Genomic DNA, 57,671 nt, shown 5'->3' with positions numbered 1-57,671 from the left:
GACGAGATGAGAAAAGTAATGGCATCCAGAGGACCCCAGGAAAACCTCAGCTTCTATGCATTCACAGCAACTCCAAAACCAAAAACACTTGATGTATTTGGAACAGAGGATACTAACGGACAGAAAAAACCTTTCCACATCTATTCCATGAGACAGGCAATAGAAGAAGGCTTCATTATGGATGTTCTCAAGAACTATGTCACCTATAAGACCTTCTTCGAGCTTTCCAAAATCATAGAGGATGACCCCTCTCTGAACAAGAAGAAAGCAAGGCGTGCAGCTGCAAGGTTTGTATCCCTTCACCCTCACAACATAGCACAAAAAACAGAAGTCATGGTAGAACACTTCCGCCAAGTAACTATGGATAAGATTGGTGGACAGGCAAAGGCAATGGTTGTAACCTCTTCACGTCCACATGTAGTCAAATATAAGCTCGAATTTGACCGTTACATCAAAGAGAAGGGATACAGTGACATTAAAGCTCTTGTTGCATTCTCAGGAACTGTAAAAGACGAATATGGAAACTCCTTTACAGAACCTGAAATGAATGGTTTCAGTGAAAAAGAATTACCTGAGAAATTCGATGCAGAAGAATATCGCTTATTGCTTGTAGCAGAGAAATACCAGACTGGATTCGACCAACCTCTTCTTCATACAATGTATGTAGACAAGGCTCTTTCCGGCGTGAAAGCCGTACAGACACTTTCCAGACTGAACAGAATACATCCCGGAAAAGAAGATACATTCATTCTTGACTTCGTAAATAAAGAGGAAGACATTCTACTATCATTCCAGCCCTATTATCAACAAACAGTTCTCACTGAAAGTACCGACCCTAACCTCCTATATGACCTCAAAGGAAGACTTGATTCAGCACAGGTATACTGGCAATCTGAGATTGACAACTTCTGTAATGCCTTTTTCCGCTCAAAGAACAAGCGCACTCAAAAGGATAATGCAAAACTGAACGCGTACATTGATCCGGCAGTTGAACGTTACAGAGGGATAACAGCCGAAAAAGAGCAAGAAGACTTCAGGCACACCCTCGCATCCTTTGTTCGTCTTTATTCATTCCTTTCACAGATAATGCCATTCCAGGACATAGAGCTGGAAAAACTCTATGCCTATGGACGATTCCTTTTGAAGAAGTTACCAAGAAAAGATATCTCTGAAATCCTGAAACTCGATGATGAGGTAGCATTGGAATATTACCGTTTACAAAAGATAAGTGAAGGCTCAATCAGTCTTCAAAAAGCGGATGGAGAACTGGAACCACCTTCTGAAATTGGCATGAGAAAAGAGAAAGAAGAGTCAGCTCATCTGTCCGAAATCATAAAGGTACTAAATGACCGCTTTGGAACTGATTTTACTGATGCAGACCGCATTTTCTTTGAGCAGATTGAAGCAGATATCATGGCAAATGAAGGACTTTCAAAGCAAGCAAGGAACAATACAATTGATAATTTCAAGTACGGTTTTGATGACATTTTCACAGATGCTTTGATTGGTCGCATGGACCAGAACGAGTCCATCTTTTCAAGGATTATGGATGATGCTGGTTTTGCTACCATTGTTAAGGATTATCTGCTAAGGAGTGTCTACAAGAAACTGAATGAGGATATTGTGGAGTCTTCTGTATGAACAGGGCGGGAATATGAGCACAGAGGTACATGATAATGAAACTTGGTGATGGACAAAAAATAGTAGCTACAATAAGCTACATTAGAGGACTTTCTCTCTTTTTTGCTAATATTGCTGACACTATGCGATATGCTCCAAGTCCCGTAAATATACAAAAAATGAATTGAACAATTCCAGTATCCTGGGTTTCTGGAATAGTCCATATCCCAAAAAAGACAAATATAGCCATTATTCTTGCTATCTTTATTCTTGCGGGGTCCAGAGGTTCATTTGTCCTGTCTCCAACACTTTCTAATTTACCCGGCCATATGATGACAGGCAGGAACAATATGATTGCAAACACAACAAATGATATACTTCTGGATGAATGGGCAAATATCATCCCTCCATTTTGAATGTAAATGATGGCTGAAATGATCAGCATCATTGTTCCAATGGGTAGGTGGTATTTTGCCGGATCATTTAACCGGCTGTCAAATATAAACCCAAAAGCTGTAAGAATGCCATATATCCAGGATATATGGTATGCCAATATTAGCCCCACGGCAATGCCTAAAAAAGAATCCATTATCCCTGCAGGCATACCACTTGAATGGTTGATGATTCTCAGGATAAGGAGGAACCAGACAAAAGGCAGGATTTTAGGTATTTCAAATATAATTATGAATGCAAGTGCCAGAGATACAGTTACAAAAGCTCCCCATTCTTTGTCTGGATCAAGCTCTCTTGAGATTGCCCACAGAAGAAATACAAGCAAGCCAGCTCTTATTCCTGTTATCAGGCTTATGTTGTTCGTCTCTCCCCGGAAGTAGTTGAAAAATGTGATAATGGTGAAAATAATAGAAGTGAGAAATGCAATGCTGATTATTAATTTATTTGTGAAATAAGCAAAATTCAGGGGCCTACCTATAGTAGTTATTTTATGGATCTCCATCTTGCTGAAAGTTGGTACTATTTGGTTTAAGTTTTCCTATCATTTTGTAACCAAAATTTTAGTTTTTTTGTCAGGAAAGATATCTGACAGTTTGAACAATTTCATGTAAATCATTACGATTTTGCCCATTTTGCCTTAAAATCAGTTAATTTATGTCATAAAAGTTAGCATACATGTACTTTTTTGCTTAATTTTTATAAAATCTACAGTCACTGTCAAATTCAATAGACTATTTTTTTATAGGGATTTATGAAATAGAACTCGTTAAATTTTGTTGACCTATGTTTGAGTTCATTGAACTCATATCTCATCAGTGATATGAAAAGCTGTGCAATGAACCCAATGATTACCGCACCATATATACTAGCATCTGTCCATACTCGTAGTGGTTTATCACAATTTCATTCTTCAGCGAATTGATAATTTTCTCGATACTATCCTTTTTTCGATACGTCTGAAGAGCTTGTTTTAGTGTCAAATTCTCACTTGACTTCAAGCAGAAAAATCCTTCTCTGCCTGCAACTATCTTTTCTTTCAGTAATTTGATGGTATCCTGTTCATCAGATACCATCATTTTTGTCTGTAGGGAATAAGTCACATCAACAAGGAAATTGTTAATCCTGAACTTTTTTGGCAGCTTCTTTATTCCTGTCAATTGATCCCTGTATAGCTCTTGATTCCTTCTGTTGACTTGTTGATATGTTTTTCTGAAGTGTTTCTGGTCATTCAGGAAAGCATATATTCTCTTTAGGTGTAATTTTATGTGTTCTTGGTTTTGTTTGCATTTTTGGTCGAATACAACATTACTAAGAACACTTTTTTTACTTTTAACTATCAAAAGTGGATAATAAGCAAAAGTTGAAATTTATATATTATTTATATATTATAACATATAAGAGGGAATAACAATGGAGAACAAATTAAGTGGGGAGCAGCTTTCTAAAATCAATAGTTGTCTGCTAAAACTGGGCGCTGACTATGAAGCTAATATTAACAGCTTGACATCTCTTTGCGGCGAACTCTTAAATGGTACATGTGCCCTATACAACCGACTTAATGGTGGCATGCTATATTCTGTTGGTCAATGGCATACACCTCCAAATCACCTGTCTGAAGATCAAAAAGAAGGACACATATGCTATGATATCATCAAAAACGGCATCTTAGAACCATATATTGTGCGCAATCTAGGTGAAACGTCCTATGCTAAAACAGACCCAACTGTGGCATCGTATAATCTGCAGACCTATATTGGCCATCCTGTTGCATGTCGCAATGAACTTGTAGGTTCTCTTTGTGTTGTGTATCAGGATGATGCAGATATCAGTGAGGATGATAAACATATCCTTGGACTCATCGCCTCGGCCATAGGCAGAGAAGAAGAACGTAAAAATGTAGAAGAAGAACTGTACAAAAGCCAGCAGCAACTATCCAATGCATTAAATATCGCAATGCTTGGTCATTGGGATTTGGATGTTGTCAACGGTATATTTACTTTTTCAGACGAGTTCTACTCTATATTCCATACTAATGCTAAAGAGATGGGAGGTTACAGGATGCCAATAGAGGATTATGCCAGACGTTTTGTACATCCAGATGATCGTCATATGGTCGCTGAGGAGGTGCGCAAGGCACTGGAGGCTGAAGATCCAGATTTCAGTCGTTATCTTGAACACCGCATATTATATGCTGACGGGAGTACAGGTTACCTTGCAGTCAGATTTTTTATCATAAAGAACAGTAAAGGTGAAACTGTCAAGTCATATGGTGTTAATCAGGATATTACTGATCGCAAGTTGTCAGAAAAAGCTTTGATGCACTCGCACGATTTATTGAGCTATATCGTGGAACACACAAGAAGTGCTGTTGCGGTTCATGACCGTAATCTGAATTACATATATGTCAGCCAGCAGTATCTTGACGAGTATAAAGTCAAAATGAAAGATATCATAGGAAAACACCATTACGAAGTATTCCCAGATCTTCCCCAGAAGTGGAGAGACGTTCATCAAAGGGCACTTGCTGGTGAAGTAATAAGTGCTGAAGATGATCAATATATAAAAGAGGATGGTGCCGTAGAGTGGACCCGTTGGGAATGCCGTCCCTGGTATGAAATGGATGGATCTATCGGTGGAATTATTGTTTACACAGAGGTAATTACCGACCGCAAGAAGGCAGAGCTAAAACTGGAAGAAACTTCCAATATCCTGGAATCTATGCTGGATCAATTACAGGATGTAGTAGCTTTCCAGCAAACCGACCTCACAATAACGCGTTATAATAAAGCTGGTTATGAATTGCTAAACAAATCACCTGAGGATGTATTAGGAAAGAAATGTTATGAACTGATTGGGCGTCAAGACGAATGTCCAGATTGCCAGGCAAAAAAAGCTCTAAGGACAAAAAAGATCGAGACTGCAGAAAGATATGTGCCTGAACTTAATAAATACATAAGGGCAACAAGTAATCCTATACTTAATGAAAATGGAGAGGTTGTCTTCATAGTAGAGCAACTCCAGGACATCACTGAAAGTAGAAAAACGGAAGAAGAATTAAAGCGACGTGAAACACTCCTGAATAAGGTATTTGACATTATACCTGTTGGACTGTGGTTTGCTGATGCTGACGGAAAACTTCTGCGGGGAAATCCCGCAGGAAAGCGTATATGGGGTGCTGAACCTCTTGTTCCTCCTGAAGAGTATGGTGTGTTTAAAGCAAGAAGACTTCCTACAGGTGAAGAAGTACTTCCTGAAGAATGGGCACTATCCCAAACTATCAAAGATGGTATAACAATAGAGGATGAAGTTCTGGAAATTGAGGCATTTGATAATAAAAGAAAAGTCATACTCAATTATACAGCTCCTGTGCTAAGCGATGATGAAGAAATGTTGGGAGCAATAGTGGTCAATAACGATATCACTGAACTCAAGAAGACAGAGATGGAACTATTAAAGGCTAAAGAAGCTGCAGAAGCTGCTAATTTGTCCAAATCAGAGTTTTTAGCCAACATGAGCCATGAGATCAGAACCCCCATGAATGCAATAATCGGGTTTACCGATCTACTAATGGAAACCGAAATGAGCGATGCACAAAGACACTATACTCAAATTGTGCAAAAAAGTGGGGAAAATCTTCTTGATCTTATAGAGGATGTACTTGATATCTCAAAAATAGATGCTGGTAAACTGGAACTGGAAAATATAGACTTTGATTTACAGACTCTTCTAAACGATTTCATCGAAACTATGAGCCTGCGTGCACATAGTAAGGAGCTGGAACTATCTCACGACCTCACAAAGGATGTTCCCTTGCTGCTTCGTGGAGATCCTGGAAGACTCACCCAGATTCTGACCAATCTTACAGGAAATGCAATTAAATTTACCTCAGAAGGTGAGGTGACTATCTGCATCTCAGTTGAATCCCAAAAAAGCGACAAAATCCTGCTACGTTTTTCAGTAATAGATACAGGAATCGGCATTCCTGAGGAAAAAATTGATCTGATTTTTGAAAAATTCACTCAGGCAGACACCTCTAACAGTCGTAGATTCGGTGGCACAGGTTTGGGACTTGCAATATCCAAACAACTGGTCGAAATGATGAATGGTGACATTGGTGTTATCAGTAAAGTTGGAGAGGGATCAAATTTCTGGTTCACCGTACAGCTGGAAAAGCAATCTAAAACAGAGTGGGTAGAAAAACCTGAAAAGGTGGATTTTATTCAAACAAGCAATAGTGTACTAAAGATCTTGCTGGTCGAAGACGATATGTTCAATCAGGAAGTAGCTCAAGCTATGTTAACTAATTTAGAATTCGATGTGGATGTTGTTGGTAATGGCATAGAAGCTATAAAAGCTCTTGAGACAAAATCATATGATCTTGTGCTTATGGACATTCAAATGCCGGAAATGAACGGTGTGGAAGCTACTAAGATCATTCGAAATCCAGAATCAAAAGTGCTCAATAAGGATATACCTGTAATTGCATTGACGGCACATGCAATGAAAGGTGACAGAGAGAAGTTTTTTGAAATTGGAATGAATGATTATATTTCAAAACCAATCTCATTGAAAGCGGTCAGAGAATTATTGGACAAATGGAATAATATTATTCTTAAAAGTAGAGAATAAACTCAATCTTGATTTCCAGAACATTGAATCATCGCTTAAAAATCCTTTTTACATCAGCAATGTAGGGTGCCAAGAACCAAAAAAGCAATCTTAGCCAGAATTATCAAGGATAATATTTATTTCTCTTGAACGCAGAGTTTTGGTATACAGTGGTGATGGGGAAACCTTGTGGAACAAAGAACTGCATTAATCAAGCTTATTGTAGTAGTGACCTTCTTGACAATGGTTGTTATGAACTTACTGGCGAACATCCTGCCAATCAACGGTGTCACCACAGGCCAGGTTTCGGACTCCTTTGAAAATCTATTTGCTCCTGCAGGAGTTACCTTTTCCATATGGGGCCTTATATATCTCTTGCTTGGAGGATATACACTTTACCATCTCGGCCTTTTCAGGGACCAGCGGAGTAACTCCACAACTGCACTATTCAAAAGAATTGGAATACTGTTCTCAATATCTTCACTCGCCAATGCATCATGGGTCCTGGCATGGCACAATTATATGATACTACTATCTCTACTGCTTATAGTTGTAGTACTTGTCTGTCTGATAAAGATCAATGAATTGACAGCCAGGGAAAGCTTCACTGGAAGGGACTATTTTTTCATCAGGCTTCCTTTCAGCATTTACTTTGGATGGATCACGGTCGCAACCATCGCTAACGTAACTATTTTTCTTGTAAGTATCGGATGGGGAGGCTTTGGCTTAGCTGAAAGCACTTGGGCTGTTATTATACTTGTAGTCGGGCTTACAATCGCAACAGCAACAATGATAAAGAATAGAGATATCGCTTATGGACTCGTTATTGTCTGGGCCTATGCGGGTATCCTGCTAAGGCATATATCAGCTGAAGGTTTCGGAGGACAGTACCCCGCCGTAATTACTACAGTAGTTATCTGCATAGTCCTTTTGTTCCTGACCGAAGGATATCTGTTGATTTCAAAAAAGAAATGGAACACGTCATCGATGGGTGATTGATATATTCAAAAATGGAGACGCTATATCAAAATAAAGAAATCCAATGTCTTTGAAGTCTATGTTACTGATGAGGAGATTCAGGAGGCTTATGAAAGCTATCCTGAAGACTTAAAACCTATCTATAAGTTGCTGATATATTCAGGAAATCGCCTTTCTCATATTCATAAGATGTTGAAACCTTTGATGAACGCAATATTGTTGTAGATGGAGAAGTAGCACATTATCCATCAGCCACTTTCTCCTCAGGTACAAAAAAGACTTTCCAGATATACTTCCCATCTTCTTTCATTAGCACACTGAAAAGTGTAGGTAATGTTTACGGATACGATTACTATGCAAAGAGAATCAGGCATAACCGTGTGTGCAAAGACAATCCGTAAGTGGCATCTTAACTTGATGATTAAAGAAGGAGTTACTGAGAGCTTAGCTGATTTTATACAGGGCAGAGCACCTGCGACAGTAGAGAGTGCTCATTATCTTAACAAGGTTCAACAATCGAAGGAAGCGTATAGAAAAATAGTCGGGAATTTTGGGGGTTTGAAAAAGTAAAATTATGTATCGAAGTGCTATTTTCTATTTAGAACAGGATACTGAAGCTGATTAAAGATTTATTATTAATGCTCATGTTGGAGAAAGGTTGGATATTTGGGAGACAGTTTTAAACGAAAATGTGTTTATTTCAAAAATGATTTGTATTAGGATATGACCTGCTTTTTATGAGCAAGTCACTCCACATATACACTATTAGAGTTTGTTCTTCTGAAAAATGTAGAACGCATAACCATATTCATCCGGGAGTTTTCTGAATAGTTCTATCTCTTTTCTGTTAAACTCAAGTATCATTTCTGCCTCAGTGTTTCCTTTGTAGTTATCATTGATTTCATCAACTCTTTTTTCCAGATTGTCATAAAACTCGTACCAGACAGAAACTGGCAGTTTAAAGTGATCAATGACATCATATCCTGCTGCTGTGATAACTTTTTCAGTGTCAGATGTGTTCATTATACCAGGATATATTTCCTGCCAGAATTCTACAACTTCCGGAGAAGGTTCGTCTGTGAACCATGTATTCTCTGTCAATGCCATGTAGCCACCACTTTTAAGGAACTGTTTCCAGTAGCTGATTCCTTTTTCAAAACCAAGGATAAAGATGGAGCCTTCTGCCCAGATGACATCAAATTCTTCTGCTTCAAAAGGCAGGTCATCCATGGAAGCACAAACTGTGCTAATCCTGTCATCAATTCCTTCTTTAGCTGCATTTTGTATTAGTTTATCCAGAAAAGGCTGGTAAATGTCAGTTGCAGTGATATGACAGTCCTTGCAGATACTAGCAAGGTGTATTGTCTGCATACCTACACCACATCCAATATCAAGGATCTTAGCACCTGCAGGAAGGGAAGAAAGCATATTGAATGCTTTTTCAGTACATTCGTTACTACCTGGCCCCTGTCTGGGTAACCCATCAAATATCTCAAAAATTGCTGATTCTGATTCCATATTTGCACCTGTATTCATCATTTATTTTGCTTGATATAAATATGTAATAAAGTCAATATCATTTTTTGATAATTGTATTGATACTTACATTGATACTACAAATTTATATGTTCAAGCAGTGGTTCTTAATACCACGCAGAATAGATAACAATTTTACTTTACGATAAACTAAAAAGTAGTGAAAAGATGGATGAAAAATTACTTGCAAATATCGGTTTAAACAAATATGAAAGAACCGTTTACTGGACACTTTTGAAAAAGGGAGAACTGGAAGCAAGTAAATTATCGCAGTTATCACGAGTTCCTATTGGAAAGATCTATGAAGTTTTGAGTGATTTGAACAACTATGGCCTCGTGGAGATCAAACCTTCAAGACCACGAAAATACAGGACTATTGAGCCCAAAATTGCTTTTGAATCTATGTATAAATTAAGAGAAGAAGAAGCGCACAATGAGCTCAAACTACTCAGGGAAGCATTCGATGAAATTGAACAGCAACTTTCTGGTGATGATTCTCCAAAGCATGTTGAAACAATATTCTGGCCCGACAAATTCCATGATGATGAACTACAAGAAACGGTTAATTCATTTTTTGAGGATATTGAACATGAAATATGTGTTGTTACTCCAAGAAAGTATAAGCCAGGAGTATCAGAACAATATGATGACTCAATGTCAGTATTCAGCAAGGCTTATTTAAATTTGGCACAGCGTGGCATTCATGTTAAAATTCTGGATTCCCACTCTCAACTGCTACCTTCAATAAAAAAACTTGTTACTTCAATAGAAGATGAATCAGTCAAAAGTAATTTTTACAAATTCATGGAAATAAGGATTTTGGAAACAAAGCATGATTTTGTAATCTTTGATTCAAAGACGCTCTTGCTTGATATTGAAGATCAGATCAATACGGGTACAAGTCTTGGTATGACGCAAATTAATGATGAGTCATATACAAAGCGTTTCAAGGCTAAATTTGACGAACTCTGGACTAAGGGAAAGCAATTCGATTTCACATAAACTGGTCCAGGTTATGAGCTTCTTATTGATGCCTGCTAGTTTGTAACCTCATTGAATTGTTGAATGATATTTTATTAATGAATTACAATTAAATTGATGGTCAGATGATTTTGAAAGAGATTCTTTTTTACAAATTAACTATATTCTCCCAATTTATTGAGAAACGCATAATTTGAATCAGATGTAATGTACAAGGTTGAGAATAGACAAATACCAACTTAAGAGAACGATGGCTTTACAAACCTCCGCCTCTTTTAGATGTATGTGTAATTGACGAAACGGAAGCCTCTAAGAGCTTAAATCTGAAAAGAAGAAATTTGGTGGGCCCGATGAGATTCGAACTCATGACCCCCGCCGTGTAAAGGCTCGTCAGATAGCGATTTTACCCAGAAATCAGCGTGCAGAGAGCGCGTGTTACTCACTGAACGATTTGTGGTCGCTTGCTCACGTTTTGTTCAAACAATGGTTAGATGCAAAAGATGTATCAAAAGTTACAAAAAGAGATTATTATAATGCTTTAACACGGTTCTTTGAAGCAACAACTATTACAAGACCACAAGATTTCCGTACACTTACATTGAAAGACAAAGAAGAACGTGGATTGCGGAACCTTTTTAACTACTGTGAAGATGAAGATATCGATGATGTGGCAGGATACAGTATTCACAAGTGGAGACGATATGTTAAGATTAAAAAGTCTGGTGTCACCGAGATCTATGTCTCGGATGATGAAATCAGAAATGCCTACAAAAGCTATCCTGAAGACTTAAAGCCTGTATATCAATTACTTTTGTACTCAGGCAATAGACTTACACATATTCATCAGATGTTGAAGAATTTTGATGAAAGGAACATTGTTGTAGATGGGGACATTGCTCATTACCCAACATCATCATTTTCAAGTGGAACTAAAAGGACATTCCATGTCTTTTTCCCTGCATCATTTGTTCCAACACTGAAAAGCATCAATCAGATTTATGGCTATGACCATTATTTAAAGAAGATACGACGTGGACGTGTTTCTGCAAAGACTATTCGTAAGTGGCATCTTAATATGATGGTGTCTGAAGGTGTAAATGAGGGCACAGCAGACTTTATACAAGGTCGCGCTCCTGCTACGGTTGGTAATGCTCATTATTTGAATAAGGTAAAACATGCCAAAGAAGCATATAAAAAGATTATATGGCGATTTGACTCACTAGAAACAAATTCCACACATACTGAGGCTTTTACTCAATCTCAGTATATCGAGTCTGAGAGTGGTGTATGAATCCTTAATGTCCACATAACTCTAATTGAGGAACATGCAGAACAATATTGCTATCGTGTCGCAGTTTAAATAGCAAATCTTGCAGGCATATGGTTTTAAATCATATCCATTTATCGACTGTAAGATTCTCTCTACGTGTCGCTAGTTAGAACTTAACTCCCCAGGCATAAGATACTAAGTATACGCTTTAATTGGCTTTAAGGGGAGTCATTGTGTCGCAAGTATGGGTTTATGCGTGCAGGCATATGATTATAGGATTTTGCCTTATTCAGTTACTTTATTCCCCAACTTTACATGAGATTAATCTTGATTTTCTTGAAAAAGTCTTATGGTACAATATCTAACATTTCAAAGTGCAGTTGTAAACATTCGGCCGAAAGATTGTACATTAGCATGGAAATGTAGGATGAGGTCCTCCCCCGTTTGCACAGGATAGATTTCCGTATAGACTTGCCCAGTTTTATTAAGTGTAGGTGTATTTGTTAAAGATGCAATGTGTCGTACGCCAAACTTATCGTATTAATCTGGTCATATTTGCCTTCTGTAGTGCTTGGAGAATTATCATGCCATTATACCTTAATCGTCTGATTTGTGTTATACGGACGAAATTTGGGCATAAATCACAGGTATTTGTCACGTGTCCTATGTGCAAAAACGTGGTACATGAATCTCTGACTTTGTCATGTGTTTTATGTACTCAAATCTTCATAAACCGCAATGTAAATGCCCCATCGTCTGTAAGATAATATTCAATATCCCTACTACTATCACCAAACGATCTCTTGCCAACCAGTTTCCATTCAATCAAACTTTCAATTAATGAAGTAAAACCACCGTACGAAAGTGATCTTTTTTCCTTACCTGAATCATTAATAGGAATGTACTCTTTATCCAATAATCCTTTTAATTGCTTTCTTGAAAGATGTTTACCATTAGATTTGTCTAGAATTTCAAGGATTTTCACACGATTGGGATTTTTCTTAAAATTACCCATATGAACCTGTGGAATTGGTATAAATCTAGGATCGCCTTTTTTACCAATATGATATGGTATAGCCTTTATCCACATCGCCATCATAAAAAGTCCAATTGAAAGACCCGTGGTTCCGCTAGAGACATTAAAGTAATACTTAGCAATCTTATCTTTTTCATATATCGAAACAACAGCATCCCTTATGTAATCTAGAGTGTCATCAATAATCGGGATTACCTCAATTCCATCTTCTACAAATGGGCCTGCAATTTCTTTCAGTTTTTCTATTGAACTGCGTATTGCCACTCTTGTCTTCTGTTTTTGCTCATCATCAGTATCTTTAAAAATATCTTCCTCTACAATTACGTACAATTTAGTAGCGTACGATATATATTTGCTCGAGGTTGGAAATATTTCATGGATACTTTCTCCAGCAGTTATTATGTGAACTCTTCTTTCTTGTTCCATAGTAGACCCTCTGAAAAATAAATCTATTAATGAATAAATTAATCTATTACATAATAGTTTTTATCTAAATTAAATTGATATTAAATATTCTTTATACTACAGTTTGATGATAGAAGAAAAGATAAAATCCGTAAATTGGCACATAACTGGAAAATGCAATTATTCCTGTAAATTCTGTTATGTTCAAAATCTCAACGCTGAGATCAGAGACTTAAAGATTGTACATGAGATCTTAGATAAATTGCACTCCACTAAGAATGATCAACTCGACATACAGAAAATCAATTTTGTTGGTGGTGAGCCTTTTCTCCATCCTAATTTTGACAAAATCCTATCGATGGCACATAACATGGGATTTGTTACATCTATTGTCACAAATGGCTCCTTTATTAACAAAGATAATATTGAAAATATTTCCAGATATACTGATTGGATTGGTATTTCTGTAGACTCTATTGATAATCAGGTTGAAGCTGAACTTGGGAGAGGCAGGGGAAAACATGTAACTCATGCTCTGGAAGTTGCAGATCTCGTCCACGATTATGACATGAAGCTGAAAGTGAATACAACAGTCACAAGACTAACCTACAAAGAAGATATGCACCATCTGATTGAATCAATGAATCCACATAGATGGAAGATTTTCCAGATGCTCCATATCAAAGGCCAGAATGATTCATATGTTAATGATTTATCCATAACTGATCAACAATTTGAATCTTTCAAGATACATCATCAGGATATCCGCCTACAGAACAACAAAAAACCTACTTTTGAATCGAACGATGATATGATTGGTTCGTATTTGATTCTTGACCCTGCAGGGAAAGTATTGTCCAATAAGGATGGAAAATATACTCCATTTGAACTTGATGAATTCCTCTTAAACCCTGCATCAATAATCGATTCTAAGAAATACATAGAAAGGGATGGTGTCTATGCCTGGTAATACAAAAACTGACCTACCCCATAGAAGATTCTGTTTTACAGGAGTCAGAGGTGTGGGAAAGAGTACAGTAATTAATCGAATACGTTCAAGTGTTCCAGATATAAAATTCATTTCTGGATCTGACCTGCTTTACGAAATGATGGGAGAGAACTACAAGCATTTTGAATATCTTCCTGAAGCGGAAAAGTATGCCTTAAGAATAAAGCTCAACAGTCTGCTACAGGCCATACAAAAGGATACATCAAAAGATTTGGTTGTAGATTCACATCTTACAGTTTTCAATCTTAAGACACATGCAATAGATACGATTTTTACTGAGAAAGATTTTGATTTTTATACAGACATTATTTTGCTGGATTCTTATCCTGAGCGCATTCTGGATCACAGACAAAGGGATACTGAAAAGGAAAGGATTACCAATCTGGATGTCATCTGCAAGGAGCTTGATTTTGAAAGACAGAAGGCTGCAGAGATTTCAAATAAGTATGGAATAAGGCTTCATGTAGTTGAGATAGGCGTAGATACTACTGAAAAATTGAAAAATGTTCTCCAATGATAATTAAATCAGTTGTTTGTTTTTAAACAAGAATAATTAAATAATTAGAAAGTATTTATTATATGTATTTACAGGGAATGTTGGAAATGCAATTTGAGAAAAATGTAGTTGAGTATTTTTTATGGGAATCCTATAATATCGATTCGAGAAAGCATTTGTACAAAATAATCAATGAAGCAGAGGATGCTACCCGCAAAGAGATTGGCAAACATCGTATTCTTCAAAACATTTTTCTTCTTAGAAGAGGAAGAGATCCTGGATTTGCTTTACATATTTACAATATGATAAAAAAAGATGCAAATGCTATCCAAAATACTGCTCTTTATATCCAGAAATTATTGTTGGATGGTTCATATTATGATGTAAACAAAATATTCAATCCTTATTTATCGATTAATAGCCAGGCAAAGAAAAAATCAATCGTGGATAAGGATTTGAAACATACTTTTCGCCTTCCTATTGTCTTTGAAGAACGTGGAGATGGCCTTTTTAATATTAAACAAGAGGATTTTCTTGAAGAATATTTCCAAATGCACCTGAGAAGCCTAAATGAAAGTCTTGAATATTTCAACCAACGATATGAAATTGCTCTTGAAACAAAAGATGATCAAGCAGCAAATGCTATTCGTGATGTAATTCAGGAATATCAAACAAGCCATTTCGATCTTGAATATTTTTCAAGGAAGGGAGAGTTTTACTGGGATTCAGATACTGAAAAAAAAGATAACTTTGAATTTCAAAAATATTTATCGGAAAATATTACAAACTCTGATTATTACAGTTCAAATCCAGCAAATGCAGAATGGCAATTAGCAATCAATATTTTGACTTTAGGTTTTGAAGAAAAATTGACAAAAATATTGAATGATTATGACATCGGAATAGTTAATGAGTTTTCTGAAGAAGAAATTTCATTAAAATATATCAAGTTTTTAGCGGATGCGTTTTCAATCACTTCTGTAATATGGTTCAATTCTCTATCTTTAAATGAAAAGCAACAACTATTGAATGGTACATATACATTAGACAACCAGAACTTAACTGATTATCTTGCTACTTTCAATCAAAAAAATAGAAGTATTCTGTCTTTAGAGTTATTTGCAGATAGAATGTATCTCAATAAATTCTTAGATGTTGCTGAAACTACATATTCATTTTTAAGTGAAAATACTGAAGATGACTATAGAAAAGCAGGATATCTAAGCAAATTAGGAGACATCAATAGAGATAAAATGGAATTTGAAAAAGCATATTCTCTATATAAAGAGCTATTCGATTTTGCATCTAAAACACTTAGAGTCAATAAGAGGAAAAGAAAGGGAGGTAGAAAAACTTTTGAACAATACGAAAATCCCCGTATTGTAACTACGTTATCACTTTTGAGAATGGCAGAAATGGATTTTCTGCTTGGAAATAATGATGCTGAAAATCACATTAACAATGCTAGGGAAAGAATTGAAAGGGCTAACAGAATTGAAAAATTAAGCTTGATGTGGAACCTTGCTTGCACATATAGAAGAACTGAACAGTTTGATCGGGAATATGAATGTTTACATGATATCATTGCTTTAGGAGAAAATCAAAGAGATGATCTAGTAGATAAAGCGGATGAACGAATAACCCAAATTGATAAGCACTTTTCATGGACTGCAGAAAAACTAGATGATAAAAAATTGAGTGAAGAAGAACAAAACAAAGAGCAGTATAGACTTGTGGCAATTGCAGAATCTCTGAGAAATTCATTCCAATTTGAACGTGAATCCGAATATCTGAAAATGGCATTAAAGATTAAAGAAAATGAGCAGCTAAAATTAAATCTTGCAATTTCTAAATATAATCAAAGTAATGTTCCAGAAGCAAAGAATGATTTTGTAAAATTGATATTATCATCTGATAAAAAAATTGTCACTCAATCGTATCTTTATTTAGCTTTTATTGATTTCCAGCAAGACAACAATCAGAAAGGTCTTGAAAATATTTCAAGAGCAATTGTGCCTCTCATCAAGACTCTTAGTCATTTAGACAATTGTAAGCAAGAAGTTGATGATATTGAACACCAATTTACGCCAGAAGAAGAAATTGAAGCGATTGAGATTCTCCCTCCTGCTATTAAGTTGTGCATTGATAACTTAATTCCCATTAAAAAACCTAATGTACTTAAAGAAGTTTTAGATAATATTTTTGACCATAGTGCCAAATTGTCCCAACCAAGCATCCATCATGACATGATTTGCATTGCATGTAAGGTCTTATTTGTCAAAGGATTAGTGGAGGAAGCACTCCTTCTTTCTGAAATGTCAATTGGACAGCTAAGTGCGGATAAACAGCTGGAGATTTCAGCAAATGAATACACTGCTCATATGTATTTTGATTTAGGCATGCACGATAAGTCTATAAAATATCTAAAAGATGCACTGAAGATTGATTCTCAATACCCCGATTTGTGGAAAAATTTGGGCTTAAATTATGAGCAGCTATTGGACTTCAACAATGCTGAAAAGTCAATCGATAAAGCAATGGAAATAGAAGCTGATCATCCAGGTCTTGAAAAGCTTAAGGAAAAATACAATCGTTTAAAGAAGGACACAATTAATTTTAATAAAATAAAAGATGACAATATTAAAAAATTCTTTATGAGTGCAGAACGTCTAGTGTTGGATATTCCTAAGTCAGTTAATGAGGATGAATTTGATTTTACAATGGCTCTGGTAAGTTATGGAAAAGGAGTAGAAAGCCTTCTTCACAAAAAAGTTTCTATTAAATTGAGGAAAAAAATTCATAAAAAACATGGATTCCCCATTCCCGATGATTATTTCAGGAACTTACCTGCTAGCTTGAAAAATATTCTTGGAAAAAAAGATAGGACTATAACTTTAGGGTCCTGGCCGTATATCTTTGATGATTGTAAAAATTACAGCTTTAATCCAATAGTAGAAGAGGCAAATAATTATTTTTTGGCTAGATTTCACAAAAACAAAAATATAGTATTCAAATCATGCAAAACGGTTTCAGACTATAGAAATGGTTCAGCACATTATACATCTAAAACAATGAATGAAATAATGAAAGATCGAAAAATAATTATTGAACAGGTAAATAATATTATTGATGTATTGTATTAAATTATTGATTATATCCAAAGAACAAAACATATCTATAGATTTATCTTGCCAGTTCTGCTAAACTTAGTTTCTTCCATTTTATTGCGTTGAACTACACGACCCAAAGTTCAGATGATATAATCCAATTGAAAGTTCAAGTGAAATATATCGACTGAGTATTCAGGATATATACATCAAATGAAAAATTCAGCTTACCAATGAAAGAATAATAACATGAATATTCGTAAGTTATCAATCTAGATGTTGTGTTCAATCACCATATATTGCAAAATTCATTTTGTTTTTTATATTTTTGTTCTTTAAAGCATTCATTTCGTCATCACAAAGTAACTCATCCGTATCAAGGTTTATTTTAGATCCGACACCTCCTAACATAGTATCAAAAAGTTCGATACGTTGTGCCATTATCTTAACCAACTTTTCGTCCCTTGTACCAATAAATGCGGGATATCCTATACATATTGGTTCATTGACCTTCGCTGCCCAACTGTTGACTCTTCTTATACGACCATTTCTTTGCATAACTTTTATAGGACTGGTGTTTAGCTCATAGTGTATTAAATATCGACAAAATCCATGTAAATCGATACCTTCTGAATATTTATCTGTAACAACCAAAACATCAGGGCCGAATGGGCTATTAAAAATTTTCGTGATTAGATCCGAGTTATCTTTTTCGTAAACATATTCATCTAATCCTTCTTTTAAGTGATCAGGTATACCATTTTTTTCGATTGCCGAAACTATCTGAGTATTTGGCATCTTGGAACCAAAACTACCTTTCTGAGCTAGTGACCTCAAAATTGCTATGGTAGACTTTGAATCTTTATGAGTAAGGTCTTTAAAGAGATTTAATGCAGCATCAGCGATTCTAAGCTGATACTTATCCTGATGATTTTTTACATATGTATTTTTTAGACACTTACATATTTCCTTTTCATTATTGGTAGGATACCCAATCCACTTTTCAATTTGATCAATAATGTACTGACTTGACATCCACCTTATAAACGCTTCTTTGTATGGTATTGATGAAGAAGGTATTTTACCCCTTTTATCTGCGTTTGTGAATATATTATCCCACGCTTTTTTCCAATCTGGATTAAACTCACCTTCAGTATACATTTTTGGATTCAGCTTCTCTACAATAGCTGTAGTAATCTCAGCTGCTGTGGCATGATGTTCACAAAAAACAAGGACTTTTTCATTTTGTTTTACTATCTCATTTATTTCGTTTGCAACATGGAATGCTTTGGGATGGATGCTTTTCATCCATTCGTTTTTTTCTATATCATGGCAATATTTTTCAATCAATAAATTTTGTTTTCCATTTTCATCGCAGAAATCTCTAATCTTTTTTAGATTATCCTTTAACATCCCCAGACCAACATGATAACGTGGATCGTTCGTATTGTGATGATCCGAAATATTCAAATTTTTGCATAACCTCAGTAACCTATCAGCCTGCAATAGCATTTTAATATAATTATCATCAGCGGATTCATTATTCCCCATATTATAATCTTCATCAAGATTCCCAAATACATACGACTCTTTTCGCAAGTCAGAAACTCCATGTCTAATTATGTATTTTCTCAAGAAATTATCTGTAGCAACCATATCAACATCAAGATCTTTGTTTTTATTAGCCCAATATTTCTCAATGTTCTCTATAAATGAGGTGTCAATATCCTTTGCTCCTATTAAATTCAATATATTTTCTAACTCTGATAAGTTTATACTGAATGGTGTTGCAGTTAAAAATAGAACTTTTTGGTTATTTTTTATATTCTTCTTTAATTTTTGCGCAAACACACTTTCTGAACTTTTTGCACGGTGAGCTTCATCGATAATCAATAAATTACATTTTAGACTCTCTGAATTCATAATAATATTGTTATGCGTAGATACATATATTCCCGAAAACGTTGCTTTATCTAATTTTTCTTTATGAACCTTGACATGTCGAAAATCTAAAGATTTTGCACACCCATCTATTACATCTTTATGGTTATCGATCTCTTCCAACCACTTACGTTTCATAACTTCATTAGGTGCAAGTATTCGGACACTTTTTCCTTTTCCAGCATATACCCATGCAACAAGGGCAGCAACTGTAGTTTTACCTAGTCCTACATCATCAGCAAGTATAACACCTTGTTGTTGGTTTAATCGATTAAGAATTTCTGAAGCCGTGAAAAACTGCCTTTTGGTAGATTCTGATTCCAACTTCTTATATTCAGTAGAATTCCATTTATCAACATATTTTTGAGAATCATTCAAAAATCGCCAGGATCTACCATCAAAACAATCCGAATTACTCATTTTATCCCTCAGAAAGAATTAGATCAATCTCAGATTTGCACAATTCTGCTGCAATTCTAGTAATCTTATTTTGTTGGTTTTCTGCCAATCTTGCAAAGTAATTCGACAACTTATATCCATCGACTCTGTAATACTCATCCTTTTTTCGTTTTTCATTCCAATTATCAACAAGCTTAAACATATCTCTTGATAATAACACTCCATAATCATAATTGGAGGAATCCCTGGATTCCTTTGTTTTATTGTATGAAACGGTTCTATGATATTTTTCTACAACTTCAACATAATTAGAAGAGGAATACCTTTTGTATACTATGTCATCATAGATATTTTTCTCTTCTTCATCTGAAAAACCTAGTTCAGGAATACTTTCCTTTATCATATCTTTACTATCTCTCAGATTAAGAATAGGGATTAGGTAATCTTTTCCAATATTATTAATAGTAACAATATGTGGAACACCTTGCTTCTCAGACCAATTCTTTGACCAAATCCAATGCTTTCCTTTATTTTCCCAGGTCGAAGTCCGTTTCCTTTCCTTTCTATCGAAACTGGCAATTTGAATTATTACTTTGTTATTGGGTTTTATATCTGAACGAACCAAAACTTCTAATTTTTGACCATCCCATGTTGCTTCCGACCATACATATTCATCATCTGGAATGTCATAACCTTCATCTTCTGTATAATAACAATCATTCTTCATATCAACCGTTTCTGGAGGCCATCCATCCACGTTTTTTAAGGCTACACCTAATTCAAAATTGTTAATTCTGATTTGTTTAGGTGTAATTTTCCCCCATGCAGCTTGTGTGAAATTCGCAGAAGTTAGTATTAGCCAGTTATCATTTTCATTTCCAACAAAATACAATTTTGCATGGCTCCAGCGGTTATCATTTGGCTCTTGATCACAATGAAGATATCCATTCTGACCTGAGATTTCTAGTTCTTTAAATTTACAAATATTACTTAAATTTCTAAAAGTATTTTCTGGCATTTTCCAAACTTCTTTTTCTGCCCACTTATGATTTTTATTTATCCAGATTAATTCCAGATTTTCTTCTTTTTTGTTCAGACGCTCTTTCCAATTCTTCAACTGTTTTTTATCCCAAGAACCAACGAATGGACTAAAGATTGTAATCCTTGTATCATTGTTTGAACGGTAATTGATTTTTTTTAATCCGTTACTACCCCAATACTCATTATTATCATATGTGCCTGGCACTGATGCCAGAAAAATCACATTTTCAGGAGGTTTTGCCCTTTTTAGCAATTTTATAAAGCACTCACATAATTTTTCATTTTGACCGCATGATTCACTCAATTTGCTTAGAAACCTAGGAAGGACCCCCCAAGAGCGAGAATATGTATTTTTAGAAGAGAGTTTTACAGAATACTTCCATGCAGCTTGCAGCTGATCTTCAAACGCAGATCTAGACAAATTTGCAGATGAGATTGCAATATCCAAGAATTCATTCTCTTCATCTTTGCTATAGATTAGGCAGAGTTTAGAATGTTGAACTTCATCTTTATTACACCCCACTTTACAAAGATTTATTTTTCTAAAAATGTAATCATCGGGTCGTTTAGAAAATGAACTCACAGATGAAATAATCTCAGCGTCAGTACGCTCCAGAGCATCATACACATGATATGGAAACGTTTCTTCATCAATTCCATTTTTTTGTAGTTTCAAAAGTTTTGGAAGTAAATCCTTCAACAGAAAATTGGGATCTGGACTATCAAATGTGGTCATTAGGATTTTAAGTGGAATTTTTGATGGTCCTTCAGAAATAGGATATAATGATGTAAAAAGGGGATTCTTATTCATCATAATCCTCCATATAAAATGATTCTTGTGAAAGGATACCTGGAATATTATGTATAAAACCACATTGTAATGCCAACCTACTCAATTGCCAAAGACGGAAACGATAATAAGAGGCTTCTGTAGTATTTGAAAATAACAAAGGTTCAACGTACTCATTGTTTATTTGCATCCATTTACGACCTCTACAGTTTTCTGAGTGATAGTTCACAATACACCTGACAAGATCTGCATCTTTCATGTTATCAATATCTGAAATCATAGAAACAAATTGATCAATTATTCTAAAGTTGTTGGCTAAAGAGTCATTTTTGGCTTCAATCCATAAATCCACTGAATTTTTTAATTGCTGTCGACAATCTCCAGTAATATGGACTTCAGAAAGAGTTACTCGTGGTTTGTCCTTTATACAATTCCAGATATTATTCAAAAGATCGATTGCTGAATCAGAAAGCCTTGAAAATGGGCATAGCAGGTATGCATCTGGAATATCTTGTAACTTTTTAGAGACATCATTGCAGAGATCCGCATAAGATTGAGCATTTGATTTTTCGATGGCATTTGCTACAATTCTACGTCTTTTACCATTCCCATCTTTCGAAAAAAGAGCACTAATAAGAATCTGTTCTTCCTTTTTTGTAAGATTACTCACACTCTTTTTTGAAGTTGGCAGCCTGCTAATTCTTTGACTCCGTATTAAGTCCCATAATGACTTCTCATCACTATTTTCAATAGATGTTTTACCAAGCCAATATGCATTTGGTTGAGGATTACCTCTAGCAGAGATATTTTTTTGATATGGGATATTATATTGATTTGCAAGGTCAGTAGCTACAATATCTGGTGTCCAACCATCACAATCTTCTGTGAATCCAGGTACATTTTTTAAAATAGTCCTGTATGTACCATATATCCCTGAATAACGAAAATTATCCAAGTCATCAAGTAGTTCTTTGAGATCATTATATTTTCCAGACCACTCTTTTATTTTCCTGCGACCTGGAAGCTGATAATCACTGTAGTTTCCGTATTTATTGTCAGAAGCTATTTTTTCAAGAGTAGCTTTTATCCAAAATACTTCAAGAGGCTTTAACCACTTGTACAGTTCTGACCGATCAAAATCCTGCCTAAGCGGAATTGTATTTGAAACGACAAGACACCATGACAATATCGAGATCCAACGTGCATCATGAGTTCCATTATTAAGATCAGGGGCGAGCATATCTGAAAAATCATTTGCGATCTTTTGCCAGCCTAAAACATCCCCACGTTTGATAATAGAAGAGTTCGAAGGCGATGTAAACAGCCATTCACCTTCAAAAACAGATTTTGCCATCTTTATCACCGTTATTGAAAGAAGAAGAAGCAACTAAAATATCACATTCTTCAGTAATAATACCCTTTTATTATAATCTAATCCATCCAAATTATGTAAGAAGTTAGATTGTTATTTCAATATAAAAATTCACCCCTACTTCTTTCTTTGGCTCAGGTACTAATTATTTAGTATAGATAAAACCAACCATCAGCCCCATAACTTATTGAGAGGAGAATAATTTGAACAAACATATTATCCCGTAAAGTTACAAATACACAATTACTGAATTATGAGATGAAAGTATCCTATAGACCCCACCCGATTCAGGCGTATAAATACTGTTCATTGATTACATTATGGATATGGAGCTGTTAAATTGTTGGTAACAGCTCATATCGAAATTAAAAAACAATCCTCAGGATGATAAAAGCATACGGTTAATTTTAGAGACAAAATAAAAGTTGTCATGATTTACCCTTTTAGACCTTTTATCAGATTGAATTTCATTAAAGCTTTTGTATGCCTTACCAGTTTGTGTCCTAAAAGGATAAGAATAACTGACATCATTGCATTTAACTCCCACCACATTCTTAGTTTGTGCAATTGCAATGATTAAACAACTTTCTGTTGCATTTCCATTTTCAATGATAATCTGTTGTATGTGGGTAAAATCATTGTCATAGTCAATGTACCTTTGAATTGTCGATTTTATTGATTGTACTTTGTTTTCTAAATCTGCTATATTTACAAATTCTCTTGGTTCACTATCAGTGATTCCAACAATTAATACCCCCCCTTCATTATTTGCATACGCAGCTATATGCTTGCAAAAATCAACACATTTTTCCTCTTTAATATTTTCTCCAACATGCCACATTTCAAGTGTTTGTTTGAAATCCCATAAGGGAGTTTCTATTCTTCCTGGTTGTATTGATTCTTGGATAGCATATTCCCAAAAAGATGAGTCATATAGCAAAAAATCACTTGAATTATATTTCTTAATATCAATTTGGATGTTTCTTAGGCATGTTCTTATTTGTTCAAAGTACTCAGCAAGTTCATCCAATATTGCATGAGAAGTTTTAACGCTTAATTCTTCATAAGATACTTCTCTTGGCATACTTAAATCTTCAACATATGCATGTAATTGCTCAATAGAATAAGGTAAATTTGTTTTAGAATCAGATGATTGATCGACTAAATTGTATATTTCATTTACAAGTGCATGTAATTCTTCACTAGAATAAGGCATTTCATTAATAGAATAAGGTTCATCTAAAGATGCACATAGTTTATTAAGAGAATTATGCAAATTTTCATGCTTTTCATTGTATATATTTTCATCAAGTTCCATAGCCGTATCATAAAGGCTGTATCGTCCTTCCGAATATAATCCTAGAGCAATTTCAATACACATTTTTATTATTTCATCATCCTCATCACTATCATTGGCATCTATTTGTAGTGTTCTAGCAGAAAGTCTTGTTGATCCCCATACCCGATAATTAAATAACATGCTTGGAGCCAAGATATCTTTACTGTTAAGCCATAAAACGTATTGGTATAAATTTTCAATTTCGTTGGCATTAGTTTCTAAAAAATGGATAATTTTGTCTATTGTAGTTTGATAGGTCTTGTTATAAAAATCATTTTTTAATTTATCAGAGCTTTCTTTTAATTTTTGGGCACTTATTAAGACCTCTGTTGTCTTGTTCATCAATTCATCTCGATGTTGCTCTTTCTTAAAAACCCACCAGTGAATTTCATCAGATTCAACTTCATCTCCAAAAGTAGTCGTTTCTGGAGTGGAAAAACAAGTTTCATTAGACGTATTTTCTACCCAACATCTTTTTTGCATTTCAGTATCAGCTTTTAATAAGTAAAAATGGATTTTACCAACTTTTAAAGCTTGATCATTAGTAAATAAATTTTCATGATATTTTATTTCATTTCCAAGTTCTGTCATAAGTATATACTAAAGAATTTTACACATATAAATTTTTTCATATATTATTAAATCTTAAATTAACTATTAAGATTTTATCTCTATTATAAATCGTATACAGTTTCCTAGAAATCTAACATTTGATTTTTGTTTGACATCTGCAAAAGCGTTGCAAAAATTTGAGTTGTATATATCCCCATCCATCTTACGAGAGAGAGATAATTTGAACCAATATAACAACAGTAAAGTTGCAAATATACGATTACTGAAACGAATGTATCCTATAATCTCCGCCTATGTAAGGCAGAAATGTTTTAACGAATTCCAAGTTTAGATATTGATCAATCAAAACAAAGGAAAAGAAGTTACTACAAATTCATAATATGATTATCTGACCTTCATTCCCGTCAATCTAACATTTTCTTCATTATCTAATGACTCAATCTCAAATGTTTTTTCCAGGCCATTTTTCCTGCAAAAATCTACCAAATTCAACATGTGGTTAAATCCATCTGCACTATTAGTATTCTGCAAGATATCCAGTGGTGGTTCTAACAATTGTCTAGATAAAAACACTATGGATTTTGCACGAGCTCTTGTTATTGAAACATTCAGTCTATTTAAACTATAGATGAAATTTGCTTCATTCATTGCAGTTTCTGCATCACTTACACCATAACTTACAATTACTGCTTGCGCTTCCTGTCCTTGCATCTTGTCAACAGTGTCAACAAATGGTTGGAAATGCCATTCTCTCAGTTTGGAAAGACTATCTTTGATCGCTCTGATCTGTGCGTGATGTGGACTCACTATGAACAAACCATCTTTCCAGAACTTGGAATCACCTTGTTCTGTATCTGGATACGGACAATTATCATCTTGAATTAGACATTCTCTTAATTGAACAGCTATGTTAGCAACTAATTCTGCTTCAATAACATTCTTTGTTGTTGCTCTAACATCTTCAAGAATACAAACAACCAATGGATAATCGGAATCCAGTACCCAATCTACGAACTGGTCGTTTATCTTTTTAGGAATTAAACATAACTGCTGCATTGCTATTTCTTCAGTGGATGGCTTGTAGTTCTCTCCATATAATGTTTCAGCAGGGAATTTTGATAAAGTTTGGTTCATTCTCCAATTTTCAAGAAGTTGGCAGGTATAATTAGGATCGGAAATGTCATCTCGCTGGCGAAGATAAGTGAATATAGAATCATGCAGCCCTGGTAATCCATCTTCTGATTCAGGATACTCTCCAGATATGATTGGAGGTAATTGGAGATCATCACCCGCAAGGACCAAACGTTTCCCGTCATTGAAGACACTCATACTTAATGCCAATTCACTAAATTTCATCTGAGAAGCTTCATCTACAACTAATATATCAACGGAATTCATGTCCTTGCTTATTTTATTAAAGCTATAAACAGTCCCTCCAATAATAAGATAAGGGTGACTCATTAGGTCATATATTCTGGATTCAGATTGGGTTTTCAAGAGTTCTTGTCCTTTTCCAGTCCTTGCAGAACCAAGCTTATAAATTGATATTTCATCTGCAAGCTCTTCATCACAGGATACTTCCTGTATCTTAACTAATAGATTTTCAATAGCTGCGTGCGTAAATGCGGTGACTCCGATACGAACAGCCTTACCATCATCTCTATTTGCTTTTATATAATTCAGAATCGCTTTTGAAAGAAAATGTGTTTTACCAGTACCTGGCGGTCCCCAAACAAGAGTTAAACGATTTTTAAGCATTTGATTAAATGCCTTTAATTGACTGTTAGTGAAATCACTTTCATTCGCATATTTTTGAGCACTATTGTAAGTGCTTTCAATCTCATTTACAGGTTCCGAAAAGACTACAGGATTGCGTAGTAGTTTAATGAACTCATTATCTTCAATTTCTTTGTCAAGTTCTTTAAGTCTTCTAATTAGACGTATTGATGTGAAATCGGTGAAACGTGGATGAAATACCATCCTATCTCCAGTCTCAAACTTTTTTTGCCCTGCTGCATAATGAACATCTAGATGAAGCAACTTCAGTTTATCATCCTTAGGATCTACTTTTTTATCCTCTATCATAGCAAAGGAGATTTTACTTCCCCAAGGAGGATCAAGTGCCGAACGATATTTGTAATCATCAAAAGCTATTTGCAACTTTTCACCTTCTTCTCCTTCTGGAACAAGAAGATTACTGAAATGTTCATATTGTTCAAAGAGGCTTGAATCAATAGGTAAAATTAATCTCCATATATTCAATCCTACATATTCTAACGGAATACTAAATCCTTCTCGTATTCTTTCTTTCAGCAAATGGGTACGCATCTCACGTAGGTCAATTGCTGTTTTGTAAGATTCATATCTTGTAATGAAAATTAGTCTTGAAAGTTCAGGATAGTTAAAATTATCAGAAAATGGGATTACAAATTTTTGTGGCCAAGTGACAAGTATTTCTTGTGCTTTTTCACGGAATCCACTTAGAACACTGCTATAAGCCAGAAGTCGTCTTGAAAGTTCATCTTTTACCCAATCTATAGCTTCATTTCGTCCCCCATCCCATGCCATTGATATTGCATCGAATCTTAAAATGTTACTGTGCTCAAACCAGAATAAAGAATTTGGTTTAATGCTATAATCAAAATTAGATGAAGGAAATGCATTAAGAACTTCGGGTAGACGGTAACTAAATATGACAGGCAAACTTGCTACTTTCTGGATTTCATGGACGAGAACAACTAATGGATGTGATATTTCTTTAGATGGATGTGTTTCTTCTTCAGATAAAGATGTATCTTGGAAATAGAACAATAAGTTCAAAGCAACAGGCGCAGTTTGTGAATCTTTCAATGCATCGTTTAATAATTTCTTGAAAAGCCGTTGTTCATATGTATCGAATACATATGTCTGTAAAGACTTCTGGTCTCCCCATTCCTTATTATGATTAAAGTCGTGTAATACCTTTAATTCATCAAATAGGTCTTTTAAAAATGATTCTTGTATTTTGATACATTCATCTGGATGTTTTGCTATATGGAAGGTTTCCCTCGAAGTATTCCCATAAATATCTTTACCTTTTAACCGACGGAAACCTGCTGCATATATATCTCCTGAAATTGGATCAGATTGAAATGTCAGAAAAAGACTTATATCTTCATTAATTGGAATGGATAACGATGTGGCTCCATGAAAAATGACTTCTCCCGTATTAAAAGCAGTGATAGTGCTTCGCAAAACATCTCTTTTATTTCTAAGAGATCCACATTTTTCCAGAAATTCTTCTGATTTTTGCTCATTGAGTAATATTTCTAGTTCTCTCAGTGAATTTACTCCACCTGGTACTGGTGCATTTCTTAGATACTCTCTTCCACCAACTGATAAGGAAGGGATTTGTGAAACTAGATTTTTTTCAGTTGCCTCTGATCTACAATAATTATAAAATTCACAGAACTCGCAACGGTAGTAAAGATGCCACGATAAATCTTCTATGGGAGATTTTAAGATATCTGGTAAACGATATGTCAAAAAGTCTTCTACTACTTTAATAATAAGACTTTGATCGAAAAGATCAGGCTCGTTTTGATCATAAAGCCATATACCTGCTTGCTCAAAATCAACTTTATGTTCTAAATCATTCTTTTCCAATAAATCCTGTAACATTAAAGTATACAATGCAGTTTGTATCCTATGACTAACTTTTAGCTTTTCATTTGCTTTTATATCAATTACCTGAAGTACACTTTTACCCTTGTCGTTTAGAACTGATCTTATAAGATCGGGATATGATGTCTTGAATATACACAGGTCTGGAGAAAGATTATATTTTTGTAGAAAATCAGGTGATGTTTTCAATGAAGGTTGAAATACCGCTTTTCCTAAGCTTAAATTATCAAGTAATATCAATGTCGATTCGATAGTATGCTTTCTTTCATGTACAGCACCAGGTCCATCAGGCAGTATTACATCATCTTTTAGTATACTAAGAACTACCTCTTCTTCCCACTTGATTCCTGCATGTAAAAGCCTTTTTGATATTGGGCTCTCTGCTATGTTAACAAGCGGTATTCCATTACTGCTCCACTCTTTTCTTGGCGTTGCATGATAGCGTAAGTAACGGTCGCAATCATGATAGAAAAATCGTGCAATCATTGAAGGACTAAGATTGTATCGTGTCATGGTAATCAGAGATATGGTTATAATTTGTATCTAATAGTTAAAAATATGTGGCCTAATCTAAAAATCCGTTTTATGGATACTGATGATATCTTAAGCTGAATTAAACAGGACAAACTCTAATTATATACAAGTGAGATGACATTTTGTGTTTCCTCATACAAAAGAGAATTATCTATAGATTTTTCTCGCTTGTTCTGCTAAAATTGATTACTCTATTATGCTTGAATTACATCATTCAAAATTTAAATGATATAACTTAATTAATAAGTTCAGAATTATTAATTAAACTAAACTGCTACCACAAAAGGTTCTGTACTAGGCCAACTTTTACCGTATTCATCATATTTGTGGATGAGGTTTATAACTATCAAGTTTTGCATGGTTCTTGATATTGCTGTGTATATTTCTGAAGGGTTATTTACTGTTACAACGACTATAACATTTTTTAGTTCCCATCCTTTGAAACTATGAATTGTACTCATTTTAATTCTAGGAACACCCATCCAAAAAGCAGTCTTATGGTTATCTTCAAAAACATCATTTACTTTTAAATGTTTGTCGTTTTCAAACTTCTCAACCATATTTTTTCCAAGGGTTGTGCTTTGGAAAAGTATAACAATATCTGTTGGCTGTTCCTTTATTTCATTTACTAAATAATCATATGCTGCTTCAACTTGATCATTTAATTCATCCTTGTTTTTACAAGAAATCCACCTTAATATAGGATCAAATTCAAACAATTTTGTTTGGGTAGGTACTGGATGTAATTTCACGTCAGGTACATAATCTTTTGCGAAACGATTTGCCTCTTCAGCTATTAATTTAGGAAGACGGATGCAATTCGACAGTTTGCCCCATGGGCCAACAAAACCTTTTTTAGCTCCGATATTTTCAGTCCAACCCATATCGCGTCCATAAACATTCTGGGCTTCATCACACACGATTAAAAACTCTTTCCTTCCTTTCAAGAATTTCCTTAATAAATCAATCCACTCTGCCTCAAAGTCCTGAGCTTCATCTATCAGAATTGCATCATATTTATGTTCTTCAATATTTTTTCCATTTTGAGAAGAGCTATAAAGTGCTTTGCTGACAAAAGAAACAATATTCCTAAAATAAAAATCTTTTTCATCTTCTTTATATGGTTTTGGATAATCAAACTCAGTTAAAATGTCATTGCAAAACTCATGAAAATGGGTATAAACAATATTTTTCCGTTCAAAATCAAAAGGAGCTTGTGCTACCCTATCATGAATATAATGCCACAACGTTTTATTATAAGTTACAATAAGAACTTTATGTTCTTTGGCTAATTTTGCTGCTCTATATGCAAGTACTAATGTTTTCCCGCTTCCTGCAACTCCCCTTATACGATGTGAACCTGGATTAGGCTCAGAATGTTTCTTTATTTCTTTTCCGTTTGGTATCACATTAAAATCAATAGGCTTGCATTGTTCTTTAAAATGAAAAGGCGGTTGAACCCATGTTCTAATATATTCAAGGGTTTCTAAATCCATCAAACTATAATTTTTATTAACAGAATGGTAAATGAACTCATCTAGTTTATTTAATCCATCATTTCCAGCTAATCTCTTATTGTCCCATTTCTTTATTTCTGGAAAAAACTCTTCAACAGAAGACTGTGTTTCTTTATGGAAATAAATGATTTCACGTATTAATTTATTGTCTTTCTTGATTTTTGATTCAAGAGGTGAAATAAGTTTTTTCAATTTCTTGCTATAATGTTCCGCTTGATCAACGGGATTTAATTGTTCATGTTTCCCTTTTGTTGTTTTTACATATAACTTATTATTTTCAAGACAATAGCTTTTAAGCGACCAATCTTTGACTTCAATAACAATTATTCCATATTCTTGGCTTAATAAAATAAAATCGGGTCTAGATCCATTTAAAAAAGGTTGAACATAAATTTCCCATTCATCAGAGAGATTTGAATGTAGATATTTCGCAATATAACGTTCTCCATCTGTAAGTTTGTTATGGAATCTATCGATATCTTCCCACTCTGGATGTATACTTGCCAAATTTATCTACTCCTAACATAGGATGAATTCAGTTGTATTTATAACTTCCTAAATTTTCATAATTGATTGCAGTCGTAATCCCTTTAATCACTAATAGATGCAATAATTATTCAGAAAACTGTTTATTGCCATCCCCGCCCAATTCAGGCGCATTAAAATAAGATTCTATGCATTCAAATCCCTTCTAGTTATGAACTACTTTTCATCTGAAATAAACAGGCAGAACTTTAATCATATAGAAAAGGATTCTGTTTTGTGATTCCTTATCCAAAGAAGAAAATATATCTATAGATGTGTCTGCTTGTTCTACGAAAATTAGTTTCTTCCATATTATACTTTTAATTCACATGATCCAAAGTTCAGATGATATAACTCAATTGAGAAGTTTGGGTGGAATATATCAGATGAACGTTCAGGCCATATACATTAAATGAAAACTTATTTACTTTGTTACGCATATAATATACTGGGTTGTTAAATTGAATTGCAGATTTGCAAAATTAATCGGAAAGAGTGGAGCTGGAAATAATCTCTATTATTGTGAATTAAAAGATAGAAAATTTGGATCTCTTACTGCCAAAATGTGCATAGAATGTGATGACTATGAACGTGATTATTCAGAACCTTCATATGATTTTTTAGAACTTTCTTATACTGGGAAAGGGGTCCAAAACTGTTGTTGGAGAATGATTTGTTCAGATGAGTTTATTGAGAAAAATAATGTAGAGGTAATTTATAACTGGACTTTCAGAAAAGTACATTATACAAATGGGAATATATCATTAAAGAAACTTGATCATAGAATATTTGAGCTAACAATAAAAGGCAGGGGGAGAGATGATAGATGTAGATTTTGTAAATCATTTAGGACTGCATTGAACACATCAACAAATGGAATATCAAGTGTACTAAAGGATTGTCCCTTTGGAGAAATAGTATAATTCATTGAATGTAGCTTTATCTTTTATCATATCAGGCTTAAATCTATTAAACTCTCTGAAACAAGGCAAATCAGCTCACGAATTCATACCAGCAGATGCCTTACCTATGCAGGATAAATAAATAAATCGTATTCTTCAAAGAACATCCGTAAGTGGTATTTTAACTTGATAATCAAGAAGAGATTCTGGAATCTAACTTGACTTTATTCAAGAAGGTACCTGCAACGGTTGAGAATACATATTATCATATGGATTTCCTCAAGATTGAGTGGGTTATTTAATATTTACCTTTTAGTTTGGCTCAGTACAGAACCATTAATTTTACAACATTTTTAATAAGATGTAACCAAATAAATCTTCAAAATGAATACTCTCGTGTTAAGTCTCATTCTTTTAGCTATTGCGCTTATATTTATAGTCACACATCTCCATGCCCTTAATGAAAAAGAAGTAAGAACACTGGCAGACAAGAGACGAAACAAAGCAATTAAAAAGTATTATACGTTTCATGAGGGTGAGACTACAGTAGATATGGAGTTCAAAAAAAGGATGAACCCAAAGGGAGCATTTTATTATGTCAATGAAAACTTGTCTGATTTTCCATCTGTTGCTGCTGGCCTTTTGAAGTATAAGAAACATGAGTGGGTGATTCTTGGTTTTGAAAAAAACAAAACCGTTGAGCTCATGTGGACCAATAAAGGAATAAATAAAGAAGCAGTTACCATTCATTTAGCAACTGAACAGATTCTAACTAAATGCAATGATTATGACTATTCGTCTGTTCTTATATTTCACAATCATCCAAACTCTGACCCTCATTATCAAGACTGTTCCAGTCCAAGTGAGCAAGATATAATATCTGCTCAAACATACTCAGACATTCTTAATAACTGTGGAATTAATCTTGTTGAATTTGTATGTGAAAGAGGAGCACATTATAAGTACCATTTCTCTGAATCTGATATTTTTCTACCTGCAGCAGAATTTGCTAAAAAAATCCATGAGATAAATGGAACTTCAAAAATCCATAATCTATCTTTGCACAGCGAAAGAGTATTTTCATTTATTCTATAGGTGATTTGTTGGCTTTGTTGAAACTATTTTTTGTGCTTGTGCTTTTTAAGCATGTTTTTTGTAGGGAATCTTGTTCCACATAACTCACATTTAGGATGCAAATCATCTAGATGTTTAGCCAAATCTGATTCACTTTTAAAAGCTTCAGGGCAAAAACTACATTTAAGATGAGTTTTAAGATGCTCCTTCAAATCTAATTCATTAATAAATTTCATTCCACATACAGAACAATTAAATTTGAAATGGTTATTTCGATGTTCAATTAATTCTCTTTTGTCAACAAACTGTTTACCACATATGTCACATTGGTGATCTTCACGCAAGTGCTCTTCTAATTTCTTCTCATCATAAGCGAGTTTACCACATATTTCACATTTAGGGTGAGATTTTAAATGTTCATTAAGAGGATGGAAGAAATTCAAACAGACAGGACACTTATGATTTTCAATATGTGTTTTCAAATCGATTTCTGATAGACGTTGTTCCCCACAATACTTACATGTTGGGTGTGGTTCTGCATGCTGTTTAATATATTCGTCTTTAGTTAAAAAATATTTATTGCAGATTTCGCAAAACGGATGTTTTTTCATGTGGCTTGCAAGCAACTTGTAGTTATTGCCACATACTTTGCAATGGTGTTTAATCCTAATATGATTCTCTCTTTCTTTTTCTGATTTGAATACTTTTTTGCAATATTCGCATTCATAATGTTCATTCTTAACATGTTTTTTTAGTTCAGATTTAGATTTACATATTTTACCACAGAATTCACACCTTGGATGTGTTAATAAATGTTCTTCATAATCTTCAAAATTTGAAAATATTTCACCACAAACATTGCATTTTGAATTTTCCATTTCATAATTCATACAGAAAGCGCAATATAGGTTTGTAGGCAAAACAATTTCTTTGCATATTTTACAGCGGTAAATTGGAGTTTGATTAGCTTTTTTTAATATATCTTTTTTCGTTTTTAGAGACTTTCTAACAGAAAAATATGGGCAATGAAGAAAATAACTTTTACAGTCACTATTGAATCCACATATATCACATGAACGTGGATTCGTATAACGTGTTTTGTCTTTAAATTTGCGTAACAAATCGTCTATTATGTGATGATTTTTTATTTTATCAGCTTCACTCAATGTGAAATTAGCTTCGATATCCTTTTTATGACTCTCTAATATTTTGACAATGCCTTTAGCATCCTCTTCTTTGTCTATATTTCTTTCTAATCTATCAGATTTAGTCCATGGAACTTTTTTTCCAGTAAATACACAGTAACTAAAATAATCAGTACAATTGGCGATATAATAGCACTCTTCACACAATTCAGACTTATCCTTTTTTAAACTAGAAACCATTGTATCTGTCACCATCGTAATTCTACGCAAAAACTTTTCGAATTTATACCATCAACTTAAGTTAGCGAATATTTTTGATTAAGAGCTGATATTAAATCTTCAACTTGGTCACCAGAATTCTCATTTATTTCGTTGTCCTTTTCTTCAACCAATTCCATAGATGGATCTAACTTCTTTTCAGCTCTTTCTTTGCATACAATAACACGCTGTACACCAGGTTCCAACTTCAATGAATTCTTATAAGCTGATATTGCTTCCTCGTATTCTTCTGCATAATGATGAACAACACCTTTGTAGTACCATGTTTTTGGGTTAGTCATTTTAAGATCCAAAGCATCTTGTATTACTTGAATAGCAACATTTTTTTCACCCATTATTGCAAGAATATATGCCTTCTTGGTCAGTGCTTTTACATTACTTGAATTCAAAAAAAGACTTCTTTCAAAATATTCTAGTGCCTCTTGGTATCGACTTTGTTTCTGATAGATGTAACCTTTTGTGAAAAGAGAATCTGGATGTTCTGGGACATGAGATAACACTTTGTTGATACATTTCATAGCCATAACTAAATTATCTTGTTTAATTAGAACAGAGCTTTTTTTAGATAATGCATCCCAATCTTCAGGATCAAGATTTAGAACCATATCATAAGAATTAATTGCAGAGTCATATTTTCCTAATCTAGATAAAGCAAATGCTTTTTGCTCCCATGCATCTTTATAATCAGGTCTGGCACCTATTACATCTTCGCTATGTTCTATTGCTTCCTTATACATTCCTAAACGGTTATACGCAATACTTATTGCGTGACTTGCATGATAATATGTGGGATTCTTTTTAAGTGCTGTAGTCAAACATTCAATTGCCTCTTCATACTTTTTAGTTTTCAAGTAGGCAATGCCTTGTCCATACCATGAACTAGAAGATGCTGACATGTTTTCAGAGGATTTGTTAAAAGCCTCTATAGCTTCATCATGCATTTCCAGGTTAAGTAAGAAATCCCCCATTGCTTTCCATTCAGAGGGATTTTGGGGCTGAAAACTAATTTTATCAACATGAACCTTATACTTGTCTTCATAGAGAGTTGTCCATCTGTCTTTTAGCTTGTTTGCTTCTGCATTGTCTGGGTCATACTCAAGCACATTGTCTAATTCAAGAATAGCATTTGGATAATCTCTTTCCTTAGAGAAATTTTGTGCTAAATTGATCATATTGTCTAGCAAATTATAAGAACAAATGAAGCTTGCAGTTTCATCGGTAGATGAATTTGCTAGCGTACTGGGTGTGGATTTGAAAAGTACAGGGAATAGATTATCCTCTGTAACTCCATCCAGATATCCAATGTTATCAAAAATAGAATCATACTTAAAATGATAGTTGATGCCGTTTTCATCTTTTAAGAAACCATACTTATATGGTGGAATAACTCGGTAAATGTGGCCACGCTTTAACGATGTGGAACAATGTCCTGTAAAGAATATGTCTTCTTCGTCTTCTTCAAGCTTAATATTTAGTGCTGCTTTCGCAGGTGGTTGAGGAAGTTTATTGGCATCTTTGATATTAATTCCGTTTAGCAAAGAGTAAATATAATCAAAATCTACATTTGATTTGTATAATTCCTTTTTATCTATCAAAAAATTGTACTCATCAATAAATTGATCCAACTTTTCTTCAATTATATCATTGTCTGCATTTTCGATAAAAGTAAAGAAAGTGATAATTTTATCCCTTACATCTTTTACATCAGTAAAAACATACAGTGCTGATTTAAGTAAAAGTTCCAAAGAATTATCTGTTCCTGCATCCAGCTGATAATATTTACTTATAAGTTCATTAAAAACAATGCTGAAAATATGATATTCTTCTTTATCTTTGGCAATGCTGCAGAATCTATGCCACAGGTTTACATCTTGAGTAAAATACTCCATGCAGAAGTAAATTCCTAAATATGCCAGTGCTTTACTTTTATCTCCACCCAGAAGATATGCGCAAGCAGTATTGTAAGCATAATTGGAGTATTTATCAATTTTTAAGGCCCTGTCAAACAATTCACTGGCATCTGGATAATTATGCCCCTTTACTTTAAAGCATGCAGCATTATAATAAAATATTCCACATCCTGGATAACTATTACCAATTGCGATTAATTCATCAGCTAATGCTTCAATTAAATCTAAGTTGTCATTCTTTGAAGCATTCTGGTATCGGCTTAGTATGCTATCCCACTTTTTCTTATCAGAATCATTTTCCACCTGAAGTAAGATTTGAGGTGCTTTGTTGATATGCTTCTTTAGAGTTATTTCACTATGTTCGTCTTTTTCAGGATGAAAACCATCTAAAATCTTTGCAATATCATCTGCAGGTACATCTTCGGAAATGTTAGTTCCTTGTTTAGTATACTCGTCCTCGACTTCTTTAATGTTAATTTCTTCTTCTTCTTTATTAATAAGGTCCAATTGCCAGGCAACAATTGCTGTCAAAGCTGCAGCTGCTAATTTATCTTTATTCCTGAGGATTACACCATCGCTATCAATATCAGTTATTTCTCCGCTCAGATTGAATCCGTTAATTAACGTAAGCTGTAAACACATACCCTTTTTAGCTTCAGAAATTAATGTTGAAGTGATGTCCATTTTTCTCCTCCAGAAAACGTTAATTTATGCAAATGAAGATACATATCCAAATTTCACTTAAATCTACAAGTGCTCAAAGTTTTACAACGCTTAAAGATTAGGTATTATTGTATAAGTGTAATATATATAACCATTTTGTGTTAAATTATTATTAGACAAATTTATAATTTCTTCAGGGAATCCTACAATATTACAGTCGTGCCCATAGGCCAGATAAGAAAATAGTTATATTATGGGAATCTCCTCATGAACTAATAGATTCTGAAAACAGGATATATGGTATATAAGATCGTTAATCCACTAGTGTTAAATCCTCTTTTTTCTGAAAAACATCTCTATAGATTTGTCTCGCTTGTTCTGCTATATTTAATCACTCACATTTCATTATGTTAGATTAGCATTATATAAGTGACACCTTAACCTGATGAGCAAAGAAAATATTACTTAGAGCTTAACAGATTTATGCAACATAGCTTACCGTGACAGTTGGAAGTTGAATATCCTGTGTACAGCAGTTTAAACTCATCTCAGCTCAAAATTACCTTACAGTAACTCGAATAAGGCATACACATGAATGATATAACATCTCTATTAGTACTTATTGTGATACCTTTTGCACTTGGTGAAACAAAAAAACTTTAATCATAACATGTTTGGAAAAAAAAGGTAATTAATTGAATATTTACCATATAATAACAGTTTTATGAGGGAAATGCATAATTAATAGCAAATGAGTAAATGCACAATTTTTGTTGATGATTATTACAATCGAATGGCTACATTTGGTGATATTCTTAATTTTGGTACATATCAAACCCCCCGCCGAGGTTATAATCCTAATCCTTACTTCGATGATTTTTCCCAACACATCTTAAATGTAAAGAAAAGTTCAAAAGAAACAGACTTATCTGAAAGAAGTAAAATTTCTCTAAGTTTTTTTCTCTATAAATTTGAATTAATACTTGATTTTTGCTCCGAATACACGATTTGCGTAATGCCTTCTAGTGAAGCAGGTTTACAAGATTCTGGAATAAGACAAATTGCAAGTATGTTAGCTGAGTATCCTTATTATGCAAACTGTGATTGTGAAGAGAGTCTTCTTTTTACATTTGCAGATGTATTTGTTGAATCCCTTGAATATGAAGTAGATTATCTAATAAGAGATGGCACAGATGTTTTGCACAGGACAAAGACAGTAACTCCAAAACATCTTGGTGGCAGACGTGGAGATATTAATTATGAAATGGAATCCTTGGATATCATAGAGGATATTATAGATGAAGATTTAATAAGAGGTAAACAGGTTTTGCTATTAGATGATATCGCAACATCGGGTGCTTCACTAAAAGCAGGAAAAGAACTACTATTAGAGGCAGGTGCAAGAATAGTTATACCTTTTGCACTTGGAGAGACATGGAGCTACAGGATGAAAGGACGACAAATAGATGTATAGATTAATAATTTTAACACTTCAGCAGACTCCAAAAATAGGACACACAACCATTGAAAAATTGATGACATTGTCTGACTTTTCTGAAATCGAAACTCCAGCTAATATAGTGGATTTGCTTGAAAATGCAAAAAAAGAATATGGAAGAATAGTAGTACCAAAGCTAGATACGGTTGCGGAAGCTTGGGAAAAAGCAGAGGCTTTAATTGAAAAATCTGATAAATTAGGTATAAAAATTGTCTCAATATTCTCTGATGATTATCCTCGTAAACTTCTCCAAATAAAAGATCATCCCCATATTTTGCATGTTAAAGGAAACGTAGAAGCACTCAATAGTGATTGTATTGCTGTAGTAGGTTCAAGGAAGGCAACAGACTATGGGATATCCAAGACAAAAGAATTAACTTCTATTCTTGTAAAAAATGACTATTCTATTGTTGCTGGACTGGCAGAAGGTGTTGATGCTGCTGCACATGAAGCAACGCTTGATTCAAATGGTACAACAATTGCAGTTCTTGCACATGGTTTGGACAGCGTTTATCCAAAATCAAATAAACATCTTGCTAATGCTATTATTCAAACAGGTGGTGCGCTAGTTTCTGAGTATCCTATTGGAACTAAAGCAAATAAAAGCAACTTTGTAAATCGTAATAAAATTCAAAGTGGCTTATCAAGTGGAGTAATAATTGTTCAATCATCCATAAAATCTGGAACAATGCATACTGCAAAATTCTGTAAAGAGCAGGGAAGATTGTTGTGTGTACTGGTTCCCTCATTAGAGTTACTTGAAAGTTCAAAATTTGCTGGAAATCTCCAATTGATAAATGAACATTCAGTTGATGTTGTCATAAAATACACACAAGATGATGATTTTATCAGTAAACTGAAGTCAAAAGAAAATGAACAAAAGCCGAAAGCTACTCAACAGTTCTACTTAGACTCATTCTAAATTTTCATGTTCATTTTTATGTGTGCTTTTAATATGCAGGTTTAAATCTCCTTTCGTTCTAAACTTTCTACCACAATAATCACATTGAAATTTTTCATTTCTTGTTAGGCACTTAGTACATTCTGTTAAATGAAATATCAAGCCATTATATGTATCGTAGTCATTCCCGCAGTAATAACAACTATAGTGCTTGTAAGTTCTAACATGAAGCTTAAACATATCTTTTGTTATAAATTTAGCACCACAAGAACATGTAAAATATTTATCTTTAAAAGATGAAGCATCATTAGGCAAACATGGTGAAGTTGTTTTTTTAGGTGAATATACTATATACCTTCCTTCGTTTTCTGCATGAAGCGTTGGTAACGCTGGTCCAGCATGCATATGTTTTTTTATACTTTTTTTATAATGGTTTGTCTTGTGCGTTTCAGGAGTTTTAAATGAACTTTCATTACATGTCACTCTTATATTTCCATTATCGTCAAGAAGTTTGTTATAATTTCTGTATTTCCGTGGTTTTGCCATATAGAGATATCCTAATCAAATTATGTTATATTCTTTAGTTAATTTGATGTCAAATTACTTAAAAATTTATTATCAACTGCAATTGGTTCGCAGTCAATAGATTAATCTTCTAATTTATAGTAATCACGGTAAATAAATCGGTACTATTTATAGTTAAATCAATGGTATTTAATAATATTCTCTCCTAAACTACGATACAAAAAACTTAGAGATGATTTCTTTTGGTATATGTATGTAAACATTGCAAAAATCCAGTAAATTCCTTCACTCATTTTTGTACTCATTGTGGGCAAAGAGTAGAGGTTATTGATCCTAATTCCATCAAATCTGAAAATAAGCAGTATGCTGTAAAGCCTACAGGCATAAGAAAAGGACCACATTACAGATGTAACGCATGTTTTGCTGTTTTCAAAGATAAAAGCAAGTGTATTTCACATATTAAAAGACGTCACCCTTTGCTATATATAAAAAATAACAGTTCCTTTCATGAGTTATATACCCTTAACGGCATACGTGCCAGAAATCATAAAAAACGAAAGAATTAGACTAAATTGCTTAAAAAATAAAATATTTTGTGTTGACAATCATTCTTGCTAGAATATTGATATACTTGCCATAACATAACGGACATGTACTCACACCGTTGGACAGATTGAAATACCCAATTTTGCATAAAGCTGACAATATCTATGATATTGTTTATCCTTGTCAATCGAAATACTTAATTGATGTTCGCTACAAACACGATTCCTGAAACATACAGTCACGGTGTATATATGACAGAAGTTACGAAAGCATTGCTGCTTCTCAAGGATATGGTCTACGAAAGCACCAGTCCCATGGAAATCCTTCGTTTTTCAAATTACTATTGCAATAAAGGTCTTGATGTAATGGTTATCATATTCGGTCCAATGGGTGTTATCCTTGGAAAAGCTGATAAATGTGGTTCTCCTGCCTACGATGAAAAAATAAAAGAATGCATGGAACTGAGCATACAATTCAGGTGCTGTAAACTTGGAGCATCTATTATAGGAATGAAAGAGGAAGAACTTATCCCAGGTATTGAATTCATTGAGTCACATGAAATAGCAGAAATGCTTCTAGAATACTGTCGGGAAGGCCAACTGGTCGTTACGTTATAGACCAAATTGACATTTTCAGATTGTATCTATTCAACTCAAAGGACAGTTAATTTGCAGAAACCATCATTAAAGCCATGAAAGGGACTTTCCACCAGCAGAGCAAAGCCACAAATTGCTTTAATCTATCAATGTCGATTATTTTCTATAGACCCCTGCCTATGTAGGGCGTAATTCTTAGAACATTAGTTATACAATCTACGCCACTGATAAACGAATTTTTTAGAACAATGGTTATGCAACTGTTATACAACTCTCGTTCCATTCAGGTGTATAAATGTAGCAAGCTCCTATGCACTAAGAGTCTTTCAAATTATAAAGAAATTCTAATCTGAAATATCCAGGATGAATTCTGAGCATACAAAAGATTTTGATTTTGATTCCTTGTTCCAGCGAAATATCTCCATAGATTTGTCTTGTTGTTTTGTTAAACGTGATTATTTCTATTTTTTCACATTTAATTTTTATGACCCAAAAGTTCAGCAGATTTTTTTATCCAGTTTATATCGGTTGAACTTTTCATTCAGTTTAATCACCTGAAAAGTTTGAGTGAAATATATCGTTTAAATATTCAGCTTCATCCAGTAATAAAGCAATTGTAATTTTTGAAAATGAGATCATTACTGCATATTTTTTCACTTGTCTTATGTTAGAATTACATTATTTAGTTTCATAAAACAAATAACTAGCACAAGTAATAATGCAAAAGCATATGGGCATATAGGTTATACACATATTTGTAATCACTAACGAAGATACAGATAATATTGCCTATTTCGATGAAGAAGATATTTTGATTATTGGATAAAACTCTACAAGAAATAAAGTAAAAACGATGATGTGATAGTAAAAGGATGAACATGAAAAAAGAAGAATGGAAAAAAGCAAGGTTTAAAACATATTCAGATAAGGACCTTATAGAAGAACTGAACAAACGTGGTTATATAGTTCTGAAAACATCAAAATAGTGTGATGGGAATAAGAGGCATAACTACGAATAGACTGGAATGACATTAAATAAAGTATCATTCAAATATGCTTTTCCAATTGATGTTAATTTAACTAAAAAAGAGGGGGACCACTATGTGTGGTCATCTACCTCTATAATAGGTCCATGATTTGCACGAATCTTTGCCATCTGCTGTAAGAAGCATAGATGGTTCAAAAATTCGTCATCATTTTGTTCCAGATTATCAAGATAAACACTTGCAATCGCACGTGCTATTGGATCGTTACAAAGTATTTCCTCCATTTGTTCAATGTCCATATGAAGAGATGGTCCAAACTCTGCGTATCCGCTGCAGTGGTATTTTGGAACCACAATTCCCAATTGTATACATCGTTCTATTATTCTACTGACACAATTGCCTGCAACTGAGTAGGGCAATGTGCAGTCAGCGAGTCCCATCATAAGGAAACTAGAAATAGTCAATCGAGGTAGAATCTCGAAGGCTATTTTAAGGAGTTCAGGTGCAAGCTCTCTCGTCTCCGATGATGTTGGAATGTCATCATGTATTTTTTTCTGTGTATCCATGTTTATTTTCCTATAGGTATCATACAACTACTGGGATGGGATATGTCTTTACAAGGATTTCGTGGGAAATCATCCTTTGGAATTCGGATTTCTGTTCTTCCGACAAAGGTTTTAGTGTATATGGTGTGAATGACTCAATCACTTTGCTCCATGTGTTGAAATCACGTACACTATTCTCGTCGATAGTGACATTATGCCACTCCTCTTCAACAACATCGATAATATCAAACAATAATTTATTCGATGGTTCTGCATTCTCTACTTCGGGGTAACGTATAATGCTAGGGATCATATCGAATTCAATTTCCGATCCGACGGATATGTTAGGAACATCTGGTAAACACCTCCCGCATGAAACGATGAGTGATGTCAATCCCTTTCCAACTTCGTAAAACGGAATCCTATTTTATCAACTGTGAATCTCTTAGCATGTACTATAGCTGCCACCTGGTCGAGAGCATAGTGATATGTGGTAACCTGAATATTGTTACTTTTATAAAACGAGAGCCAACTACTCAGATCATTTATTGGTTTTTCCCTCACAGCTTCTACAAATTTGGATACTTTTTCCGATGCTTCTATTGTTGTTATATGCTCTTCAGTATAATCCATTCTCAATATGTTGAGGATACTGGTAAGCATTGTCTCATCCAGATGTTCGTCTATAATAGCTTTTAAACACAGGGCTATTTTGTCATGTTTTATGGTAATGATGCCATCAGTATCGACAAAGTTGTTATCACCGTTTTGTCGAACGAGTTCCTTTAAGGTGGGACTCTTTACTCTGATTGATCCATCCTGTCTCTTTACTATACATGCACCGTAGTTCATTCCATTTTTCGTTTTTGTATTTAAGACCATAAATAATCATTTTGTTTTTCTGTTTTCAAATTCATTAAGGAACTTAACACTTCTATTATATAACAGATTATATATAAATATATCTAAATAATATTTTTAACGATTTATTTTAATAGACCAAATTAGCGTAAAGTATACTTTCCGTATCAATAGCACTATTTTATATGTTAGACAACACATACAGTAGATTAACATAGAGCTTTCGAAAAAAAGTAATAGTGAATTCATTATTTAGATACTTCTAATATTAATTTCTGGAAGTGGTTGTAGATATTATTAATTTATAGCTCCATAACAGTTGAATTAATAAAGATTCTCTTAAATACAAGATCATCTATGGCGTGGAACTTCATCAAATAAAATGAAAAATGGATTTGCCTTAATAATGTTAGGTAAAAGTATCCACATCCAATATATGTCCATGCCAAACATAACACCTAAACAGCATGCAACCTTACTTACAATTGGGATAGAATTAGAAATCTACTGGAAAAAACAGATTTGTTTTTTTTAATAAAAGGGAATAGCATATACAAAGAAGTCATTTTACTTGATTGCATGCAGAACGATGGGACATTTAGTTTATACCATGAAATGATGTACTACTCTACATGATATAAATTTTTTTGTACTTTGCACCACGAGATTCGAACCTATGCCTGCATAATCTGTCGCGATTTTGCACTTTAATCAAGGGGTTTATAAACACATCCATCACACTCGATTTCTTTTAATTGACGGAAATATTTTTAATACTCCAACTTATAATGTAAATTCAAGGGACTGTCATTATGGCAGCCGCAATTTCCTGCAAGGATGATTGCAGTTGGTATTGACGTGAAATCATCCTTGCATATTAGCATCATATCCCTCGCACCACGAGAATTAGTTCTATTCCTGCATAATCTATCACGATTTTACACTTTAGTGAAGGGGTTTATAAACACATCTGAAAGAGACACTATATAATGTCACTTTTTATATTAATAATAATTATTTATATATAGTTGTTAATTGCATCGTAGTATTCATGTCAACTACGAGCAGAATAATCGGGCCACACGAGAAGTACACTACGTGGAGGGTTGATGGTGTCGAGTTCGATAAGCGGCAGTTTACCGATGACACTATTGAATCACTTATCGCGTTAGATGCATCTGTGCCCTTTGGTCTGAACTTAGATGACATTGATCTAAAGGAGATAGTCACCAATTTGGAAAATGTCCGTGACCATTATCATGCTCTTTATCGAGAGACTAATTCTCGTGCAAATAAACAATATAACAACCGTAAGAAGTATGATAAGCTCAAGGTGCAAAGTCGTGAGTACAAGGATATTGTTGAACGATGTAAATATTGCCTAAATGGTGTGAAGCGTGTAATGGTCAAGGGCAATGCTTCACATAAGTACATAGCATCCATCAAGGGTAAAATATCAAGTGTACCTTATGCTGAAGATGTTCTTCGAATCTTACCAGGTGAATCTAGCTTGTCAATAGCTACGAGAAAACTGGTAGTAAATGGTGAGAATGTTGATATTTCAACTGATCAGCTTACCAAAATACGTCTAGCTCTTATCAACAGTCGTATCGTGAATTGGAAGTGGATGGAATATCAGGCGCACGATGGTGCTTGTGCAAACGCGACACCCTACTTCCTGAACACGCTTGGCAAATATTTTTTTGAGAAAAAATTCAATCGTAGCCCAGACAGTATAGCCAAATCACTCTACGGAATGATGTCGATACAGAACTGTGCATTCTCAACAATGCATCTTGAACTACTTGAAGAATTTTATACAAACAGTGGACATGATGTGAAAATCGGACAGTATCCCTTTGATTTGATAGTAGACGATAAACATGCTTTCCTGCTAACTGAATTTCATGAGAGTAGTGTTGGGATCGAGATGAGAATATCCCAAGCAATGTTTGAATGTGCTCAACAAGATATGGTCTTATATTTACCGATGATGAACCCTGCACACTCACGAAGGATACAGTCTATAGTTGCAGGTATCCTCTTTGAAGGTAGGATTGACATGTATACCTATGTGACTTACCTTGAATCACAGATATGCTCTGATGTGAGAGCATCTAATTGGTCATACGTTAGAACTAGAACAGACCATAAGACAATTTCTCCACTACCTGACAATGTACTACCGTTCCCAAAGCTTGGAATAAAGTGTAACGATCACGTAGAGAATGAAATGGTGTGCGTGGATGTTGACGAGGATGATGTAATGTTCAATGATGCTACACCTAGCAGCTATAGTTGTGCTAAGATAAATACAACGTTCAAAATGCCTACACAGTACATAAACGGTCTAAAGGATTACCAGATACACGATGGTGTCCATGTAACCGTGGGTGTCGGTCACATCGGTGATCTGTGGAGACAGATATCCGTTGGAGCTGATGTCTTGGTCACTGGAACATGCAGACCTATCATCCGAGATGGGATTAAGTTGTCTGACCTTCCTGATAATGAGAAATACCCTGGTCTTCTTATCGTGAACGATGTGAAAAATAGCAGGGTACACGATAATGTCATCAAGATATTCGAGTCACATGGAACTAAGGTTAAACATCTCCCAAGAAACCACGGGAAAGCTGTCCTGAACAAATACAAGCTGCTCATACATTCAATGACAACTACTGCATACGTTGGGAATAACCGTGAGTCATACTGCCTTATCGATTACAGTTCTCATGTACAAAGAGACTTTATCCGAATGTCTCTTATCCAAATGTTCAATGCCTATGGTGAATCAAATATGGGAGATTTTATCTCTATATGGAAGTCAATATCCCATTATTTCGGTGGAAATTTGGTTATTTTCGGGCATTTCGGTAGAGAAGGGTATGATAACCCTCATGCACGTAAGAGAGCTACTAAAATAATCAATTGGGTGTACTACAAAGAAATCGTGAAGTTCGGCATAAAAGAACCCCTTACCGTCTATACTTCACACATGGATATGCGTAAGATAGCCAAGTGTTGCAAAGAGTTAAGGATACAGGCAACCAGCCGCTATGTGAACCATCTTTGCAATAGTGTCGTTGACGGCAAAGTTATACACGAACGAATGTGGCATCCAAGAATAGTTTTCAATTCCCACATTGTAGGTGTAGGAAGTTGGGATTTCGCGGCAATAGTCGATCAGAAAGAACTCCAGGTGCTCATCTACCTGGATTAATTTTTCTTCTTTTTTAGGTACGAATTCTACTATAGACTGTCTCGTTCCATCCGTGTTGAGACTCTGTCCTTCTGTTCTGTGGTTCGTTACACATCCGAAAGAGTCTATATTTAATGTTGCCTCTTACAAATTAAAAAATGGATTCTACCCTGTGGGCATTGGGCTAGATATTAACCCCATGTAACTTTTTAAAGAAATCTGAACCATCCATGTGCAGAATCGCATCAAAATCTGCAGGGAACTGTTCAAAATTTCATGAATTCCTTGTCGGTCGGGAAGGGATCATCTACTCTTTGACGTTCTGTGAATAGTTCAACAAATATAACTTATCTGTATTTTATGAAATGTTGAAACTAAAATCCTCTGAAATCTATACAGGTATCAAACATGAGATCTTACAATCACAAATTCAAGTCTTCTACAAAAAAGGATAACTTATCAAAGAAAAACAATGCCAAATTCTAATACCAAAATCAAATGTGTATTAACTAGGTTTGGACATATTGGAAAACTCCGAGAAGTTAGGTTCACTGCACCGACCCAATTCACGCCAGATGTTCAGGTCTAAAAGTTGGAAAAATGTAAATATTATCAACTTACTTATTATGAAACATTGAAAAGTCCTGCGCACCCAACCCGATTTTTTCGACGGGAAACACTGTTTGTTTAGGTGAAAAAACTGCCCTTTTATTTATGCCTGATAAATTATATTTAGAGATATCTATATATATGAATTAAAACTATATCTATACGTAGATGAGAGTTAGTCATTGGAAACCCCAATACAAAAATTCTGAATTATTTTTCACATAAGCCATAAGGCTTCGGACATCGTGATGAATCATGGCATAGTCATTTTTCCATTTCATTTTCTTAGCTCTACCATGTAGCAACATGGGTCATAGAACTTTGATCAATGAAGCAAAAAACAAATAAGTCGAGTTAGACACAGAGTCGCTATTCACTGCACCGATTCGACCTCTATCATATTTTTGTAAGATCCAGGCACACCCAGATGCCGCCAAAATATTCACTAAAATCATGGGTATTTTTGCTGTTCTGGCTTAGTGCACGCTCTCTTTGAGCAAACCCTGTTCAGCGATTCGTTCAGGTTCTCATGGGGTGTATGCAATCGGGAAATCTTTTGTATGCTCTCCACAACTCAGATAGTATATGCAATAAGTCGAATGACTTCTTTGTATATGCTATCCCCCTTTATTAAAAAAATACAAATCTGTTTTTTCAGTAAATTTCTAATTAAAATGTTCATTCAATTAACTCAGATAAATGAAATTTTCAACGTATTTTATTGAATTGAAAATCCCATTCGAATTTTGTCTACAACTTTGTTTGCAAACTGCCATATTTTTAGTTGTATATATCCCCACAAATTGCTAAGGTGATATAAGGTGAATAAAGGTAATATGTAACAAAGTTGGAAATAAACAAATACCTAGTATTACCAACTTTTTTAAAAATAAGATATTAGTTTGAAATTCCTTGTCCAAACAAAACACATCTATAGGTTTGTCTTGCTTGTTCTGCTAAATTAAATTTCTTCTGTTTTAATATGTGTGAACTACATGATCCAAAGTTCATATGATATAGTTCAATTGAAAAGTTCAAGTGATATATATCAACTGAATACTCAGGATAGACATTACTAGAATGTTCAGCAAGTTTAAAGTAATTGAACTCTCAGACACAAGACAAATCGACTCACGAATTCACACCTATAAACCTCTGCCTATCTAGGGCAGGTCAAATAAAGTACAGATGCTCCAAGAATTTAAAATGGGAATTAAACTGATATCGGAATCAGTTAATATTATATCAAAATAGAAGGCAGGATTCGGATGATATAAGGCAAAGATTCTAAGTATTTCATATTCAGCCTGGAAAAGATTCTCTAAGGAAACACTGTATTATATGAAGATAACTATACGCAAGGGATAACCGTTTACGCTCAATACTCATGCAAGAAAAAGCATGAAACAATTATGTAATAGTTGAAAAAAGTAAACAGTAATTGTCACTTAAAACGACTTTATAGAAAAATTATTTTCTGATGAATGTTCCATCCTATACTTCGGTGGTTTTCCATCGCTCCATGGAGCATCACCTTTACTTATCATCCACAGACCTATATCTTTACTTATAAGTTCCCTGCAGGTTCCATTCCAAAAAGAATCTTTTTTTATATTTACTTTTATTAATTTAGGATAATCTGGCATCTCCAAAACTATATGTTCCCATTCTTTTTTGAAATTTTGATTTCTATCTGCAAGACTTATTTTCAGACCATACCCTGCACCAGACTTGTGGTGTTGTCCATTATTCCAAGCAGTTACTATCATAGTTTTTAAATCCCATTTCCAATTAGATAGTTTATCAAGTTCACGTTGATGGATTTTCTTTGCTTCAGAACCTGTAGCAGGTCCATTATAACCCAAATATGTTCTCGTTTTATTATCAAAAAATCCCTCGCCTGGTAGATTATCATCATTTACAACTATAGCTGAAAGAAGTGGTTCGTTTCTTTCGATACAATCCCTTGATATTTGCTTTAGTAAGTTAAACGTTTGAATTGTATAATCTAAACCAAAATCATCTCTAAATTTTGCATAGCTAACTAATTTTTTATCCAGGACTTTTCTTATTAGATAATTCCTTACTTCCACAGTGTCTATTACTATTTTACCCTCTACCATGTGATTATTTTCACTTAGAGAAAGGAACGTAAGCTCTTTCCCACAATTAGAGCAAAACTTTTGTCCTCGTTCGGCTTTACAACCACATTTGTTGCACATGTTTACTTGCGTTTCAGCGTTAGATTTTACTAATACTGAATCCTGTATTTGTGTACCTATTACGTCTCCGTAATGGTAATAGTTATTTGTAGTTTGTTCGCTGTTATTGGGCATTTCAGACATCTTTTGGCGAACATGTTCTGTTAATGCTTGCAATTTCTTTTTAAATGCACTTAAGAATTCAGTATTATTGCCAAATGATAAAATTGTCACTTTTCCATTAAGAATGTCTGATTTAAAATGAATGGAATCTATTTTGCTATAAGGGAATTCTTCAAAATGAGAGGCAAAAATACTTTTCTTAACAAAAATCAATCGTTTATTTGTAGCAATCAATAATCCAACACTTGGAGCACCTTCTTGGTTTGCTGTGCATAGATTCTCAATCAGCTCATCATCATCTAATATATTAGGTAATTCTTTAATTGACTTAAGCTTTAAATTGAATTTATTATCTATAGCAATAATTTGATCTTTTATTGTTTCCAAAGAAGGCATGAAGAACACTCCAATGTATTTTATAAAAAGAAGTAATGAATTAAATAAATTATTGTTTGATGCTACTAGACTAATCAATTTTGTTTCTCAGCTAAAATCATCTTCTACAAAATGACAAAAATAGCGTATACTTTTTTTCAGTTTTATATATCCCCCTCTTGGCAAAGAAGCTAATAACATAGACGAACAGGCTTTTGATGTGAAAAAAGCTCAAGAGTTTATCAATGAGAAAGCTGTCCATGATTTTATCCTACAACTAACTCCTGAGAAAGCAAGGGAACTAGGAAATCAAGCATAGGAATACACTGAAAAGAATCAAAGACAAAATCAAGCAAGGAAAAAACTGAATTACAAGCACGGGGCGGTGAAGGTGCTGGCAGGGAATTTCATGATATAATTAAAGATTAGACGCTGAAGGTTTTATAGATGCATCAATCAAAGCTATTTCAATGTGTAAGCCTTCATTTGTCATTATTTTTTTAGCTGTCTCATTAACGAATTCTAACATTTTATTCTTATCCCTATTTTTTGGTTCTTTAAAATATGTCTCATCCTCATCTTTGAACCACATCACAATATATGCACCCGTTGTGGATTTATTTGCTTGCATGTAAGCAGGTAATTGTCTAGTTAAACCCTTTTCAATTCTTTTATTATGTGCTAACTTAAATTCGGCACACAAAGAAATAGCTTTTTTGTCTTCAGTTGTATAAGCAAACTTAAAATCAAGACTTCCAACACCTTCATCTGTTTCTCTAAAGACATGTATTCCCAAAGGATTCATAATCATAGAAAATAAAACTTCTAATGTTGGTTGTATATCTGTTTCTTTCTTTGGATGTGCAGGTACTTTTGTTTCTTGTCCGTTTTCTTTTATTGTTCGCTCTCCATCCCAAAAAGCACTAGTCCATCTTCTATATTCGATATGATGAATAAGTACTTCATTAACTATTCTCATGAAAATTGCAAGTAAATCATTTTCATTTTCGATATTGATATCCTTTGTTTCATGAACTAAATCATCTAATGATTTTTGAACTGATGGTTCAACGAAATAGTCACTAATGGCATTTTGATACGCATCTTTGGATGAAAGAAGATTTACTCTTTGGAGAAAAGGAACTTTATCTTCCTTTAGGAAATAATTTTCAACAAAAACAGTTACATCGTCATAAAGAAGCCTTATCCTACTTGAACCGTAATCTTTACTCGAAAATAAGGTGTTTAATACAATTAAAGTTTCAATTTTGTCTTCATTTTCAAGTCTGCCTGTAATTTGTAATTTATCATAGTCATAATCCATTTTCATGCCAGTTGGATGGCTTGAATCGGCCCACTTAGCCAGAAGATAAGGGAAAACAACCTCTGCATAATAATATGGATATTTACCTCTATTATCTGTAAAATGCTCAAATGATAGAGAAGGAATTTCTTTGCTAGGGGTACCGATACTAACATCTTTTCCGAATATGTAAATAGGATCTAATTTTTGATTTTCAACTTTTAAAATTCTTACAAGTAACAAGTTGTCTTTAAAGTTGACTTCAAAGTCACCTTCTAGATAGTGATCATAATTTGTAGGTAAAGCCAAGCATATAGTAGTGGTGTAATCACTTTCGTTATTCGTATCTATTTTTCTAGCATCACCTTTAGTGAATGATGTTTCACTCATATCAATATCAAACTTTTCTAAAGGCATGATTATGAAATAGCTTTCGTTACAAATATAATTTATTATGTCGATTTAAAATAGTTGCCATAATTTGAGTTGTATATATCCCCTCATCTTATTGAGAGGAACATAATTTGAACCAACATAATATACAGTAAAGTTGCAAATATACTATTACTGAAAAGAATATATTCTATAACCCCGCCTCATCTAGGCGAAGTAAAAATACTGATTATAGATTACCATTCCCAAAAATAGGCATCTTCAGCATGATCATATTGTCGCACTTGGAAGTTGGGATTTTCACAGATATTGGACCCGAAAGAATTGCAGTTTATCATTTTCATGAGTGAGTATTTTGTATATTGATATGGTAAGATTTAAGCCAGCAGACTCTGCAGACATTGTTATCTTTCACTTATTCATACAATATAGTACACAGGATTTGTATGGGTACTTTACTCTTTGCAATGTGATGAGAACAATCTATAAATCACCCTTATTTCCAAAGTAGAATCCTGAAGCGTTGGCTTAAATGGACGGAGACCGCAAAGTCTCAAAGTCTCATATATCGTGTATTAGTGTCTAATCTGTAATATGTGGGAACATGACATTGATTTCATGAAAATTGACTCTAATTTTCATCCGATGTTTTGTATAAAATCGACATCAACCGACATAAAAATATCCTTAACCGATGACCAATAAATCTGTATATATAGGTTTAAAATAAACAATGCATCTAAAAGGCCTCTATTTTTAGTAAACCTTATTCCTTTAGTCATGAATCAAAACCTTCTGAAACAAAGGAAAGTAATGCCTGACATGAACAAATACAACAGTGTACAGGAGTGTTGCTATCCTAATACACCCTCCATTTCCTTTGCAACTTTTAATTATCTTATCATTAAACGCTATAGACTGTCGGAAAAGTCAATGCATAGCACGTATATGAAAACTTCCCGACAGTCTTAACAAGCATTATTTAACCCTAAAAAGAATATCCCTATTCATCATCGAAGATTTATATGTGCTGTTGGTGCCAACTTAATTGCTTTTCCAAGTATGATTTGTACACGAGAAGATTATTATTATCAATTATCCTTTTATCCAGTTCGATGATACGTCTATTTTTCCCCCTACCTTCCTTTTTTATTGAAATTACATAATTTGATTCAAGATTAGTCAGTAAATCTAATGCACGTCGTTCACCCAGTACCGAAATGCCATATCTTCTACATATGTCACAATATGCTGGATAAACAACATCTCTTTTGATAAGACCACCAGATCTAAATAGAGGTATCTTTAACTTCACAAGTGCCAAGAGCAATGATTTTTGTTGGACAGGTAGATCCTGTATTGTTTCCTCCAAGCTATAGTCATCCATTCTATGAGCAGAAATTAAATCCATAATAGTAATTTTTGGATCTTCCTCTTCAGCATTTTTCAATCTTTTGTTAGCTTCATTTCCAGCATTCATCAATAATTTAATAGCTTTTCTAGCGTCACCGTCTTCTTGAGCAGACAATTTACTACACATAGATATCACGTCATCACTCACGACACCATCTTTAAATGCAGCCCTGCGTTCATTTAATATACCAATTAATTCATCCTCACGGTATGCATTAAATTTAATAGGAAGCATATCAAGAGAAGACAAAGTATGAAGATGGCTCGATTTATTATAATTTACATCATTTGATGTCCCTACTATCATAATTTTTGTGTTTTCGTGAAATGCATTAGTCTCGTTTTTTCTTGAGAACATGTACAGAATCTCATCATCTTTCAAGGAATCAATTTCATTAAACTCAATAATAATCAATCGGTGAGAATCGTTTGAAAAGAGATTTGCAAAATGCATGAAATGGTCATGAGAACTAATACCTTTTTTTGGTAAACATCTACTAAGTTCAGCTTGTTGGATCAACACACGCATTACTGTAGTACTTGTTCTTGCCTGCTTACACGGAACCTTAAAATATTTTACTTCATGATCTAGCTTTTGTTTTTTAATTTCTTTCTTCAATTGGTCAATAACATATGCGTGTGTAGCATTTTTCCCAGTTCCAGGTTGCCCATATAAGATTAAGTTACGTGGCTTTCCATTCATGAATATTGTTTGGTATATTTCGACAAGATCTTCAGTTTCAAACTCACGTCCGATTAATTTTCGTGGGACGTATTCATCTTCAAGAAGCGTCATATCGTTAAAAACGGACTTACAAGCGTTTTCAAATATCGTCAAATTTAAATTCTCCAGTAAATATTAGCAAGCAAACAATCGTCAGTTGTACGATATCATACTTTATAGCACATAGTAAGACATTATAGCAGGACTTTATACTGCACATATACATAGAAGTTGGAAAGCTTAAGTAGTTTCCGCATTTATATACGGAAATCAAAGATTAAGAGGTAAACTTTTTCATTATTCTTCCCAAATATCGACAAGTAAAATTATCGTAAAAATGGATATCCGTAGCGTCAGCATCATTCTTTACGATAGCTGGACACACAGTAACAATACACAAAGCTTTCACCAGAAGATATCACAAAATTGAAACTGCACTCAAAGCAACCCAACTCGAACGCATACTGTGTAAATATATTAATTAAGCTACAGAGATTCATGATTGAATCGACGAATAGAATTGTACATTAACTCAAAATAAAGTAATGTTTGGTCTATTAAAAGCAGATGATTCAATAATTCCGTTTAGAATCTATCATATGAAGAGAAAATAAGTGTTATATGTGAGGCTAAATAAATTGATTATGTACAGATTTAAAAGAAAGAATCAACAGAAACGATCTCATTTAACTATTTTTAAGAGGAGTTCATTTTTCTTTTTGATTGGATTAAATTTCAACTATAGATTGCCTTGTATTCTTAGGAAAAAAAAGTAATTGTTGATTGGGAGCATTGTAGAGCCTAAGAGAAGAGTGAGATAGAGTACGAGAGAAGAGTCATGTTGTTATGTTATATGAATGATCGTATATATATGTATCTTAATAAAATAAATAATATTCTTTATTTGCAAGAATATTAACGCGGTTGTATTCCACAATATCTTTACTGAAAAATTAATTTCAAACTATCCCTACTTATTATATTTCAAAAAAATGAATATCAATACAACATTACCTATGGACTTGAATCGAATACATTACAAAAAAACTAATTTTTTTCAGATGAAAATAGGCATATCTATAGTTAAAACTAATCCTATATAAACAAAATGAAATCAAACAAAATCATGAATTAATATGAATTGCTTCCATATGTAAATTCTAAATAAACCCCCATTATTTTTCATCAGGCTGAATTATACAATAGATTGTCTTGTTTTTAATAGGAAAACTCATTGATTATGACCGTTGTAGAGATTGAGAGAACAGGCATATTGTTCATGAGTATTGACCATATTATAGATTCATACAATAAAATCATCTGCCGTTAGTTTTGTAAGAAGTGCGACGCGGTTATTTTTCAGTATGCTTCATTTAGAGGGCTTGTGTATCATTACTGTGTGTTCAGCTAACGTAAAAAAATCATGCCATTGATACGGAATGAATATAATACGCTAGCGTTACTTAGATCAAGATTATCATAAATAATATTCAGTACATCCGAAAGTACCTATCATTATAACTAATTTCGACTAGTTCAATATATAATCCCGTGAATTGCAACTTTACATGTAACAGTATTTCTAAAAGCTAATTAAACTTGTTGTGATAATTGTAAAAAACTTATTGAATAAAATGTAGACTAATCTACAAAAAATCAATCCAGGATTTACCTTAGAAATATCAAATCAAGAAAAATTGATAAAAATGAATCAAGAATAGATGTATAATTAATGATAATCATAGAGTGTTTGTTGAACAACTTTTGTTTCTGGAATGAATGGAGTTGGTCTATAAAGAATCCATTTTTCTTTTTCCTTGTCAGAAAGTGCTTTAAAATGAGAAGCATACATCCAATATACCCTATTTCCTACTTCTCTTTTGTAAACATAACCTTCTTCCTCTAAAATATCCAAGTATTTCTTAACAGTTGCCCATGCAATGTCCGCTTTAGAAGCTACCTGAGAAGTCGTTAATTCTCTTCCTGCCTTAAACAAAACGAACATAACTGCTATTTCATATTTGTTAAAAGACTCTTCAAGTAATGACATCTTCGACTACCTTTAATGTAATGGGGACTTCTCTGATGGTTTCATTCGTATTTTTTGTTTCTTTAATTATTATCTCTACTTCGTCGCCTTTTCTTAAACTATAGTATTTACTGATTTCATTTGGTATGCGAATCAAAAACTGCTTCCCATCATAACTAATTTTGACTTTCTTTTTGATTTCATTATTATTTTGCAGGATAACCGTTTCTTCGATGTGTGATTTTCTTTTTTTAAGAAATTCTGCATCTAATTCATTGATTGGTATTCTATGGCTGGGGTGCTGCGTAGTTTTTAATGATCTTTTTTGATTTTCCATAGTTTCCACTCAAGCATTTTTTGCTCATAATTAAGTGGGTGGAATCATATTTATAGTTTCGTACGATAGTCAACATTATGTCTCAAATCGTACGATTGGATTGGAAAACGTATAAATAGCAATAAAACATTGCTAAGTTCGGTGATTCAAATGGAAATAGATAAAAAAATATGATGAAAATTAAAAATGAATGAAAAAACAAAACAAAAAAAGCTAGATGATTTCTATTTTGGTAATCATGAAAATAAAAAAGTTATAGGATCAAAAGTAGGACATGCTTTTAAAAGCATTATAAATCCTTCTATTTTATTTAATATGAGGCATAATTGTCTCTATTCAGATAGAGACATTTTACATGTAGTAATGAGAGGAGCATTAACTAATAATTTTATAGAAAATGCTTCTGAATCATTAATACTTGATGGATATTTAAATGTTCCAAACGGGGATACTGTTCGTTATCACATCAAAAAAAATGAAATAGACGAAATACTAAAAAGATTCACATTTGTTTTTGATTCAATTTTTAGGGAAGCAAAAAAACAAGGGTTACTTAATGGTGAAGTTGATCTTGCAATTGATTGGACAAGTGTAAAATTTTATGGCAAACGTGATACTAAGATGGTTGTTGGAACAAAAGCTGAGAGAGGCACAACAAAAGCTTATCAATTTGCAACCGTCACCATTGTCGAAAAAAACAAAAGGTTTGTTCTAAGGGCACTACCACTTGAATCGCGTGATAGTGAACATTTAAAAGCTGTAGTTGAAAATCTATTGAACTATGCTAAAACAAAAGTTAAAATTAACAGAGTTTTTTTTGATAGAGGCTTTTATTCGGTTGCTGTAATTTCAACATTAAAAAAAATGGATATACAATTTTTGATGCCTGCAAAAAAATCTAAAAATATAACAAAAATGGCAGAAAAAGTTAAACTACCTGCAACCCGGTTATATAGATTGAAATCAAAAAATAAAGGTACTTTAGTTAAATTGATTTTTGTAGAATCAGATAAAAGGTCAAAAAACAATAGCCAAGCAAATGACGAAAAAGAAATAGGTGTATTTGCTACAAATATGTCTCTTGGACCAGATGAAATCAAAGAGTTGTACTCATTATATTCTAAAAGATGGGGTATTGAAACTAGCTATAGAATGTGCAATACATTTAGAACAAAAACAGCTGCAACAGACTATAGTATTCGCCTATTTCTTTTCCTATTTTCAATTGTATTATACAATTTATGGCTTTGTAGAAAACCTACTTTCCATTTTATTTTAACATAATAATTTAAAAAGGATTAGTCCCCTTAGCATTATCTGCTACCGAAAACACAAAGG

37 protein-coding genes and 1 pseudogene (1 of these 38 running past the window's edge) are annotated in these 57,671 nt (G+C 33.8%); 17 read left to right on the top strand and 21 right to left on the bottom strand.

The genetic code is table 11. The annotated features are described in order from the left end of the window. Positions 1-1,641, top strand: the 3' portion of a protein-coding gene (locus tag J2746_RS02595) for a type I restriction endonuclease subunit R (protein WP_209615821.1). It extends 1,368 nt beyond the left edge of the window; only the last 1,641 of its 3,009 coding nucleotides appear in the window; its start codon lies off the left edge, out of view; its stop codon occupies positions 1,639-1,641. Between the two features lie 76 nt (positions 1,642-1,717). Here the strand turns inward: J2746_RS02595 and J2746_RS02590 are convergent, their stop codons facing one another. Further along, the gene (locus tag J2746_RS02590; RefSeq protein WP_209615818.1) at positions 1,718-2,575 is read right to left on the bottom strand and encodes a hypothetical protein; all 858 of its coding nucleotides are present in this window, start codon (positions 2,573-2,575) and stop codon (positions 1,718-1,720) included. Between the two features lie 145 nt (positions 2,576-2,720). Then, positions 2,721-3,218, bottom strand: a pseudogene (locus J2746_RS02585) (IS1634 family transposase); the annotation flags it as partial. Positions 3,219-3,483: 265 nt separating this feature from the next. Here J2746_RS02585 and J2746_RS02580 point away from each other — a divergent pair. The 4 genes from J2746_RS02580 (at position 3,484) to J2746_RS02565 (ending at position 8,229) form a co-directional block, all read left to right on the top strand. Then, a complete protein-coding gene (locus J2746_RS02580) occupies positions 3,484-6,702 on the top strand; it encodes a PAS domain-containing protein (protein WP_209615816.1) in 3,219 nt (1,072 codons plus the stop codon). A 222-nt stretch (positions 6,703-6,924) separates the two neighbouring features. Next, the gene (locus J2746_RS02575) at positions 6,925-7,680 is read left to right on the top strand and encodes a tryptophan-rich sensory protein (RefSeq protein WP_245249969.1); all 756 of its coding nucleotides are present in this window, start codon (positions 6,925-6,927) and stop codon (positions 7,678-7,680) included. 3 nt (positions 7,681-7,683) lie between these two features. Beyond that, positions 7,684-7,884 carry an integrase gene (locus J2746_RS15000; protein WP_209616644.1) on the top strand — a complete coding sequence of 67 codons (201 nt, stop codon included), beginning with the start codon at positions 7,684-7,686 and terminating at the stop codon, positions 7,882-7,884. Positions 7,885-8,013: 129 nt separating this feature from the next. Next, a complete protein-coding gene (locus tag J2746_RS02565) occupies positions 8,014-8,229 on the top strand; it encodes an integrase (protein WP_209615810.1) in 216 nt (71 codons plus the stop codon). A gap of 195 nt (positions 8,230-8,424) precedes the next feature. On the opposite strand, the gene J2746_RS02560 is transcribed toward J2746_RS02565, so the two are convergent. Next, complete coding sequence (locus J2746_RS02560; RefSeq protein ID WP_209615807.1) at positions 8,425-9,177, bottom strand: class I SAM-dependent methyltransferase; 753 nt, start codon at positions 9,175-9,177, stop codon at positions 8,425-8,427. 186 nt (positions 9,178-9,363) lie between these two features. Here J2746_RS02560 and J2746_RS02555 point away from each other — a divergent pair, with 186 nt between their 5' ends. After that, entirely contained in the window at positions 9,364-10,197 is an 834-nt protein-coding gene (locus J2746_RS02555) for a TrmB family transcriptional regulator (RefSeq protein WP_209615804.1), read from the top strand. Between the two features lie 451 nt (positions 10,198-10,648). Then, on the top strand, positions 10,649-11,467 hold the full coding sequence (locus J2746_RS02550) for an integrase (RefSeq protein WP_209615801.1): 819 nt from the start codon (positions 10,649-10,651) through the stop codon (positions 11,465-11,467). Between the two features lie 697 nt (positions 11,468-12,164). On the opposite strand, the gene J2746_RS02545 is transcribed toward J2746_RS02550, so the two are convergent. Further along, on the bottom strand, positions 12,165-12,908 hold the full coding sequence (locus tag J2746_RS02545) for a hypothetical protein (protein ID WP_209615799.1): 744 nt from the start codon (positions 12,906-12,908) through the stop codon (positions 12,165-12,167). Between the two features lie 106 nt (positions 12,909-13,014). On the opposite strand from J2746_RS02545, the gene J2746_RS02540 reads away from it, so the two are divergent. The 3 genes from J2746_RS02540 (at position 13,015) to J2746_RS02530 (ending at position 17,535) form a co-directional block, all read left to right on the top strand. Further along, positions 13,015-13,857 (top strand): viperin family antiviral radical SAM protein, encoded by an 843-nt coding sequence (locus tag J2746_RS02540; RefSeq protein WP_209615797.1) that lies wholly within the window; start codon positions 13,015-13,017, stop codon positions 13,855-13,857. After that, positions 13,847-14,413, top strand: a complete 567-nt coding sequence (locus J2746_RS02535; protein ID WP_209615795.1) for an ATP-binding protein — start codon at positions 13,847-13,849, stop codon at positions 14,411-14,413. The genes J2746_RS02540 and J2746_RS02535 overlap by 11 nt, the downstream gene beginning before the upstream one ends. A gap of 86 nt (positions 14,414-14,499) precedes the next feature. Beyond that, positions 14,500-17,535 carry a tetratricopeptide repeat protein gene (locus J2746_RS02530; protein ID WP_209615791.1) on the top strand — a complete coding sequence of 1,012 codons (3,036 nt, stop codon included), beginning with the start codon at positions 14,500-14,502 and terminating at the stop codon, positions 17,533-17,535. A gap of 249 nt (positions 17,536-17,784) precedes the next feature. On the opposite strand, the gene J2746_RS02525 is transcribed toward J2746_RS02530, so the two are convergent. The 6 genes from J2746_RS02525 to J2746_RS02500 form a co-directional block, all read right to left on the bottom strand. Next, positions 17,785-19,860: an SNF2-related protein gene (locus J2746_RS02525; protein ID WP_209615788.1), complete on the bottom strand. Its 2,076-nt coding sequence runs from the start codon at positions 19,858-19,860 to the stop codon at positions 17,785-17,787. 1 nt (position 19,861) lies between these two features. Beyond that, on the bottom strand, positions 19,862-21,691 hold the full coding sequence (locus J2746_RS02520; RefSeq protein ID WP_209615784.1) for a tyrosyl-DNA phosphodiesterase 1: 1,830 nt from the start codon (positions 21,689-21,691) through the stop codon (positions 19,862-19,864). Continuing rightward, a complete protein-coding gene (locus J2746_RS02515; RefSeq protein WP_209615781.1) occupies positions 21,684-23,024 on the bottom strand; it encodes a hypothetical protein in 1,341 nt (446 codons plus the stop codon). The genes J2746_RS02520 and J2746_RS02515 overlap by 8 nt, the downstream gene beginning before the upstream one ends. Before the next feature lie 397 nt (positions 23,025-23,421). Continuing rightward, positions 23,422-24,972: an AlbA family DNA-binding domain-containing protein gene (locus J2746_RS02510; protein WP_209615778.1), complete on the bottom strand. Its 1,551-nt coding sequence runs from the start codon at positions 24,970-24,972 to the stop codon at positions 23,422-23,424. Positions 24,973-25,338: 366 nt separating this feature from the next. Continuing rightward, complete coding sequence (locus J2746_RS02505; RefSeq protein WP_209615775.1) at positions 25,339-29,130, bottom strand: bifunctional RecB family nuclease/DEAD/DEAH box helicase; 3,792 nt, start codon at positions 29,128-29,130, stop codon at positions 25,339-25,341. 287 nt (positions 29,131-29,417) lie between these two features. Next, positions 29,418-31,175: a nuclease-related domain-containing DEAD/DEAH box helicase gene (locus J2746_RS02500; RefSeq protein WP_209615773.1), complete on the bottom strand. Its 1,758-nt coding sequence runs from the start codon at positions 31,173-31,175 to the stop codon at positions 29,418-29,420. Positions 31,176-31,654: 479 nt separating this feature from the next. On the opposite strand from J2746_RS02500, the gene J2746_RS02495 reads away from it, so the two are divergent. Both J2746_RS02495 and J2746_RS02490 read left to right on the top strand, forming a co-directional pair. Continuing rightward, positions 31,655-32,116: a hypothetical protein gene (locus J2746_RS02495; RefSeq protein WP_209615770.1), complete on the top strand. Its 462-nt coding sequence runs from the start codon at positions 31,655-31,657 to the stop codon at positions 32,114-32,116. Between the two features lie 363 nt (positions 32,117-32,479). After that, positions 32,480-33,190, top strand: a complete 711-nt coding sequence (locus J2746_RS02490) for a hypothetical protein (RefSeq protein ID WP_209615767.1) — start codon at positions 32,480-32,482, stop codon at positions 33,188-33,190. Positions 33,191-33,213: 23 nt separating this feature from the next. On the opposite strand, the gene J2746_RS02485 is transcribed toward J2746_RS02490, so the two are convergent. Both J2746_RS02485 and J2746_RS02480 read right to left on the bottom strand, forming a co-directional pair. After that, the gene (locus J2746_RS02485; RefSeq protein WP_209615765.1) at positions 33,214-34,569 is read right to left on the bottom strand and encodes a C2H2-type zinc finger protein; all 1,356 of its coding nucleotides are present in this window, start codon (positions 34,567-34,569) and stop codon (positions 33,214-33,216) included. Positions 34,570-34,610: 41 nt separating this feature from the next. Further along, positions 34,611-37,187 (bottom strand): tetratricopeptide repeat protein, encoded by a 2,577-nt coding sequence (locus J2746_RS02480; protein ID WP_209615762.1) that lies wholly within the window; start codon positions 37,185-37,187, stop codon positions 34,611-34,613. Between the two features lie 730 nt (positions 37,188-37,917). Between J2746_RS02480 and J2746_RS02475 the strand changes: the two genes are divergently transcribed. Both J2746_RS02475 and dprA read left to right on the top strand, forming a co-directional pair. Beyond that, positions 37,918-38,640 carry a phosphoribosyltransferase gene (locus tag J2746_RS02475; protein ID WP_209615759.1) on the top strand — a complete coding sequence of 241 codons (723 nt, stop codon included), beginning with the start codon at positions 37,918-37,920 and terminating at the stop codon, positions 38,638-38,640. Then, on the top strand, positions 38,633-39,586 hold the full coding sequence (gene dprA, locus J2746_RS02470; protein ID WP_209615757.1) for a DNA-processing protein DprA: 954 nt from the start codon (positions 38,633-38,635) through the stop codon (positions 39,584-39,586). Before J2746_RS02475 ends, dprA begins: the two co-directional genes overlap by 8 nt. Here dprA and J2746_RS02465 read toward each other — a convergent pair. Then, positions 39,578-40,111, bottom strand: coding sequence for a C2H2-type zinc finger protein (locus J2746_RS02465; RefSeq protein WP_209615753.1), 534 nt, complete (start codon positions 40,109-40,111; stop codon positions 39,578-39,580). The two genes, dprA and J2746_RS02465, sit on opposite strands and share 9 nt — an antisense overlap. A 776-nt stretch (positions 40,112-40,887) precedes the next feature. Here J2746_RS02465 and J2746_RS02460 point away from each other — a divergent pair. Next, the gene (locus J2746_RS02460; RefSeq protein ID WP_209615750.1) at positions 40,888-41,253 is read left to right on the top strand and encodes a DsrE/DsrF/DrsH-like family protein; all 366 of its coding nucleotides are present in this window, start codon (positions 40,888-40,890) and stop codon (positions 41,251-41,253) included. A gap of 1,078 nt (positions 41,254-42,331) precedes the next feature. On the opposite strand, the gene J2746_RS02455 is transcribed toward J2746_RS02460, so the two are convergent. The 3 genes from J2746_RS02455 to J2746_RS02445 all read right to left on the bottom strand — a co-directional run bounded on the left by J2746_RS02455 (position 42,332) and on the right by J2746_RS02445 (position 43,645). Next, complete coding sequence (locus J2746_RS02455; protein ID WP_209615748.1) at positions 42,332-42,784, bottom strand: hypothetical protein; 453 nt, start codon at positions 42,782-42,784, stop codon at positions 42,332-42,334. 19 nt (positions 42,785-42,803) lie between these two features. Then, complete coding sequence (locus J2746_RS02450; RefSeq protein ID WP_209615746.1) at positions 42,804-43,076, bottom strand: hypothetical protein; 273 nt, start codon at positions 43,074-43,076, stop codon at positions 42,804-42,806. 77 nt (positions 43,077-43,153) lie between these two features. Beyond that, the gene (locus J2746_RS02445) at positions 43,154-43,645 is read right to left on the bottom strand and encodes a hypothetical protein (protein ID WP_209615745.1); all 492 of its coding nucleotides are present in this window, start codon (positions 43,643-43,645) and stop codon (positions 43,154-43,156) included. A 1,030-nt stretch (positions 43,646-44,675) separates the two neighbouring features. On the opposite strand from J2746_RS02445, the gene J2746_RS02440 reads away from it, so the two are divergent. Next, complete coding sequence (locus J2746_RS02440; protein WP_209615744.1) at positions 44,676-46,847, top strand: hypothetical protein; 2,172 nt, start codon at positions 44,676-44,678, stop codon at positions 46,845-46,847. 2,036 nt (positions 46,848-48,883) lie between these two features. Here J2746_RS02440 and J2746_RS02435 read toward each other — a convergent pair. The 5 genes from J2746_RS02435 to J2746_RS02415 all read right to left on the bottom strand — a co-directional run bounded on the left by J2746_RS02435 (position 48,884) and on the right by J2746_RS02415 (position 56,333). Continuing rightward, positions 48,884-50,155, bottom strand: a complete 1,272-nt coding sequence (locus J2746_RS02435; protein ID WP_209615743.1) for a PH domain-containing protein — start codon at positions 50,153-50,155, stop codon at positions 48,884-48,886. Between the two features lie 397 nt (positions 50,156-50,552). After that, positions 50,553-51,854: a hypothetical protein gene (locus tag J2746_RS02430; protein ID WP_209615742.1), complete on the bottom strand. Its 1,302-nt coding sequence runs from the start codon at positions 51,852-51,854 to the stop codon at positions 50,553-50,555. Positions 51,855-52,851: 997 nt separating this feature from the next. Further along, positions 52,852-54,081, bottom strand: coding sequence for a Cdc6/Cdc18 family protein (locus J2746_RS02425; protein ID WP_209615741.1), 1,230 nt, complete (start codon positions 54,079-54,081; stop codon positions 52,852-52,854). A 1,615-nt stretch (positions 54,082-55,696) separates the two neighbouring features. Continuing rightward, complete coding sequence (locus J2746_RS02420; RefSeq protein WP_209615740.1) at positions 55,697-56,017, bottom strand: helix-turn-helix domain-containing protein; 321 nt, start codon at positions 56,015-56,017, stop codon at positions 55,697-55,699. Beyond that, the gene (locus tag J2746_RS02415; RefSeq protein WP_209615739.1) at positions 56,004-56,333 is read right to left on the bottom strand and encodes a hypothetical protein; all 330 of its coding nucleotides are present in this window, start codon (positions 56,331-56,333) and stop codon (positions 56,004-56,006) included. The genes J2746_RS02420 and J2746_RS02415 overlap by 14 nt, the downstream gene beginning before the upstream one ends. A 186-nt stretch (positions 56,334-56,519) precedes the next feature. Between J2746_RS02415 and J2746_RS02410 the strand changes: the two genes are divergently transcribed. Further along, positions 56,520-57,617, top strand: coding sequence for a transposase (locus tag J2746_RS02410; protein WP_209615735.1), 1,098 nt, complete (start codon positions 56,520-56,522; stop codon positions 57,615-57,617). Positions 57,618-57,671: the final 54 nt, after the last annotated feature.

The sequence above is a fragment of the Methanolobus bombayensis genome (assembly GCF_017873415.1).
In the GTDB taxonomy this organism is placed as follows: Archaea; Halobacteriota; Methanosarcinia; order Methanosarcinales; family Methanosarcinaceae; genus Methanolobus; species Methanolobus bombayensis.
The sequence above is the reverse complement of the archived record's forward strand: the minus strand, read 5'-3'. Positions and strand labels throughout refer to the sequence as shown.

What these genes read in the sequence shown, in the direction of transcription:
- J2746_RS02410 (WP_209615735.1), top strand. Translation starts at nt 56,520, where the DNA reads ATGAATGAAAAAACAAAACAAAAAAAGCTAGATGATTTCTATTTTGGT.
- J2746_RS02520 (WP_209615784.1), bottom strand. Translation starts at nt 21,691, where the DNA reads ATGAATAAGAATCCCCTTTTTACATCATTATATCCTATTTCTGAAGGA.
- J2746_RS02435 (WP_209615743.1), bottom strand. Translation starts at nt 50,155, where the DNA reads ATGCCTTCTTTGGAAACAATAAAAGATCAAATTATTGCTATAGATAAT.
- J2746_RS02465 (WP_209615753.1), bottom strand. Translation starts at nt 40,111, where the DNA reads ATGGCAAAACCACGGAAATACAGAAATTATAACAAACTTCTTGACGAT.
- J2746_RS02440 (WP_209615744.1), top strand. Translation starts at nt 44,676, where the DNA reads ATGTCAACTACGAGCAGAATAATCGGGCCACACGAGAAGTACACTACG.
- J2746_RS02420 (WP_209615740.1), bottom strand. Translation starts at nt 56,017, where the DNA reads ATGTCATTACTTGAAGAGTCTTTTAACAAATATGAAATAGCAGTTATG.
- J2746_RS02530 (WP_209615791.1), top strand. Translation starts at nt 14,500, where the DNA reads ATGCAATTTGAGAAAAATGTAGTTGAGTATTTTTTATGGGAATCCTAT.
- J2746_RS02575 (WP_245249969.1), top strand. Translation starts at nt 6,925, where the DNA reads ATGGTTGTTATGAACTTACTGGCGAACATCCTGCCAATCAACGGTGTC.
- J2746_RS02565 (WP_209615810.1), top strand. Translation starts at nt 8,014, where the DNA reads ATGCAAAGAGAATCAGGCATAACCGTGTGTGCAAAGACAATCCGTAAG.
- J2746_RS02430 (WP_209615742.1), bottom strand. Translation starts at nt 51,854, where the DNA reads ATGCCTTTAGAAAAGTTTGATATTGATATGAGTGAAACATCATTCACT.
- J2746_RS02455 (WP_209615748.1), bottom strand. Translation starts at nt 42,784, where the DNA reads ATGGATACACAGAAAAAAATACATGATGACATTCCAACATCATCGGAG.
- J2746_RS02475 (WP_209615759.1), top strand. Translation starts at nt 37,918, where the DNA reads ATGAGTAAATGCACAATTTTTGTTGATGATTATTACAATCGAATGGCT.
- J2746_RS02545 (WP_209615799.1), bottom strand. Translation starts at nt 12,908, where the DNA reads ATGGAACAAGAAAGAAGAGTTCACATAATAACTGCTGGAGAAAGTATC.
- J2746_RS02480 (WP_209615762.1), bottom strand. Translation starts at nt 37,187, where the DNA reads ATGGACATCACTTCAACATTAATTTCTGAAGCTAAAAAGGGTATGTGT.
- J2746_RS02505 (WP_209615775.1), bottom strand. Translation starts at nt 29,130, where the DNA reads ATGACACGATACAATCTTAGTCCTTCAATGATTGCACGATTTTTCTAT.
- J2746_RS02460 (WP_209615750.1), top strand. Translation starts at nt 40,888, where the DNA reads ATGACAGAAGTTACGAAAGCATTGCTGCTTCTCAAGGATATGGTCTAC.
- J2746_RS02510 (WP_209615778.1), bottom strand. Translation starts at nt 24,972, where the DNA reads ATGACAGAACTTGGAAATGAAATAAAATATCATGAAAATTTATTTACT.
- J2746_RS02485 (WP_209615765.1), bottom strand. Translation starts at nt 34,569, where the DNA reads ATGGTGACAGATACAATGGTTTCTAGTTTAAAAAAGGATAAGTCTGAA.
- J2746_RS02415 (WP_209615739.1), bottom strand. Translation starts at nt 56,333, where the DNA reads ATGGAAAATCAAAAAAGATCATTAAAAACTACGCAGCACCCCAGCCAT.
- J2746_RS02560 (WP_209615807.1), bottom strand. Translation starts at nt 9,177, where the DNA reads ATGGAATCAGAATCAGCAATTTTTGAGATATTTGATGGGTTACCCAGA.
- J2746_RS02580 (WP_209615816.1), top strand. Translation starts at nt 3,484, where the DNA reads ATGGAGAACAAATTAAGTGGGGAGCAGCTTTCTAAAATCAATAGTTGT.
- J2746_RS02555 (WP_209615804.1), top strand. Translation starts at nt 9,364, where the DNA reads ATGGATGAAAAATTACTTGCAAATATCGGTTTAAACAAATATGAAAGA.
- J2746_RS02515 (WP_209615781.1), bottom strand. Translation starts at nt 23,024, where the DNA reads ATGGCAAAATCTGTTTTTGAAGGTGAATGGCTGTTTACATCGCCTTCG.
- J2746_RS02525 (WP_209615788.1), bottom strand. Translation starts at nt 19,860, where the DNA reads ATGAGTAATTCGGATTGTTTTGATGGTAGATCCTGGCGATTTTTGAAT.
- dprA (WP_209615757.1), top strand. Translation starts at nt 38,633, where the DNA reads ATGTATAGATTAATAATTTTAACACTTCAGCAGACTCCAAAAATAGGA.
- J2746_RS02535 (WP_209615795.1), top strand. Translation starts at nt 13,847, where the DNA reads ATGCCTGGTAATACAAAAACTGACCTACCCCATAGAAGATTCTGTTTT.
- J2746_RS02490 (WP_209615767.1), top strand. Translation starts at nt 32,480, where the DNA reads ATGAATACTCTCGTGTTAAGTCTCATTCTTTTAGCTATTGCGCTTATA.
- J2746_RS02590 (WP_209615818.1), bottom strand. Translation starts at nt 2,575, where the DNA reads ATGGAGATCCATAAAATAACTACTATAGGTAGGCCCCTGAATTTTGCT.
- J2746_RS02540 (WP_209615797.1), top strand. Translation starts at nt 13,015, where the DNA reads ATGATAGAAGAAAAGATAAAATCCGTAAATTGGCACATAACTGGAAAA.
- J2746_RS02445 (WP_209615745.1), bottom strand. Translation starts at nt 43,645, where the DNA reads ATGGTCTTAAATACAAAAACGAAAAATGGAATGAACTACGGTGCATGT.
- J2746_RS02450 (WP_209615746.1), bottom strand. Translation starts at nt 43,076, where the DNA reads ATGATCCCTAGCATTATACGTTACCCCGAAGTAGAGAATGCAGAACCA.